At 45.7% G+C, this 43,768-nt stretch carries 40 protein-coding genes and 1 riboswitch (1 of these 41 cut by a window edge); of the genes, 16 read left to right on the top strand and 24 right to left on the bottom strand.

Features of this window, described 5'->3' with window-relative positions:
* A partial coding sequence (locus Q4549_RS10140) for a hypothetical protein (protein ID WP_303557145.1) occupies nucleotides 1–226 on the bottom strand: 226 nt, incomplete at its 3' end.
* Nucleotides 227–288: 62 nt separating this feature from the next.
* The gene (gmtY, locus tag Q4549_RS10135) at nucleotides 289–1,821 is read right to left on the bottom strand and encodes a gamma-mobile-trio recombinase GmtY (RefSeq protein ID WP_303553275.1); all 1,533 of its coding nucleotides are present in this window, start codon (nucleotides 1,819–1,821) and stop codon (nucleotides 289–291) included.
* Nucleotides 1,822–1,972: 151 nt separating this feature from the next.
* Here gmtY and Q4549_RS10130 point away from each other — a divergent pair, with 151 nt between their 5' ends.
* From Q4549_RS10130 to Q4549_RS10120, 3 genes are all read left to right on the top strand, one after another.
* The gene (locus Q4549_RS10130; protein WP_303553274.1) at nucleotides 1,973–2,392 is read left to right on the top strand and encodes an LPD1 domain-containing protein; all 420 of its coding nucleotides are present in this window, start codon (nucleotides 1,973–1,975) and stop codon (nucleotides 2,390–2,392) included.
* Nucleotides 2,393–2,640: 248 nt separating this feature from the next.
* On the top strand, nucleotides 2,641–3,681 hold the full coding sequence (locus Q4549_RS10125) for an extracellular solute-binding protein (RefSeq protein ID WP_303553273.1): 1,041 nt from the start codon (nucleotides 2,641–2,643) through the stop codon (nucleotides 3,679–3,681).
* Nucleotides 3,678–5,396 (top strand): GGDEF domain-containing protein, encoded by a 1,719-nt coding sequence (locus Q4549_RS10120; RefSeq protein ID WP_303511420.1) that lies wholly within the window; start codon nucleotides 3,678–3,680, stop codon nucleotides 5,394–5,396. The genes Q4549_RS10125 and Q4549_RS10120 overlap by 4 nt, the downstream gene beginning before the upstream one ends.
* 300 nt (nucleotides 5,397–5,696) lie before the next feature.
* On the opposite strand, the gene Q4549_RS10115 is transcribed toward Q4549_RS10120, so the two are convergent.
* The 8 genes from Q4549_RS10115 to Q4549_RS10080 form a co-directional block, all read right to left on the bottom strand.
* On the bottom strand, nucleotides 5,697–6,875 hold the full coding sequence (locus tag Q4549_RS10115) for a sugar ABC transporter permease (protein WP_303553272.1): 1,179 nt from the start codon (nucleotides 6,873–6,875) through the stop codon (nucleotides 5,697–5,699).
* A 4-nt stretch (nucleotides 6,876–6,879) separates the two neighbouring features.
* A complete protein-coding gene (locus tag Q4549_RS10110) occupies nucleotides 6,880–8,403 on the bottom strand; it encodes a xylose ABC transporter ATP-binding protein (protein WP_303553271.1) in 1,524 nt (507 codons plus the stop codon).
* A 73-nt stretch (nucleotides 8,404–8,476) separates the two neighbouring features.
* Nucleotides 8,477–9,469 (bottom strand): D-xylose ABC transporter substrate-binding protein, encoded by a 993-nt coding sequence (xylF, locus tag Q4549_RS10105; protein WP_137674110.1) that lies wholly within the window; start codon nucleotides 9,467–9,469, stop codon nucleotides 8,477–8,479.
* A 426-nt stretch (nucleotides 9,470–9,895) separates the two neighbouring features.
* Nucleotides 9,896–10,816 carry an o-succinylbenzoate synthase gene (menC, locus tag Q4549_RS10100; protein WP_303553270.1) on the bottom strand — a complete coding sequence of 307 codons (921 nt, stop codon included), beginning with the start codon at nucleotides 10,814–10,816 and terminating at the stop codon, nucleotides 9,896–9,898.
* Nucleotides 10,817–10,915: 99 nt separating this feature from the next.
* Nucleotides 10,916–11,761: a 1,4-dihydroxy-2-naphthoyl-CoA synthase gene (menB, locus tag Q4549_RS10095; protein ID WP_303553269.1), complete on the bottom strand. Its 846-nt coding sequence runs from the start codon at nucleotides 11,759–11,761 to the stop codon at nucleotides 10,916–10,918.
* A complete protein-coding gene (menH, locus tag Q4549_RS10090; RefSeq protein WP_303553268.1) occupies nucleotides 11,754–12,548 on the bottom strand; it encodes a 2-succinyl-6-hydroxy-2,4-cyclohexadiene-1-carboxylate synthase in 795 nt (264 codons plus the stop codon). Before menH ends, menB begins: the two co-directional genes overlap by 8 nt.
* On the bottom strand, nucleotides 12,538–14,292 hold the full coding sequence (gene menD, locus Q4549_RS10085; RefSeq protein ID WP_303553267.1) for a 2-succinyl-5-enolpyruvyl-6-hydroxy-3-cyclohexene-1-carboxylic-acid synthase: 1,755 nt from the start codon (nucleotides 14,290–14,292) through the stop codon (nucleotides 12,538–12,540). The genes menH and menD overlap by 11 nt, the downstream gene beginning before the upstream one ends.
* The gene (locus Q4549_RS10080) at nucleotides 14,276–15,607 is read right to left on the bottom strand and encodes an isochorismate synthase MenF (protein WP_303553266.1); all 1,332 of its coding nucleotides are present in this window, start codon (nucleotides 15,605–15,607) and stop codon (nucleotides 14,276–14,278) included. The genes menD and Q4549_RS10080 overlap by 17 nt, the downstream gene beginning before the upstream one ends.
* A 132-nt stretch (nucleotides 15,608–15,739) precedes the next feature.
* Between Q4549_RS10080 and Q4549_RS10075 the strand changes: the two genes are divergently transcribed.
* The 9 genes from Q4549_RS10075 to thiH all read left to right on the top strand — a co-directional run bounded on the left by Q4549_RS10075 (nucleotide 15,740) and on the right by thiH (nucleotide 25,220).
* On the top strand, nucleotides 15,740–16,636 hold the full coding sequence (locus Q4549_RS10075) for a 1,4-dihydroxy-2-naphthoate polyprenyltransferase (RefSeq protein WP_303553265.1): 897 nt from the start codon (nucleotides 15,740–15,742) through the stop codon (nucleotides 16,634–16,636).
* 118 nt (nucleotides 16,637–16,754) lie between these two features.
* The gene (locus Q4549_RS10070; RefSeq protein ID WP_303553264.1) at nucleotides 16,755–17,942 is read left to right on the top strand and encodes an outer membrane beta-barrel protein; all 1,188 of its coding nucleotides are present in this window, start codon (nucleotides 16,755–16,757) and stop codon (nucleotides 17,940–17,942) included.
* Nucleotides 17,943–17,955: 13 nt separating this feature from the next.
* Nucleotides 17,956–18,498, top strand: coding sequence for a polysaccharide biosynthesis/export family protein (locus Q4549_RS10065; protein WP_303511438.1), 543 nt, complete (start codon nucleotides 17,956–17,958; stop codon nucleotides 18,496–18,498).
* A gap of 128 nt (nucleotides 18,499–18,626) precedes the next feature.
* Nucleotides 18,627–18,742: riboswitch (TPP riboswitch) on the top strand.
* 103 nt (nucleotides 18,743–18,845) lie between these two features.
* Nucleotides 18,846–20,783 (top strand): phosphomethylpyrimidine synthase ThiC, encoded by a 1,938-nt coding sequence (thiC, locus tag Q4549_RS10060; RefSeq protein WP_303511440.1) that lies wholly within the window; start codon nucleotides 18,846–18,848, stop codon nucleotides 20,781–20,783.
* Complete coding sequence (thiE, locus tag Q4549_RS10055) at nucleotides 20,773–22,311, top strand: thiamine phosphate synthase (RefSeq protein ID WP_303553263.1); 1,539 nt, start codon at nucleotides 20,773–20,775, stop codon at nucleotides 22,309–22,311. Before thiC ends, thiE begins: the two co-directional genes overlap by 11 nt.
* 15 nt (nucleotides 22,312–22,326) lie before the next feature.
* Nucleotides 22,327–23,115: a molybdopterin-synthase adenylyltransferase MoeB gene (locus tag Q4549_RS10050; protein ID WP_303553262.1), complete on the top strand. Its 789-nt coding sequence runs from the start codon at nucleotides 22,327–22,329 to the stop codon at nucleotides 23,113–23,115.
* The gene (gene thiS / locus Q4549_RS10045; RefSeq protein WP_303511446.1) at nucleotides 23,112–23,315 is read left to right on the top strand and encodes a sulfur carrier protein ThiS; all 204 of its coding nucleotides are present in this window, start codon (nucleotides 23,112–23,114) and stop codon (nucleotides 23,313–23,315) included. Before Q4549_RS10050 ends, thiS begins: the two co-directional genes overlap by 4 nt.
* A gap of 12 nt (nucleotides 23,316–23,327) precedes the next feature.
* The gene (locus tag Q4549_RS10040; RefSeq protein WP_303553261.1) at nucleotides 23,328–24,095 is read left to right on the top strand and encodes a thiazole synthase; all 768 of its coding nucleotides are present in this window, start codon (nucleotides 23,328–23,330) and stop codon (nucleotides 24,093–24,095) included.
* Between the two features lie 12 nt (nucleotides 24,096–24,107).
* Nucleotides 24,108–25,220, top strand: coding sequence for a 2-iminoacetate synthase ThiH (gene thiH, locus Q4549_RS10035; protein WP_303553260.1), 1,113 nt, complete (start codon nucleotides 24,108–24,110; stop codon nucleotides 25,218–25,220).
* Between the two features lie 3 nt (nucleotides 25,221–25,223).
* Here the strand turns inward: thiH and Q4549_RS10030 are convergent, their stop codons facing one another.
* Nucleotides 25,224–25,964: an ABC transporter substrate-binding protein gene (locus tag Q4549_RS10030; RefSeq protein WP_303553259.1), complete on the bottom strand. Its 741-nt coding sequence runs from the start codon at nucleotides 25,962–25,964 to the stop codon at nucleotides 25,224–25,226.
* 126 nt (nucleotides 25,965–26,090) lie between these two features.
* Here Q4549_RS10030 and Q4549_RS10025 point away from each other — a divergent pair, with 126 nt between their 5' ends.
* Nucleotides 26,091–26,627: a RimK/LysX family protein gene (locus Q4549_RS10025; protein WP_201798756.1), complete on the top strand. Its 537-nt coding sequence runs from the start codon at nucleotides 26,091–26,093 to the stop codon at nucleotides 26,625–26,627.
* 3 nt (nucleotides 26,628–26,630) lie between these two features.
* Here Q4549_RS10025 and Q4549_RS10020 read toward each other — a convergent pair whose 3' ends face one another.
* Nucleotides 26,631–27,473: a DNA ligase gene (locus Q4549_RS10020; protein ID WP_303553258.1), complete on the bottom strand. Its 843-nt coding sequence runs from the start codon at nucleotides 27,471–27,473 to the stop codon at nucleotides 26,631–26,633.
* Nucleotides 27,474–27,590: 117 nt separating this feature from the next.
* On the opposite strand from Q4549_RS10020, the gene Q4549_RS10015 reads away from it, so the two are divergent.
* A complete protein-coding gene (locus tag Q4549_RS10015) occupies nucleotides 27,591–27,947 on the top strand; it encodes a GFA family protein (protein ID WP_303553257.1) in 357 nt (118 codons plus the stop codon).
* Between the two features lie 64 nt (nucleotides 27,948–28,011).
* Here Q4549_RS10015 and xylA read toward each other — a convergent pair whose 3' ends face one another.
* The 6 genes from xylA to xylB form a co-directional block, all read right to left on the bottom strand.
* Nucleotides 28,012–29,334 carry a xylose isomerase gene (xylA, locus tag Q4549_RS10010; RefSeq protein WP_303553256.1) on the bottom strand — a complete coding sequence of 441 codons (1,323 nt, stop codon included), beginning with the start codon at nucleotides 29,332–29,334 and terminating at the stop codon, nucleotides 28,012–28,014.
* A gap of 292 nt (nucleotides 29,335–29,626) precedes the next feature.
* The gene (locus Q4549_RS10005; RefSeq protein ID WP_303553255.1) at nucleotides 29,627–30,361 is read right to left on the bottom strand and encodes a hypothetical protein; all 735 of its coding nucleotides are present in this window, start codon (nucleotides 30,359–30,361) and stop codon (nucleotides 29,627–29,629) included.
* Nucleotides 30,362–30,563: 202 nt separating this feature from the next.
* A complete protein-coding gene (gene tkt / locus Q4549_RS10000) occupies nucleotides 30,564–32,567 on the bottom strand; it encodes a transketolase (RefSeq protein WP_303553254.1) in 2,004 nt (667 codons plus the stop codon).
* 27 nt (nucleotides 32,568–32,594) lie between these two features.
* On the bottom strand, nucleotides 32,595–33,554 hold the full coding sequence (gene tal, locus Q4549_RS09995; protein WP_303553253.1) for a transaldolase: 960 nt from the start codon (nucleotides 33,552–33,554) through the stop codon (nucleotides 32,595–32,597).
* Nucleotides 33,555–34,024: 470 nt separating this feature from the next.
* A complete protein-coding gene (locus Q4549_RS09990; protein WP_303553252.1) occupies nucleotides 34,025–35,239 on the bottom strand; it encodes a XylR family transcriptional regulator in 1,215 nt (404 codons plus the stop codon).
* Between the two features lie 141 nt (nucleotides 35,240–35,380).
* The gene (gene xylB / locus Q4549_RS09985) at nucleotides 35,381–36,832 is read right to left on the bottom strand and encodes a xylulokinase (RefSeq protein ID WP_303553251.1); all 1,452 of its coding nucleotides are present in this window, start codon (nucleotides 36,830–36,832) and stop codon (nucleotides 35,381–35,383) included.
* Nucleotides 36,833–37,116: 284 nt separating this feature from the next.
* On the opposite strand from xylB, the gene Q4549_RS09980 reads away from it, so the two are divergent.
* Both Q4549_RS09980 and Q4549_RS09975 read left to right on the top strand, forming a co-directional pair.
* The gene (locus tag Q4549_RS09980; RefSeq protein WP_137674086.1) at nucleotides 37,117–38,295 is read left to right on the top strand and encodes a DNA-binding transcriptional regulator; all 1,179 of its coding nucleotides are present in this window, start codon (nucleotides 37,117–37,119) and stop codon (nucleotides 38,293–38,295) included.
* A gap of 86 nt (nucleotides 38,296–38,381) precedes the next feature.
* Nucleotides 38,382–39,272 (top strand): aspartoacylase, encoded by an 891-nt coding sequence (locus tag Q4549_RS09975; protein ID WP_303553250.1) that lies wholly within the window; start codon nucleotides 38,382–38,384, stop codon nucleotides 39,270–39,272.
* A 62-nt stretch (nucleotides 39,273–39,334) separates the two neighbouring features.
* Here the strand turns inward: Q4549_RS09975 and Q4549_RS09970 are convergent, their stop codons facing one another.
* The 6 genes from Q4549_RS09970 to Q4549_RS09945 form a co-directional block, all read right to left on the bottom strand.
* Nucleotides 39,335–40,051 (bottom strand): RluA family pseudouridine synthase, encoded by a 717-nt coding sequence (locus Q4549_RS09970; protein ID WP_303553249.1) that lies wholly within the window; start codon nucleotides 40,049–40,051, stop codon nucleotides 39,335–39,337.
* The gene (locus Q4549_RS09965; protein ID WP_303511471.1) at nucleotides 40,041–40,721 is read right to left on the bottom strand and encodes a YoaK family protein; all 681 of its coding nucleotides are present in this window, start codon (nucleotides 40,719–40,721) and stop codon (nucleotides 40,041–40,043) included. The genes Q4549_RS09970 and Q4549_RS09965 overlap by 11 nt, the downstream gene beginning before the upstream one ends.
* 210 nt (nucleotides 40,722–40,931) lie before the next feature.
* Nucleotides 40,932–41,519: an AAA family ATPase gene (locus Q4549_RS09960; RefSeq protein ID WP_303553248.1), complete on the bottom strand. Its 588-nt coding sequence runs from the start codon at nucleotides 41,517–41,519 to the stop codon at nucleotides 40,932–40,934.
* 29 nt (nucleotides 41,520–41,548) lie between these two features.
* Complete coding sequence (locus tag Q4549_RS09955) at nucleotides 41,549–41,842, bottom strand: hypothetical protein (RefSeq protein WP_303553247.1); 294 nt, start codon at nucleotides 41,840–41,842, stop codon at nucleotides 41,549–41,551.
* Nucleotides 41,843–42,014: 172 nt separating this feature from the next.
* Nucleotides 42,015–42,986, bottom strand: a complete 972-nt coding sequence (locus Q4549_RS09950) for a magnesium transporter CorA family protein (RefSeq protein ID WP_303553246.1) — start codon at nucleotides 42,984–42,986, stop codon at nucleotides 42,015–42,017.
* Nucleotides 42,987–43,020: 34 nt separating this feature from the next.
* Nucleotides 43,021–43,768 carry the 3' portion of a magnesium transporter gene (locus tag Q4549_RS09945; protein WP_303553245.1) on the bottom strand. The gene runs 623 nt beyond the window's last position, so the window shows 748 of its 1,371 coding nt (coding positions 624–1,371); the start codon falls outside the window, past its right edge — the gene reads right to left on this strand; it ends in the stop codon at nucleotides 43,021–43,023.

Raw genomic sequence — 43,768 nt, 5'->3', positions numbered from 1 at the left:
CTTTTGACCATTTTGGGTGTTGCTGCATTAGTTCAGCCAGGGCAGCCATCACCTGCTCAACGGTTTCATAGCGTTTTACGCTCTCTTCCCCGAAGGCGGCGGGCAAGCCCGGCCAGTCATTGCCGAAAGTCTTTTTGGGCTTTGCAGGTAAACGCGGGTCTTGCTGGCGTGCCAGTTGGTAGCGCTTAGTCGCAGAGACTTTTGACCATTTTGGGTGTTGCTGCATTAGTCTTGCAAGTGATGAAATTGCCTCTTCCACACTACTATAAAGCTTCTTTTTTTTGTTTATCATCGCTGATTACCCCTCTTGAATCGCTGAAGCCCAGAAAACAGGGCTTGAGGATCTACATCTGCGTGGCCACCATGTAATCGCGCGTCGGGGAGTGAATTGTTGCTATGTAAATGCTCGTATTGTTTTGATTTTAGATTTAATTCTCTTTGTATATCCGCGGTGCTTTTCGAGTGGTACTGAAGTTGAGACTCAACAGACTGATGGCGTAAAATGAACTGAATGAGCAGAGGATCAACTCCAGCGTCTATTAAACGCATTGCCATACTATGGCGATGTGAATGTACTAGGGTAGAGTATTCATCGTTATCCATCAGACCAATCGAGGCGGTGATTTGCTTGTGCCGTTCACGGTAATTTTGTATTGATGCTGGGCGACCATCTTTAGAAGTGAATAAAAAGGGATGAAGTGCGTTCTGGGGAGGCGGAATACGCTGGTATTCCATATAAAACCGGTAGAGCTCAAGCCACTTTTGGCCATAACTCTCTGGGAAAAAGACTAGCTCAGAATACCATTGATCGATTTGTTTACCATTGGTGTTTGTTACCTTTTTTTGAGTGGGATTCTTCCAGCCTGCGTAATACCAATTGGGGTTGCTTTTGTCATTGCGTGGTAGTAAGCCGATGTTAGCTAGGAACTTTTCTCTATCGCGAAATTCGTTATCAGGGCTCCATCCCATGCTTGGGTGACATAGCCAGATCTTGGGGTGTATGGGGTTGTGACTAGACACGGAAACATCAGCAGTGAACAAATGAAATACTTCGGATATTCTCAACCCAGCGTAGTGCATCAGCATCGTGATAAGAACATCGCGGAGGTTCAAGCGTTTATAAATCGGGTCACTATCAACCGCCCCATGGAGACGAAACCCCTCTATCAACTTATCAATTGCATCTTCTGGAAAATACCTCGCACCTAACTTAGTTGTTGGCGGTGTAAATTTTGGCTGAATATTAGGTACTGAAGCCACTTGAGCAGGACTTGGTACTTTCATTATATGGCTGAGAAATGCACGATTTTTTTTATGGTGATAGGCAGCGTAGGCCAGGTATTTTTCAGCTAATGTTGCCTCACGATATGGGTTGAGCAGGATATCTTCAATGCGTCTCCCACTATTTTCAGCTTTTTCCTGTGCTTGACTGTATCGTGAATTGCTGTATTGGCTAATGTGGCTAATGATCTCTTCGACAACTTGGATCGAGAGTGGCATCCAATACAATCCTGATTCGTCGTCTCCACTGGAGTTAATCGTGCCGTCGTAGAGAGCATCTACAAATGCTTTAAACAGTGTTTGCGGGGAAACGAACTTAGATTGATTGGCTACAGAGAACTCCACTAGCTGCTTTAATGAACGCGCTGCCTTCTTTAACCATGTTAGTGATTTGCTGCGGTTTGCAAACAAATAAGTAGTGGCCCCTAAAACGGGGGAATCTTCTATCCAGACTGCAGGGATTGTATCTTCTCTTCCTTGAGGAGATCTGGTGGTAATTGATCTTACAGTGATAAGTAGGTCTGGTTTAGATTGCTGCATGACTAGATTACATTGATTATATTTTTACCCTAAGTTTAGTAGGATATTTGTTAGTTGCAGCTAAAAAAATGAACTCTATGATTACAGTTTGATTTATTTGATTGTTGATTTCTTACCCTAGATAAAGTGGTGGCACGCTTTTGATCATTACATGGCCGATAAACTGTTTATTAGCGCAGCTAGGCCCAACGAGTTTGCCGCAACCCGCTGGTTAGTTGACGATCCACAGCGTCACCATCCCCTTAATCAGCGTTTAAGTCAGTTGTTTAAGGTGGTGTTGTTAAGTCATGAAGGCACCGACTTACATCCTTATGTAGCGTGCTCTGTCGCCTTAGATAAGCAGCGCGGGCTGCATTACTTTAGTTTACCTACCGAAATGATGGCGCGTGCTTTTGAGGCGTGGGTGCAAAGCCGAGACGAGCTAAAAAATAGCTATTTAGTTAATGGTACCAAGCAAACTGATTTAGCGAAGGCTGGTGGATACCCAGACGCTGCACATCTAAACCTGATAGGCGAGGCAATGGTTGATTACTTTGCGCTATTAGGCCAAGCGTTGAACTCGCAAAGTTGAAGCAGAAAACTTGAAAAATAACTATTGGATTGGCAGTATTTGACCGAGTAGTTAAGTGTTGAGTTCATCAACTATCTACAGCGTTAAACGTAGTGAATTAGCTCGCCAAAGTGGCTCACGATATTTTGACTTAAGTTTAACTTTTGGTTCACTATTTTGTTTGAGATCGTATACTAAACGGTCACTCCATTAGCTTAGTAGCAAGAAGCTCATTAGCTAGCAGCACAACGTACGTTAGGGAACAGGGAATGTTGCGAGTTTTATCTACCTTGGGTTTATTGTTCAGTTTAATTAGCCTACCGATTGCGGCAGAGCAAGTTGATTTGCGAATACTGGCATGGCCGGGTTATGCCGACGCAGACATGGTTGCTGCCTTTGAAAAACGCCACAAAGTGAAAGTTAAGGTGAGTTACATCACCAATGATGATGAAATGTGGCTGAGAATGGGCAATAAACAAGGTGCTGATTACGACGTTTTTGCGGTAAATACCGCCGAGTTACAACGTTATATTGATGCTAATTTGGCTGTGGCCATTGACCCAAACAGTATTGATAACGTCACCAAGCAACTCCCTCGCTTTAGTCGTTTAAGTGATATCCCCGGAGCAACACGTGGTGATGAAGTTTATGCCATTCCTTATACCTATTCTGAAATGGGTTTGATTTATAATCGAAATTACTTCGATACACCGCCAGAGTCTTGGCAGGTATTATGGGATCCGCAATATCAAGGAAAGGTGTTAGCTTATAATGGCAGCGCACATAACTATTCCTTAGCGGGTTTGGTCTCCGGTGTTAGCAATCCTTTTCAGCAAACCAATCAAGAGTTTACGTCCAGTACCGAGCGTTTATTAGCATTGCGTCGTAATGCTCTCACCTTTTATAGCTCACCAGAAGAAGCGCTAGATTACTTTAACCAAGAATCTGTAGCACTGGTGTTTGCCAACTACGGCGCTCAACAGCTCAAAAAGCTGCAAGATTCAGGCGCAGACATTGGTTACACCATTCCCAAAGAGGGCGCTTTAGCTTGGTTAGACTGCTGGGCATTGTCGAATGGTGTACAAAACCGAGAGTTAGCTCATCAGTGGATTAACTTTACCTTAGAGCCTTGGGTGAGTGAGTTGCTTACCGAGCGCCAAGGTTTAGCCAATACCATTGTGCAAGATACTCGCAGTGTGGCTGAAGATAAGATTATTTGGCTAGAGCGAGTAGAGGATAACCAGCGTAGAACGGATTATTGGGAAAATATTCTAAGTGGTAAAACCTTACAAACAATGGCGCTACCATGATCAACTCAATTTCGCTGCGTTTTGGTTTATGGTTTGCGATGTTTGGTATTTTGGCATCGGTAGTCACCGCTACCGTTAGTTACCATGAAAGCAGAGAACTCTTGGCTGAAAGCGCTGAGCGTGAACTTGCCACCACTACCCACATTCTCTCCCGCGAGTTTAATCACAGCATTAACGAAATCGCCAAAGATGTACTATTTCTGGCTTCAATTCCACAAACTGCCGGATACTTTCAATCTTCTAACAAACCGCTGCTGGCGAAGCAACTAACCGATATCTTCAAGCAAAAACTCAGACTTAATAACTCCTATTTTCAACTTCGCTTTATTGGCGCTGACAATTTTGGACAAGAGCTGATTAGAGTGGATCGCTTAAGTGATGGCTTAATTGCTATTGAAGCAGAGCAGCTAGAAGAAAAAGCTCACTACCCCTATGTGTTTCGCACCCTTCGTTTAGGTGACGGAGACAGTTATTTGTCTGATGTTGATATTCATAACGAGAAAGGTGTTGAGCTTGGTCAGCATCAGCCAACCTTAAAAGTGGCATCGCCAGTGTTTAGTGGCGGTAAAGCTCTTGGCTTAGTGGTAGTGAATGTAGGTTTAGAAAATCTCTTTAGTTTGCTACAAGCCGATTTACCTTCTGGAGTCGAAATCTATTTAGCGAACCAGAAGGGCGATTATCTGGTTAATCCTAATCCCGACAAGCAGTTTGGTTTTCACTATGGCCATCGTTATTTGATGCAGCGTGATTTCCCTCAAATGGAAGCGTTGTTTAGTGATTTTCAGCCGCGAACTTTTGTTTTGGACCCATCTGCTGCGATTAGGTACGAGCGAGCTGTCTCGTTTACTCCTTTGTTTTACGGTCCTGCTTCTAGTCAAAAATTAGCGGTTTTAGCTTTGGTAAGCCCTTTGCCTACCTTGAGCAATATTATCGACTCATTGGCCGGTTCAATGATTAAGGTGTGTTTAGCCCTAAGTTTATTAGGTTTGCTGACTTCATTACTGTTCGCCAAGGTATTGTCTCAGCCTATTCGTAATATGGTGGTGGCTGTTAAGGCGTTTTCTACGGGGAACTTACCTGCTAAAAGGCTGCTGCCTAGCCAGCGTAAAGACGAAATAGGCTTATTGGCTACAACCTTTGGGGCAATGTCGCAGCAAATTAATAAACAAATTGAAGAGCTAAAGCGTAATGAGGTGAACCTGCGACACATGGCTAGCCACGATAGCTTAACGGGCTTGCCCAATCGTGGTTTGTTTTTGGAGCAGTTAAAAATCTCGATTAATCGGGCTCAGCGCAAACAAAGTGGCCTAGCCGTGGTGTTTATCGATTTAGACAATTTCAAACAAGTTAACGACAATCTCGGTCATGAAGCTGGCGATCATCTGCTACAAGAAGTGGCAAAGGTATTACGAGATGTGGTGCGCGCTGAAGATGCGGTTGCTCGCTTTGCCGGCGACGAGTTTATGTTAGCGTTGGAGTCTATCGACGAAGATGAAGCCTCAGAAGTGGTGGCCACCGTATTACGCCGTTTAGCACAGGAGGTGAGCTTAGGTGTACATATTCAACCGGTATATGCCAGCGTGGGGATTAGTCTTTACCCAGCTAACGGCACTGACCCTGAAATGCTGATTCGTAATGCTGATGCGGCGATGTACAAAGCCAAATCTAGCGGTCGAAATCAATATAGTTATTTTGATTTGGATCTTATTGGTTAGTTAATCTAAGCCACTTGAGTATGCTTGAATCATTATTGCTTTGCCCTTCACTCGGCCTAGAGTCGCTTACCCCAAAAAGCCACATTCTCCTACGATATTCTGATTTATGATCGAGTTTTCCCATTAGATAGTAAACGCTGTTGCTGACATCCTATGACAGGCGCTTATCGCTTGGCTTTGAGCTGAGTTGAAGGGGAGCTTAAGTGAAGTGTGTTGTTCTATTGCAGGCTAAATAATCTAATGAGTCGCTTAGCCAATATTAATGATGGAAAAGCCAGAGCAAGGCTCTGGCTTGTTATCTTATGCGCGTTTTTTGCTGGCAACGTCCATCCATACAGCAAGCAGTAGAATGCTGCCTTTAATAATAGACTGCCAATAGGTCGGCACGTCCATCATGCTCATGCCGTTGTCTAAGCTGGCCATAATAAATGCGCCCATTACCGCACCAAACACAGTGCCCACACCGCCCGCTAAGCTGGTGCCGCCAATTACACAAGCCGCGATAGCATCTAACTCTGCCACAGTACCTGCAGATGGTGAACCGGCGCCTAAGCGTGAGGCCAAAATAAGCCCGGCAACACCCACTAACAAACCGTTAATGGCAAATACGCTTAGCTTGGTGCGTTCTACATTAATGCCCGATAAACGGCTGGCTTCTAAGTTACCACCAATAGCGTAAATACGGCGTCCAAAAGCGGTCTTCTTAGCCATAAATGCGGCGATAAACATCAGTACCACTAATAACAATACCGGGGTTGGTACGCCGCGGTAGTCATTAAGCAATAACACTGTACCTAGGGCAAAAATAGCAATTAGACCAAACTTAAAGATATCACCACTTACTGGTGAGTTAGTCAGTTTGTGCTCGGTGCGATTTTTACGCAGCTTACCTTGCCAGGCGAAAAATACTGCGAGAGCACCCACTGTGGTAATCATTGAGAACATATCAGGCAAATAACTTTGGCCAATAATGCCCATGTCGGCGGTGGTTGGCGCAACGGTGCTACCGCCGGTAATACCAATCAGTATTCCCCTAAAGGCGAGCAAGCCTGCTAGCGTCACAATGAATGAAGGAACTTTGCGGTAGGCCACCCACCAACCATTCCAAAGGCCTAACAAAAAGCCTGCACCTAAGGTGAGAATAATGGTTAAAGGCAGTGGCAGTTCCCACCACACATCCATAATGGCTGCTGCGCCGCCCAACAATCCCATCATTGAACCCACCGACAAATCAATTTCGGCGGAGATAATGACAAACACCATGCCAATTGCCAAAATGCCAGTAATGGCGGTTTGGCGTAGTAAGTTTGAAATGTTACGTGGGGTTAAGTAGCTACCCTCAGTAGCGAAGTAAAAAAACAGCATGATGACCGCAATAGCGGCAAACATCACCAATACTTGTAACTTCATTTTCTTTAAATTGCTCATCAGGCTTCCCTTAGCTTCGGTACTGGTGATGGTAGTTTCTTGACTCGACATTTGCTTACTCCTCGGCCAATGCACAGTCCATCACCATTTCTTGGCTCAGGTCTTGATTGTCTAATAGGCCTTTTAATTTTCCTTCGTGCATCACTAATACGCGGTCACTAATACCCAGTACTTCAGGCAATTCAGATGACACCATAATGATGCTAATCCCTTGTTTAACCAGCTGGTACATCAGCTTATAAATCTCATATTTTGCGCCTACGTCGATGCCGCGAGTGGGCTCATCGAGGATCAAAATGCGCGGCTCTAACAACAAAAACTTAGCTAAAATGGCTTTTTGTTGGTTACCGCCGCTGAGGCTTTTAATGGCTAATTCGGGTGAAGCTGTTTTTACTTTTAAACGCTGGATTGATTGGTTTATAGAGGCATGTTCAGCCGATTCATTCACCGTTTGACCTAGGCCGCTAAACATATTCAGACCGGCTAAGGTGATATTCTGGCCAACCCCCATAATAGGGATAATACCGTGACGTTTTCGGTCTTCCGGCACCATGGCAATACCGTGGTTTAGCGCATCGCGGTTATGGCGAATTTTAATCGGTTTACCATCTAACTCTACCGGACATTTATAGATGCCTTCGTAAGAGCCAAATAAACACTGCATTAACTCGGTACGTCCAGAACCTACCAAACCAGCAACACCCAAAATTTCGCCTTTGTGTAAGCTAAAGCTGACATTATCGACTTGTTTTAAGTTGGCGCTTTTGCTGAGTTGGGCGTTTACCGGACCCACTTTTAAAATAATCTCGCCAATCGGGTGTTCTTCACGCGGGAACAATTGTTTAAGCTCGCGGCCTACCATCATGCTAATAATGTCGTCGGTGCTCATACGTTCGGCATCTTGAGTGCCAATGTGTTCGCCATCGCGAATAATACAAATCCGATCGGAAATTTCTTTCACTTCGGTGAGCTTATGAGAGATGTAAACACAACTAACGCCCTCGCTGCGCAGCTGTTTTACAATATCTAACAGGACTCGAGTTTCTGATTCAGTTAACGGTGCGCTGGGTTCATCTAGCACCAACACTTCGGCGTTTTTAGATAAGGCTTTAGCAATTTCAACCAATTGCTGCTGGCCAACACCTAACTCTCGAATCACGGTATCGGGTGACACATCTAGCTTGACTCGGTTCAACAGCGCTTCTGTTTGTTTAAACATCGCGCTGTGATCTAGCACGCCATAGTGAGTGATTTCAGCACCCAGGAAAATATTCTCAAGTATCGACAGCTCTTTCACCAAGGTGAGTTCTTGGTGAATAATTGCGATGCCTTTTGCTTCGCTGTCTCTAATGCTATGCGAAACCAGTGGCTCGCCTTTGTAAATAATTTGTCCTTCGTAACTACCATGGGGGTGAACGCCAGTAAGTACCTTCATTAAGGTGGATTTACCAGAACCATTCTCGCCGCAAAGTGATACCACTTCACCGCGTTCTAAATTGAAATTAACCCCATTTAGCGCAATCACTCCGGAGAATTTTTTAACGATGTCAGACATCATCAATAAGCTACTTTGGCTCATCTTTAACTCCTAATAAAAAGGGCGGGGCGTTGGCCCCACCCTTTTTTACTGCATAGTGAATAGTGCTGCGTTTTTATTGGTAAACGTCGGCTTTAGTGTGGAAACCGTCGGCAATTACCGTTTGGTCAATGTTAGATTTATCCACTGGAATAGGTGTTAGTAAGAATGAAGGAACGTCTTTAGTGCCATTGTTTAAGCTTGAGTTAGCTTCTGGCATTTGGCCGTTACCCATTTGTACAGCAAGTTCAGCGGCGGTAGTTGCCAGTAGTTTAATTGGCTTGTAGATCGTCATGGTTTGAGTACCCGCTACTACGCGGCGGCTCGCAGCCAAATCAGCATCCTGACCAGAAATATACACTTTACCCGCTAGACCTTGTGCGTCTAATGCTTGAATTGCACCGCCAGCGGTAGAGTCGTTAGAGGCAACTACTACGTCAATGTTGTTGTCGTTAGCGGTTAGGGCGTTTTCCATAATTTTAAGTGCGTTTTCAGCTAACCAGCCATCAACCCATTGGTCGCCCACTACTTTGATGTCGCCTTTATCGATAAGCGGTTGCAGTACGTTCATTTGTCCTTGGCGGAAAAGCTTGGCGTTGTTATCAACCGGTGAGCCACCCATCAAGAAAAAGTTACCGTCGGCTTTATGTTTAATTAGTGCTTCGGCTTGTAGCTCACCCACTTTCTCGTTATCAAACGATAGGTAGAAATCGATATCAGCATTGTTAATTAAACGGTCGTAGGCAAGTACTTGAATGCCTTCAGATTTGGCTTCAGCAATCACGTTAGACAATACTTTGCCGTTGTAAGGAATAATAACCAGTACATCTACGCCGCGAGAGATCATGTTTTCGATCTGTGAAATCTGGGCGGTTTCGTTACTGTTGGATGATTGTACAAATACTTTGGCGCCGAGTGATTCGGCTTTTTCGACAAAAAAGTCTCTATCTTTTTGCCAGCGTTCTAGGCGAAGGTCATCGATGGCCATACCAATTTTAACGGTTTTGGCAAATACGGGGGCGGAAACTGCTAACGCGACTGCGCACAATAGTGTGGTCAGTTTTTTCATGTTTTGGCTCCTTGCTATATAGCTTGTTTTATAATGTTTTAGCTAATTTTAGGTTGAAGAGGTAATCCCAATTACTCATTCCTCGACAACCAGACTAGGCGCTTAATCCTTGAGCACCAATGACGCTTTTTTGTACGGCTATAATGAATATTCACATACTGCACCACTATGTGACATGCCTCTAGAAAACGTTTTCCTGTTTTTGTGGAATGTTAAATTTTCTTTAAAGTTGGCATCATAGTTGAGTCACACTTTTATGGCTTATTGAGTTTTTTAGCACTTGAAACAATAACACTTTCAGCGGGTTTTTCTCTTTTTGTATATTTAATTTATTGAAAATAAAGATAAAAGTGTGACAAGCATTAAAAGACTTGCATGACCTACATTAGAGGTTTTTTTGATGGCGCGGCAAGGTTAACAGCTTGTTTATAGTTTATGCTGAAATGTTTCCAGTACTTCGATGTTGGCTGCTTGCTCGCTAAACGCTTTTAAGGTATCCAAACCTGGTGCCTGGTCTGGGGTGTATTGTTTGGCCATGGTGTTTATCCATTGCAAACCAAATTCACTTTCGTAAGCCGAGCTTAATACACAGCTTACTTGGTCTGCATGAGCTTGCTCGACCAAATTAGCGCAAACTCGCCAAGGGCCTAGTAAGCTGGGTTTTATCACTAAGCAACGCAAACCCTCAAAATAGTGATAACGGTAACTGCTGTCTTGTAAGGTTTCGTCTAAGCCAATACCTGCCCCAGTACGTTGGGCTAGCAGCGCACATTGTTGGCTATTCATTAAGGGTTCTTCAATATAATCAATGCGGCTTAAATCAATGTTTTCTAGTACGTATATCGCTTGGTTCCAGATCCAGCCTCTATTGGCATCTAAGCGTAAGCGTAACTCAGGATCGTGCTCTAGCAATTGATTAATGAGTGCTACGTCTTGTTTAGGAGATTGGCGGGCCACTTTGAGTTTTGCCAGTTTAGTATTGTGCAGGGACAGTATTTGTTGGCAATGCGCAAAATCACCGTTGAGCAATGGATAACCGGAGACGATTGGTGAATTGGGGGGGAAGCCAGCCATGGCACAATCCATTCCAAAAGCGACACTAGGGTAGAGTTTACGCTGAGCGTGGCCTTGTAGGTAATCACGAATTTGCTGCTCGGCTTGTTCTAGTGTTTCGTCACTAAAACCAGGCAGTGGGGCTATTTCGCCGCGACCTACTCGGCCATCGGTGAAGTGAAGTTCTAAGTATAAACCATGGCGATGAGTAATTTGCAGCGGACCAAATTGCAGGGGTGTATGCAACGCTTGAGTATAGCGACTAAGAGTGGCGCTTTGCCAATTACAGAGCATGCCGAGTCCTCACAAGTTTTACCAAGGGTAAGCAAAAATCGTTACCCTTCAAACTTATCATTTCTCGGCTACTTTCCGCAATAACAATTGCTTTTGTTATTAAGGGTTACGTTTAAATTTACTGAATTCTGGCGGGCGTTTCTCATTAAAGGCGTTGCGCCCTTCTTGGCCTTCTTCCGTCATATAAAACAGCATGGTGGCATTGCCAGCCAATTCTTGTAACCCGGCTTGCCCATCACAGTCAGCGTTTAAGGCCGCTTTTAAGCAACGCAGCGCCATAGGACTGTTTTGTAGCATTTCTCGACACCACTGTACGGTTTCTTTTTCTAGTTCGGCGTAAGGCACAACGGTATTCACGAGGCCCATATCTAAGGCTTCTTGAGCGTTATACATACGGCATAAGAACCAAATTTCACGGGCTTTCTTTTGGCCTACAATGCGTGCCATGTAACTCGCGCCCCAACCACCATCAAACGAGCCCACTTTAGGCCCGGTTTGACCAAACTTGGCGTTGTCTGCGGCAATGGTTAAATCACAGATCATATGCAGTACATGGCCACCACCTACTGCGTAACCGGCTACCATGGCAACCACAGGTTTAGGGCAAGTACGAATTTGTCGTTGAAAGTCTAATACGTTGAGGTGATGCGTACCTTGGTCGTCTTGATAGCCGCCGTAATCTCCGCGCACTGACTGATCGCCTCCTGAGCAAAACGCCAATTCGCCTTCACCCGTTAAAATAATCACCCCTACTTCTGGGTCGATGCGGGCATCATTTAAGGCGTGCATCATTTCTTGTACCGTTAAAGGACGAAAGGCATTACGCACTTGTGGGCGGTTAATGGTGATTTTGGCGATGCCGCAGGCCGATTTATGGTAACGGATATCTTCATAACCGTTGTCGGCGTTTTGCCAGCTTACTGCTGTGCTATCAATCTTAGTCATTCTCTTCTCTATGGTTATTTAAGACACTGGACAGTTGCTGAAGAAACAGTGTCGGTTGTTCAAAATGGCAATTATGACCAGCCTTGTCGACGCTATGCCAACGTAGGCGAGGGTAATCTTGTTGTAGCTGTCGGGCTAGCAGTTGATACTTATTGTCTAGGCTACCGCCAATAAAATCTAGCGGCATTTTCAACTGTCCCAGTTGCTTGCTTAAGTCGACCTGTAAACCGATGCTGCAGGCGCGTAATGCGGCGGCGATGCCTTGGCGATCTTGCTGTTGCCGTTTTTGAATCAACTGCTGACGCTGTTCTGCAGAAAGGTTGGCAAATACCGTTTGTTGGTACCAATCGTTCAGCAGTTGGTTAATCGGATCTTTCAACCAACGATCGGCCCAGCGGTTGTCGTGTACTAAACGCTGTTGGCGCGCATCATCGTCGCTTAAGCCAGTATGAGCCGATTCTATAATCAGTGTTAGCAAGCCTTTTGGTGCTAACAAGGCATGATGCAGTGCCAAGCGACCACCTAAGCTATAGCCAATTAGCTGATACTGAGAGATTTTGAGTCGTTTTAGGCAAGCACTTAACTGGTGGCTAAAGTCTTTAAACGCGGCCCGCGGTTTTAAGCGCTCGTTGGCACTCATACCGTGGCCGGGGATATCAATGGTCACGCAATAATAGTGCTCACTCAGCTCAGTAATCACTTTTTGCCAATCGCTGCCACAACCCAAAAAGCCGTGTAAAAACACCAAGCAAGGATGTTGGCTTTGACCATAAACACTAAAGTGCATCTTTACTGGCAACCTCTGCTAATAATGCCTGATAACGAGAGCTGGCGTCTCCTGGAGCAAACTTAACTTCGATTAAACTTGCCCCAGAGTTGCGCTGTGCCTGCTGAAAGGCGTATTCAAATTGTTGGTTATTACAGACTTCAGTGTAGGGCAAATTAAAGCTAGCGGCGGCAGCGGCAAAATTAGTTTGGTGAGGCAATTGGTAAAACTCGCTAGCCAGTTGTTGATGTTTGGCTTCATCCACACTGTCATCTAAGTTCGGCAGTAATCTGAATATCTCTCCGCCATCGTTATTAAACAGCACAATGGTTAAGCTACTTTTGCTACGACTGGCGAGTGCGAGCGAATTTAGGTCGTGTAATAGCGAGGTATCGCCAATCACCAGTGTTGTCGCTTTGCCTAGGCCTTCGGTAATTCCGGCGGTGGTGGCCACTAAACCATCAATGCCAGAGGCGCCGCGGTTAGCAAAGTAATACTTGGCTTTACAGGGCTGCCCCAGTAATTCAAACATTCGTACTATCATGCTGTTGCCCATAAATAGGGCTGAGTCGCTGGCTTGTAAGGCGGATACTTGCGCACAAACCGATAACTCTGAGTATTGGGTTTTTACTGTATTTACATCATGTTCAATGGCTTGCTGAGCAGTGCTCCACAGCGCCGTATAATCTGAATTATGCTTGCTAGCGCTTGCTGGGTGAGCTGCTAACCAAACGGTGGCCGCGCATTGCCAGCGCTGCTGGGTGTGGTGACTTGGGTTGATACGTTGAGAGTGAGTTGCAATTACATAGTGTAAGGCTGGTGATGCCGCTAGCCACTGGTTTAAACGCTTAGAGATCAGTTTGTCGCCGAATTGAATAAGCACATCGGGCTGTGCGTGTTGGGCAAAATGTAGATTTGCTAATAGCAGCTCTGCTTGGCTAATGACCTTTTGCGAAGTTGGGTCTAGTTTGGCGTGACTCTGCTGCCAATGGCTTTGGCAGTCTGCCACTATCGGCCAGCCAAGTTGTTGCGCCCAAGCAATGATGGCTTGGCTTTGCTCAAGGCTCTGTTGGCCAATCACCACCAGCACTTTTTGTTTATTGCTCAGGACGGTCCAGTCATGAAGCTGATTCACCAAGGTTACGTTTTGGTGCTGTTGGTAAAAAGGTTGAGTGCCAGCCAACCAAGTATGCAAACTTGCTGCATGTTGGCGAAGATCTTGTTGTGCTTGTTGTGGGTAAAAAGGTTCACGATAGGGACAATTTAAATGCACTGGCCCAGTGTGTTGCTGCTGAATCGCCAACGCATGGCCTAGCTCGGTGAGCATCGCTTGAGGTAAATTGCAGAGATTTGGTTCGGCCAGTTGGGCTTGATAAACTGGATATTGAGCAAATATGCCTTGTTGTTCAATGGCTTGATTTGCGCCTACCGAGAGTAACTCATGAGGGCGATCAGCACTTAAAATCAGCAAGGGGATCTCACTTTGCTTGGCTTCGATAACGACAGGATATAAGTTACCTACCGCGCTGCCCGAGGTGGTTATTACTGCCACCGTTTGTTGCGTGGCTTTTGCCAAGCCGAGTGCGAAAAATCCGAGGCCGCGCTCGTCAAAATGGCAATGGCTTATTGCTTTTGGGTGGTTAGCCACCGCGAGGGTTAAGGGGGTAGAGCGTGAGCCCGGCGCGATGCAAAAATGGGTAATGCCGTGGCGGGTGCAATCTTCTATTAACCACTGAGCCCAAGCAATATTAATGTTCTGATTCAAGCAGAGCGTCCTCGTCGACTAGCTGCAATACCGTGGCGATTTTATGATTCAATTCTTGCCATTCCTGTTCGGCCTGAGAACCAGCAACAATGCCCGCTCCAGCAAAAGTACTTAAATGTTGAGGGGTGACTAAAGCGCTGCGTATAGCCACAGAAAACTCGCTTTGAGCACCACTTAACCAACCTACCGCACCAGCATACCAGCCGCGAGCATATCCTTCATTTTTAAGTATATATTGTACCGCCGATGAACGAGGCAAACCGCCTACTGCTGGGGTTGGGTGCAGTGCTTGCAGTAAAGAGCGGTCATCTAATGCTGGGCTTACTCTGGCTTGAATCCGCCTTTTTAAATGCTGAACCCTATCTAACTTCACCAGTTCTATTTGGTCTAGCGCTCGCACGTGTAAGCTCAACTCTTTAAGGCGACGGGTTAAGTCATCAACGACCAACTGGTTTTCTAACTGATTTTTTGCGTCATCTAACAACTGCTTGCCTAATTGCGCATCTTGTTCGGGGGTTATCCCACGAGGTGCAGTGCCTGCCAGCGCCTCACTGACCAGTTGACTGCCCTCGCGTGAATACAATCGCTCAGGGCTGCAACCCAAAAAGCTACTAATGCCATCAAATTGAAATAAGAAGCTATAACAGTTTTGTTCTTTTTGTTGCCACTGCTGTAGCAAGGCAAAGGCGTTTAGCTCGGCGTTGAGCTGAATATTGGTTTGCCGCGACAGCACTACCTTAGCGGTATGCTGTTGGAATTCTTCACTGGTGACTTGATCGACCAATCCTTGCCATTGGGCGCGGCTGGGCTGATCTTGGCGACTTAACGCTTTTAAACTCACCTGAGGCAAAGGCTGAGTGGGTTTTAGTGCCAGAAATGCCTTTTCGATGCGTTGATATTCAAGCGCTGGCTGATGTTCAAAATTGGCATTGATAAATAAACGGGTGTATTCGCCGTCACAACGGATTTCGAAGCGCGGTAGAATAAAACGCCGATGTGGAAAGCCTGACCATTGAGCACTTTGCCGAGCAAAGGCAATGCCACCATAAAAGCGTAATTGATTATTGCTGGGGTCGAGTTGATCGCAAACCGATTGCAGTTGCTCAAGATCTAAGATTGATTTAGCGGCACCCACAAACGCAACTTGCTGTTTGTGTTTGTTTTTCCAATAACCGCGAGTGGTGTGCTGTTGCTGATTGAGCCAGGCGAATAAATCGAGTTTGGGCAGTTTTATGCAAACCTGCTGAAAACCCTGCTGAGGCACTTGCCTAAGCTGGTTAATCGCAATCTTAAATTGGCTAGCAGTGAGTCTCACCTTAACTATTCCTGCTCGAGAATACCGTTTCAATGTAGCTGTTTTTGTTACAACATCATAGTCAGATTTGGCTCAGCCTTGATGCTGAGCAATAATAGACGCTAAGTTCTTATATTAATGTTGAATATTACTTTGAAATCATGGCTTCATGCGGCGCGTTTACGGACCCTTCCCTTGGCAAGTGCGTCGATTATTTTAGGTTCTGCGCTGGCGTTTTCGCAGCAGCAATTTAGTGCAGCCGTACTTGGCTTGGCACTGGTCACCGCTTTGTTATTGCAAATTTTATCTAACTTGGCCAATGATTATGGCGACGCCGTAAAAGGGCTAGATGATGATTCTCGGGTGGGGCCAAAGAGGGCGATTCAAGCGGGTTTACTCACTAAGCAGCAAATGCTACGCGCTATTGTGGTTGTGGCGTTGCTGTCGATAGGCAGTGGTTTAGCCCTGTTAGCCGTTAGTTTGGGTGCTAACTTACAAGCTTGGTTAGGCTTTATTAGCTTGGGAGGCTTAGCCATTGTGGCGGCAATGGCTTATACCATGGGGGCAAGGCCCTACGGTTATCGAGGCTTTGGTGACATTAGTGTATTCCTGTTCTTTGGTTTATTAGGTGTATTGGGCTGTTATTACCTACACACTCAAACGATTAACCTTGCAGTGGTATTGGTGGCCACTGCCAACGGATTACTGGCCACGGCAGTGCTCAATATTAATAACCTACGAGATTTTAAACCAGATCAGCAAGCGGGGAAGTTAACTTTAGCCGTGCGTTTAGGGGAAACCAGAGCGCGTTATTATCATTTGCTGCTGGTATTTTCTGCCTTGTTGTTGCTGGCTGTCTTTGTGGCTTGGCAGGCGCCTAGCAGTTTAGCGTGGTTATTTGCATTGCCGGGCTTAGCCTTAGTAAAGGTAGCCAACACCGTGTTTACTCATTACCAGCATCACATTCTCGATCAGCAGCTGCAGGCTACCGCTAAGCTGAGCTTTGTGGTGGCGCTATTATTTAGCATCGGTTTGCAGATCCAATTTTAAGGCTTATTACTCCAAGATACATCATATTCACACTTATTCAGCACTTGGCTTACAAAAAGCATTGAGCCTAGTCCTCTGCCTTTGCTAAGGTAGCCTTATATGTTTTGGAGGATTATTGATGCGCAAGATAGGGATCATCTTGCTGCCAACCCTAGCAATTGCAGGTCAAAGTTTGGCCGCCATGCAACCTGCTAAGTGGTATAGTGCAGACGGAGTAGGTGTTGTACCCAGCGTAGAAGTTTTGGGTTTATACGACAGCAACCTAACCAACAGTAATAAAGATCAAATATCGTCTTGGGGAACCATTGTGTCTCCGGCGATTGCTGCCATTTCTGAACAAGATAAAAGTGCTTATTATGCCGCTTACCGACTGGTATGGGGCGAGTACTTTGATAGCTCAGAAGATAACTTTGTAGACCATCATTTACGGTTAAATGGTCAATGGGATTTTTCGGCGCGACATCGTGCAGATTTACGTTACGATTTTCGTCGTAATCACGAACAACGTGGTGAGGGAATATCCTCTGGTTTAGGCAACGCGATTGATGAACCGGTGCAATACAACTTGCATTGGTTACATGGTTTGTACGGGTATGGCGTAAAAAGTGCCACTGCTCAGTTGGAGTTTGAGGCAAATGCTCGTCAGTTAGATTACCAAAACTTTCGAGAAACCACTCAGTATCGTGACCGTAATTTGCTTGATGGCAGTGCTCGGTTCTTTTACCGAGCATCGTCGGCCACCCGTTTGCTGGCAGAACTTAAAGCGGCGCAAAGCGATTACAAAACCACCGAAGCGAATACCGCTAATCGTGATTTTAACGACCTACTTGCCTACGCTGGTGGCGATTGGGCTGTAACAGGTAAAACCAAAGGTCGGGTTAAAGTAGGTTGGCAGCAACGCCAGTTTAAAGAAGGTGAACGCGAGGACTTTAGTGATTTGAGTTGGTCTATAGCGGCCGATTGGTCACCTCGTAGTTACTCAACCTTTAGTTTGGAAGGTGGGCGTCAAGCCAGAGCGCCAGAGCAAGATGGCGATGTGATTGACAATACCAATATCAATTTGGATTGGGAACACTATTGGCAAGAGCGCCTAGCTACTTACTTTACTGTGGCTTACGATAACAATGATTATGTTGGTATTACTCGCCAAGATAAAATCTACGAAGGTAGAATTGGCGTGAGTTATCAATTTCGTCGCTGGCTAGAAATTTCTCTGTGGCAGCTATGGAGAGATAAAGATTCTACGCTTGAGGCCGTTACCTATGATAAGCAAGTAACGAGTCTTAAATTGAGACTGAGCTTATAGCCAAGGGAATACCATGCAAAAACTCATAGTACGCGTTCAGAACTGGCTTTATATGCTAGCCAGCGTGCTATGTTTTTCTGCCTCAGCCGATGCAAATGACGATTACCGCTTAGCAGCGGGAGATAGTTTTAGGGTGAGCGTATATGGTGAACCAGAGCTAAATATGGAAACGCGTTTAGCCAACGACGGCTTTATTCGCTATCCCTTTCTGGGTGAGATTGAAGTCCGTGGGCTCACCGTTAACCAATTGCAATTACACATTCAAAATGGCTTAAAGGGTGATTACTTGGTGGACCCAATGGTACAAGTGACCATGGTGGAATACCGGCCATTTTTCATTAACGGCGAAGTTGCTCGCCCTGGTGCTTACCCCTATCAGCCAGGTTTAACCGTGAATCGTGCAATAACTCTGGCGGGTGGTTTTACCGAGCGTGCTGGGAAAAGTAAAATTACCATTCAAGCTGAAAAGGCTAGCCCAGAACAACGCCAAAGAGTTAGCTTGGAAGACAAAGTCTCGGCAGGCGACGTGCTCAATATCCCACAGAGTTTCTTCTAAGTTATTCAATCAATTACCGCTTATGTTGTGTTAGCTATTTGTTAGTAGCTTTTTAACAAAACAGCGAATTTCGTTATTGCCTTTCTTGATATCGCTATTGTGGTTTGGTTTTTTCAGCCCTATACTCGGCTCTCTTGTCGGAGTGCCGAAAGGCTGAGACCACTTGTAGCGTTGCTACTGTTGTGTGGGATCCGTATAACTTGATCAGGATAATGCCTGCGCAGGGAACAAGATGAGTAACCGCTTCCTTCTGTTATTTTAAGTGTACTTAGACACTGTTTAACACTGGGTTACTTTTCCTACATCCGACAAGCCTCATTCTTAAATTTTTTATTTAGAGGCCAGTCATGTCAAGACGCGAAACTCGAGCTGCAGCAGAACAATATATTAATAATCTGCAAGGCCAACCTTTTCCAAATTCAGAAAAAATCTATGTTCAGGGAAGTCGTGACGATATCCAAGTAGCGATGCGCCAAATTAACTTGGCCGACAGCTTGGTTGGCGGCACCAAAACTGAACCAAAACTTGAGCCAAACGAGCCAGTACGTGTTTACGATACCTCTGGTATCTACACTGATGAAAACGCTGAATTAGACGTACATAAAGGCCTGCCACAATTGCGCAAAGCCTGGATTGAAGAACGTGGCGATACTGAAGAACTCACCGGTCTGAGTTCTAACTTCTCCCAGCAACGTTTAGCTGATGAAGGCTTAGAGCATATCCGTTTTGAAAGTTTACCTACCCCACGTAAAGCCAAATTGGGTAAAACAGTGACCCAGCTGCATTACGCTCGCCAAGGCATTGTTACGCCAGAAATGGAGTACATTGCTATCCGCGAAAACATGGGTCGCGATAAAATTCGTGAAGACTTGCTAGCAGAACAGCAAAAAGGTCACTCGTTTGGAGCGTCATTACCAGAACACATCACCGGTGAGTTTGTGCGTGACGAAGTGGCCCGTGGCCGCGCGATCATCCCTTCTAACATTAACCACGCTGAAGCCGAGCCAATGATTATTGGTCGTAACTTCTTGGTTAAAGTAAATGCCAATATTGGTAACTCGGCAGTGACCTCTTCAATTGAAGAAGAAGTTGAAAAACTGGTTTGGGCGAGCCGTTGGGGTGCCGATACCGTGATGGATTTATCCACTGGTCGTTATATTCACGAAACCCGTGAATGGGTAATTCGTAACTCACCAGTGCCAATTGGTACCGTACCGATTTACCAAGCTTTGGAAAAAGTGAACGGTGTTGCCGAAGACCTTACTTGGGAAGTTTACCGCGATACGTTAATTGAACAAGCCGAACAGGGGGTGGATTACTTCACCATTCATGCCGGTGTATTGCTGCGTTACGTGCCAATGACCGCCAAGCGCGTTACTGGCATTGTTTCTCGTGGTGGCTCGATCATGGCCAAGTGGTGTTTAGCCCATCATAAAGAAAGCTTTTTGTATGAGCGCTTCCGTGAAATTTGTGAAATCTGTGCCGCTTACGACGTATCACTGTCATTAGGCGATGGCATGCGTCCAGGCTCTATTGCCGATGCTAACGACGAAGCCCAATTTGCCGAGTTAGAAACCTTAGGTGAGCTGACTAAAGTAGCTTGGGAATACGATGTTCAAGTGATCATTGAAGGCCCTGGCCATGTGCCAATGCAATTGATTAAAGAGAACATGGAAAAGCAGTTAGAAGAGTGTCATGAAGCACCGTTTTATACGCTTGGCCCACTAATTACCGATATTTCTCCCGGCTATGACCACTTCTCATCAGGCATTGGTGCCGCGATGATCGGTTGGTTTGGTTGTGCCATGTTGTGTTACGTAACGCCTAAAGAACACTTAGGTTTGCCTAACAAAGAAGACGTTAAACAAGGCATGATTACCTATAAAATTGCTGCTCACGCCGCTGATTTGGCCAAAGGCCATGCTGGCGCGCAAATTCGTGATAACGCCATGAGCAAGGCACGTTTTGAATTCCGCTGGGAAGACCAGTTTAACCTAGCCTTAGACCCAGACACCGCTCGCGCATACCACGATGAAGCCTTACCGCAAGAATCGGCTAAGGTAGCGCATTTCTGTTCAATGTGTGGGCCTAAGTTCTGCTCAATGAAAATTTCGCAAGAAGTACGCGATTACGCCAACGAGCTAGAAGTTAAGCTACTCGACGAGCCTTTAGCTGATCTAGGTTTCGTTGCCGAGGGTATGGCAGAAAAATCGGCTGAATTCAGAGACAAAGGTGCCGAGATTTACCACTCGCCACTACGTGCTGAGACCAGCGATGAAGTCTAAGTTGCCTTTTAGCGACAACTTGCGCCCGCAAATTTGGACTATCGCGGGTAGCGACAGTTGTGCGGGAGCAGGCTTACAAGCTGATTTGCTAACGGCACACGACTTTCAAGTAGAGTGTGCTACGGCGGTGACCGCGATTACTGCGCAAAACATCGAAGGGGTGACGGCTATTCAGCCCTCATCGCCTGAGTTGTTAGCTGCGCAGTTAGATGCTTTAGCGGCCACTAACCCTGCCAAAGTGATTAAAATTGGCATGTTAGGCAGTGCCGAGTTGGTAAGAGTAGTGGCCGATAAACTGGCCACTTACAAAGCTACTTGGGCTGAGCCGCCCTTGGTGGTGTGTGATCCGGTATTGGTGGCTAGTTCTGGCGCTAGCCTAGCCTTAGATGATCTAATGCAAGCCTTGCCTGCGTTGTTGGCGCAAACCGATGTACTTACACCTAACGCCACCGAGCTTGCTAGCTTAAGTGGTATTGAGTTAAACAGCGTTACTGCCTTAAAACAGGCCTGCGCTAAGTTACTGAAACAGGGTGTAAAAGCGGTATGGGCGAAGGGCGGGCATTTAGTGTTAACGCCAAATATTGCCTTAGATTACTTTAGTGATGGTCAGCGAGAAATCGTCTTGTCGAGTGAGGTGATTGATGCGCCACATACCCACGGTACTGGCTGTACGCTTGCTTCCGCTTTAGCGTCTGCTTTAGCGCATGACTTTGCTATGGAAGACGCCTTGGTATTAGCCAAAGCTTATGTTTATCAAGGTTTAAAACAAGTGGTGGGTAGAGGTAACTTAGCCCACCTTGGTTGGCCAACTTTGCGTGAGCATTTTCCTCGAGTGGAGTCGGCGCAAACTGCGCTAGGACAGCAGTTTGGCCTCAGCGAGTCTTGGCCGGAAGCGGTGCCCTTTACACCTTGCGATACCACTAAGCTGGGTGTTTACCCTGTGGTAGATAGTGTTGAGTGGATAGAGCGCTTGCTTAATATGGGGGTTAAAACCCTGCAGTTAAGAATCAAAGATAAAACCGATGCCGACGTAGAAGCCGATGTTATTCGTGCTATCGAACTCGGTCATCAGCATCAAGCGCGTTTGTTTATCAATGACTATTGGCAGCTTGCGGTAAAACATGGCGCTTATGGCGTGCACTTAGGCCAAGAAGATTTAGAAGTGGCCAATTTGCAGCAAATTGCGGCAGCCGGTTTACGTTTAGGCATTAGTACTCATGGTTATTTTGAATTGCTACGTGCTAGCCAGCTGCAACCAAGTTATATTGCTCTTGGACACATTTTCCCTACTACTACCAAGGACATGCCATCTAAGCCACAAGGTTTGGCGAAGTTAAGTCGCTACGCTGATTTAATGCACGATTATCCTTTGGTAGCGATTGGCGGTATTGATTTAGTTCGCGCTAAACAAGTCTGGCAATGTGGTGTGGGCAGTGTGGCCGTGGTAAGAGCCATAACTGAAGCCGCTGATCCAGCTGCTGCGGTTGCCGAGCTTGAAGCCATTGTGAATCAATCAGTAGCCAATTAGCGAGTAAGCCAAACCATGAGCCAATACCAGCACAGTGACCAAGCCTTAAGTGACGATGAATGTTTGCGTTATAGCCGTCATTTATTATTAAAAGATCTTGGTGAGGCTGGGCAGCTAAAGCTTAAACATGCGCAAGTATTGGTGATTGGTATGGGCGGTTTAGGTGCACCTGCTAGCTTGTACTTAGCCGCCGCCGGCGTTGGTCGATTGGTATTGGCTGATTTTGATGAGGTCGATAGCTCTAACCTTCAGCGCCAAGTGCTTTATCGCGAAGATGATATTAAACAACCGAAAGTTGAATCGGCCAAGCAGCATTTACAGGCATTGAATTCAAATATTCAAATTCGCAGCGTGAACCGAAAAATGGACGCCATGTTGCTGGCGATGGAAGTGGCTCAAGCCGATGTGGTTCTGGATTGCAGCGATAATATCGCCACCCGTTATGCAGTGAATCAAGCCTGTGTTGAGGCTAAGGTACCGCTGGTAAGTGGCGCAGCGGTTGCCTTTGATGGCCAGCTGATGGTGTTTGATTTTCGCAAAGCTGAACAAGGCTGCTATCACTGCTTATTTCCTAACGCCAGTGAGCAGCAGCTGAACTGCAGCAATGCCGGCATTCTGGGGCCTGTGGTTGGTACCATTGGTAGCTTGCAGGCCTTGGAAACCATTAAGTTAATTACTGATATTCCATCGGCACAAGTAGGGCGATTTTCCAGCTTTGATGCCCACAGCCTTGAGTGGTTTCACTTAAGCGTAAATGCCGACGCTAATTGCCCTGTTTGTAGTAATCAAAAAGACAAATCATGATAACGATAGAATTTAACGGTGAAACTACCGAGCTCACCGCAGCGCTTAACATTGAGCAGCTACTTGCCCATCAACACCAAGAACCTCAAGGGATTGCAGTGGTGCTAAACGGCAATATTGTGACCCGTAGCGAATGGGCAAATACCTTATTAAATGATCACGCTAAAGTACGAGTATTTCGCGCCATTGCTGGCGGATAAGAGAGAAACCTTGTGTTAAAGATTGCAGATAAAAGTTTTACCAGCCGGCTATTCACCGGTACTGGCAAGTTTGCGACCCCTGAGTTGATGAGCCAAAGCATTCAAGCCAGTGGCAGCCAGTTGGTTACCATGGCGATGAAGCGTGTAGATGCGCAAGATCAGCAAGACGATATTCTGGCCCCCTTAATAAAGGCCGGAGTGAATTTACTGCCTAACACCTCGGGTGCCCGTAATGCCGAAGAAGCGGTTTTTGCTGCTAATCTAGCGCGAGAAGCGCTTGGCACAAATTGGCTTAAGTTGGAGATTCACCCCGATCCTAAGTACTTAATGCCCGATCCTATTGAAACACTAGCTGCCGCGGAAAAACTGGTAGAACAGGGCTTTGTAGTGTTGCCTTATGTACACGCAGACCCGGTATTGTGTAAGCGCTTAGAAGACGTAGGCTGTGCGGCCGTAATGCCATTGGGTGCGCCTATTGGCACCAACAAAGGCCTGCGTAGTCGTGACTTCTTAGAGATTATTATTGAGCAAGCTAATGTACCAGTGGTGGTTGATGCTGGTATTGGTGCTCCTTCAGATGCGGCTTTAGCCATGGAGTTAGGTGCTGATGCCGTGTTAGTGAATACTGCCATGGCGGTGGCTAAAGACCCCGTTGCTATGGCTAAAGCTTTCGCTCAAGCCGTAGAAGCGGGACGGAGTGCTTACCAAGCTGGTCTGGGCGCTGAGCTTCGCCACGCCGAGGCATCTAGCCCTTTAACTGCCTTTTTAGATACCTTGTAAGTAGAGAATATCATGAGTTTTGCCGAGCAATTAGCCCAATACGATAGCGCAGCCGTTCATCTAAGTATTAACAGTAAAACCGTTGCCGATGTAGAGCGTGCGCTGGTGAAAGATAAGCTGGATTTAGAAGACTTTCAGGCGCTTATTTCCCCTGCAGCTGAGGGTTATTTGGAACAAATGGCCCAGCGTAGCATGCGTTTAACGCAGCAACGTTTTGGCAAAACTCAACAATTCTATATACCGCTTTATTTAAGCAACATGTGTAGCAATGTATGTGATTATTGTGGCTTCTCGATGGGTAACAAAATTCGTCGTGTTACCTTGGATATGGTGGAGTTAGACGCCGAACTTGAAGCCATCAAACAACTAGGCTTTGACCATATTTTGCTGGTGACCGGCGAGTCTGAGCGCAAAGTGGGGATGGAGTATTTCCGCCAAGTATTGCCTAAGATTAAAGCGCGTTTCTCGCATGTATCGATGGAAGTACAGCCGCTAGACCAAGATGAATATGAAGAGCTTATCAGCTTAGGTTTAGATGCCGTTATGGTCTATCAAGAAACCTACAATCGTCGCCGCTATGCCGAGGTTCATCCAAAAGGTAAAAAGCGTGATTTTGATTACCGCTTGGCCACGCCTGAGCGCCTGGGTGATGCAGGCATTCGTAAAATGGGCATTGGCGCACTCATTGGTTTAGATGAATGGCGCAGTGATTGTTTCTATGTTGCAGCGCATTTGCAGTATTTAGAGCGTAAATATTGGAAGAGTAAGTTTTCTATTTCTTTCCCACGTCTGCGTCCATGTGAAGGTGGCTTTCAGCCTAAATCAGTGATGAGCGACAAACAATTGGTGCAGTTGATTTGTGCTTATCGCTTGTTTAACCCAGACGTTGAATTGTCTTTATCTACCCGCGAATCTGAGCATTTCCGCAACCATGCCATCCCATTGGGAATTACTAGCATGAGTGCCTTTTCTAGCACTCAACCGGGGGGCTATGCTGATACCAGTGAGAAAGCCTTAGAGCAATTTGAGATAAGTGATGAGCGCAGACCCGAAGTGGTGGCCGATGCGGTTAAGCAAGCTGGCTATCAGGTTGTATGGAAAGACTGGGATCGGGTACTCGGCTAGCGTTTATTGCAAATACTTAGCTTCCAATTTAGCTAAGGCACCTTGCTCTAGCAGTTGCTTTAGCTGTTTATCAAACTCCAACACAAATTCTTGGTCTACTTGTTGTTTACTAAAAGCCAAATATACCGGTACTTGACCTAAGGCTGGTTCTATCAGTTTTAGACCGTTCGGCTTACCATCCTGCGCTGCCACTAATAATGCTTGGCGGCTATCGGTTGCTATCATATCCAAACGACCGCGTAACAGTGATTTTACTAAACCCTCTACGCTATTGTGTTTCTCTACGTCGAAAGTGTGTTTGGCTAAAGCTTGGTCAAAAGGAGGCGAAATACGCGCATTGCGCACTTTACCAATGCGGTAATCATCTAACTCAGCAAAGTCACCCGAGAAAGTGTCTGTTGGCCAAGCGTTTAAGGTAATTAGGTGTTGGTCTAAGAGTAGAAAGGCAGTATCTGGGTAATAAAAAAAAGCTTCTCTATCGGCAGTGCGCATGGTGGGAATAAGCCCTTGGCTTTGATGGCTTTTTACCTTGGCGAATGCTCTGGCCCAGTTACTAATTTGAAAGTCAGCATCTGTATTGAGCTGCTGAAAACTTTGTTCAATAAGCTCTACAATTATCCCCTCTGCTTTTCCCTGGTCATTAACCATAATGTAAGGCGGAAAAACAAAGCTTTGTATTTCAACGGTTTTAGCATGACATAGTGTACTGCTAACAAATAATAGGAAAACTACCAGCGGTTTCATCTGTTTCTTCATCCTTGAGCCTAACTCAAATTATAGAGAATCGTGCTATGGTATGCGACCTGAAGCGGCAGTTATTATGTGATTAATGGGCTGTTGGCCTTAACTAACAGAATAAAGAGGTGTGAAGTGTTAAAGAATTTACTGTTAGCAGTAGTATTAGTCATCACTTATACAAGCAGTGCAATGGCTGAAAAGCTAACCGTGGGTGCCGCAGAGCATGTGCGTATTGTAGAGGCAAACCTTACGTTTTTAACACGTATCGATACGGGTGCGGCAAGTACCTCAATGCATGCAGAAAACATGACGGTATTAGATGGCGAAAACATTAATCCAGACGACTACAGTGAAGCGGAACAAAAATCGATAGTGCGCCCTCTTATGCGTAAAAATATCGGTAAGTATTTGCAATTTACCACCGAGAATGAAGGTGGCGAGAAACACCAAGGCAAAGCCTTGATTACCGACGTAGCCGCGGTACGTAACTCTCAAGGCTTAGAAATTCGCTATAAAGTTGCCTTAGCTGTGGAATGGCAAGGCCGCGCTAAAACCGTAGATGTAAACCTAAGAGACCGCAGTAAAATGCACTATAAGTTGCTAATAGGCCGCAACTGGTTAGAGGGCGATTACTTGGTAGATGTAGAGCGCAACAAACATTTAAAGTAAAGCTTATAAGGTTTGATGCACTCGTACAAAGCGGGCAAAGCGGGGTTTGCCGTGCTCAGTTAAGCCGTTGTAACGATACTCTACTAAACTGCCAATAGGTGGTGGATTTGAGCGTAACTGGTCGCTTAAACCACTGCCTATTTTAAACCTTCTACCTTGTTGGTCCTGCACCACTAACGCGCCCAATTTACCACTGTACTTGCCTTTCCCGCCACTATAAGCCACGACTTCGGCTTCAGCATCTTGATAGCTTTTATACTTAATTAAGGCGTTGCTACGGCTGGGTATATACATAGATTCGGGGTCGCGCAGCATTAATCCTTCGCCACCTTCGGCGCTAATTTTTGCTAGTTCTTGTTCCAGCTTTGGTCGCCCTGGGTAAGCGCGATAACTGGGCACTGTCATAAAGGCGCTGGTGCTACTTAAGGTTTGTAACTGGCGGTAACGCTGTTGGTAAGGGCCGGGGTAATTTGGTAAATCGAACACCACAAAGCGCACATCTTGCCATTGTTCTACACGAGAGTTTTTCTGCTTAACTAAGCTTACCAAGGCGCTAAACTGCCCTCGACCCAACCAGAGTTCGCCGTCTACAGCCACATTCGGCAGTTGTTGTGCAATGGATGCTGGGAGCCCAATAACATGGCCATTGCGGCTGAGTAACTGCTTCCCATCCCAGTAGGCTCGTACTCCATCATATTTCTCACATACCCAATAGCGCTGCAGATCTAAGCCTTGTTGGTAGTCTGTGGCTAAAATAAGTTGTGGTGGCTGTTGCTGGGCAAGCCCCTCATTAGCGCTGGCTAAAAACAAGCAAACGCTGAGCTTGGCGCTGAGTGAACGATCCATGTTCTACTCCGTAGTGAGTTAATTGTTATTAATGGTAGTGCAAATGCCTATTGCTCGCTAGCTATAATCACCTTTAGCAGTACTTTATTAGCAACAAACTTACTTAAGGCGAATACAATGAGTAAACAATATCAAGGAAGTTGTCACTGCGGCGCTGTGAAATTTAGCTTAAGCACAAACTTAGACCCTGCCGTGCGCTGCAATTGCAGTTTATGCCAACGTAAAGGCATTGTGATGGTAACTGCAGAGGATGATAGCTTTCGTTTATTACAGGGCGAACAAGACTTAACGCTCTATAAATGGAATACCAAGGTAGCGAACCATTATTTTTGCAAACACTGTGGTATTTATACCTTCCACAATCCACGTACCGCACCAGAATTAACTCGGGTTAATGCTGGCTGTTTAGATGGCATCGATCCTTTAGCATTGGCTATAAGTGTGGTTAATGGTGCTGGGTTATCCAGTGAATAACAGCCATAAAAAAGCCGACGCTAAGCGTCGGCAACATTGGTACTTATAAGGAAAATACTATGTTTTACTTACTGAAAATATGTTTGTTAACAATATTTTCTAGCTCTTCTTGGCGACCAGATACATGTTTAGGGTCAATGTTGTCTGCAATTGCCTGGGTTGCTAAAGACTCTAGGCTGTAATCGCCAGTCATGATTGCTTTACCTAAGTCACCGCTCCAGCCAGCGTAACGCTCAGCAACAACGCTGCTGATGTCTTGGCTTTCTAACAAGCTTGCTGCTTTCTCAAGTGCTAATGCACAAGTGTCCATGCCGCCAATGTGGCCGTGGAAGAAGTCAGCTGGATCAATACTTTGACGACGTAATTTAGTATCAAACATCAAACCACCAGTAGTGAAACCACCAGAACGTAAGATGTCGTACATTACCGGCGTCCACTCTTCAACACTGTTAGGGAATTGGTCTGTATCCCAACCTAGTTGTGCATCGCCACGGTTGGCATCAATAGAGCCAAATAGGCCTAGTGAGATTGCGGTAGCAATTTCGTGATGGAAAGAGTGACCCGCTAAAGTAGCGTGGTTAACTTCAATGTTTACTTTCACCTCGTCTTCTAGACCAAATTGCTTCAAGAAGCCGTAAACAGTGGCTGTGTCGTAATCGTATTGGTGCTTAGTAGGCTCAGCTGGCTTAGGCTCAATTAAGATGGTGCCAGTGAAGCCAATTTTGTGTTTGTGCTCTACTACCATTTGGAACAAGCGACCTAACTGCTCGCGTTCTTGGCGTAAATCAGTATTAAGTAGCGTTTCGTAACCTTCACGGCCGCCCCACAATACGTAGTTTTCGCCACCTAGCATTTTGGTTGCGTTCATTGCGGTGAAGATTTGGCTCGCAGCGTAAGCAAATACTTCTGGGTTAGGGTTAGAGCCTGCGCCAGACATGTAACGTGCATTTGAGAATGCGTTGGCTGTGCCCCATAAAAGCTTCATGCCGGTTTCGTCTTGCTTCTGAGCAAGTACGTCCATCATGACTTTCATGTTTTCAGTGTACTCTTTAAGTGAGTCACCTTGTGGTGCTACGTCAACATCGTGGAACGAGTAGAAAGGTGTGCCAACTTTTGAGAAGAAATCGAAAGCAACATCGGCTTTCATTTTCGCCATTTCAAGTGCGTTACCTGGTTTTTGCCAAGGGCGGTCAAAGGTGCCAGCACCAAAGATATCAAAACCGTCCCAGCAGAAGTTATGCCAATAACATGCACCAAAACGTAAGTGCTCTTCCATGGTTTTACCCAGGATCACTTTTTTAGCATCGTAATGACGAAATGCTAGTGGATTAGTGGACTCTGGTCCTTCATAAGCGATTTTTTCAAACTGGTCAAAATATTGAGCCATTGGAACTACTCCTAAAAAGAATACGGTTTCATTGGAGAACCAATCTCCATCTGTGAGCTTATTGTTAGCCCTAGCGGCCTTTCCCTCAATTATGAAAAATGCAGTCTTTTTTCAGCTATTTACTTTTCGTGCGCTATCTCGCGTTTTATATGAATCTTTTTTAGGATATTTCAACGATTGGGTCATAACATTGGCGAAATGTGAAATTTCATAATGTCATCTATTGGTGACAATGATGCCGGCGTATCGATTTTTTGGCGGGCAAAGGTGAATTGATGAAGGGGTTTGCGGGTTAAGGTTCTCGAATGAGGCCTGGTAAGGTGTAAGAGCTGTCGAGGTAGGTTTTTTGTACCACATCAATGGCACTATTTAAGCGCTGCATAAAGCCAGGGTGTTGCTCTAGATAAGCTTTAGAAATGTAAATACCAAAGGGAGCCGAACGTTGCACTACTTCAATGTATTCACCTCTCACAAGGTTGGGGTGCACTTCGCTACTTTTGAACACATCGGCCGACATAAAGGCGGCATCTATCCGCTCTAAATCAAACAGCATAATGGCCAGCTTAGCCACGTTACTTTGTTTGCCTACCACATGGTAATGGTGTGTATTTAGCCATCGTAAGGTGTTTGTCCCTTCTATAGAGGCAACTTTTGCATCGCTTTTAAACTCGCTCGAATAAGGGTCTAGGTAACGGTCGTAACGGAAAAACCAGCTCCAGTTATTGTACAAAATAGATTTTGAGAACACCGCTACGCTATCACGTTGGCTGTTTTGCGAAGCAAAGAAGAAGCCGTCGGCCCCGCCATATTGCACTTCACTTAAGGCGCGTTTGTAGTTGGGTACTTGCTTGGTGCTGTAACCCTGCTGCAATTGTTGCATTATTTTCTCTACAAGAAAATTACCCGCAGCCAAAGGCTGTTGCTGTTTCGTATACGGCGGAAAATGTGGATAAACCAAACGCAGGTCTTCGGCAAGGGCCGAATAACTAAAAATAAAGGCAACAGCAAATAGTCTTATCAGCAACATTGAACCTAAATGGACAACTCATAGTGATTTACGGTGATTATTACTGGTAAGCGTAGTTAGCAAATAGCTTGAGAGGCAAAGTTGTTGAGGGCTTATTTAAGTGTTTTGTGAACTTGGTGGGTGATTAGTTAAGTGACGGTTTTACAAAACAAAAAAGCAACGCTAACGAGCGTTGCTTTTAGTCTTAGTATAAACAGTAAAATTAACTGTTTAGTAAGCTCAAGCTTTGGTCTACTACGTTTTCTACGGTAAAGCCAAATAACTTGAATAGTTCGCCAGCAGGTGCCGACTCACCAAAGGTCGTCATACCTACGGTTACGCCATCTAGGCCTACGTATTTGCCCCAGAAGCCAGCTTGAAGTGCTTCAACGGCTACACGAGCACGTACTGCTTTAGGCAATACAGCCTCTCGGTAAGCAGCATCTTGCTTGTCGAAACGTTCGGTACAAGGCATAGACACTACGCGAACTTGTTTACCTTGCTCGCTCAGCTTAGCGGCTGCGTCTACAGCTAGTTCAACTTCAGAGCCCGTCGCAATCAAGATAAGCTCTGGCGTGCCAGCACAATCTTTAAGCACGTAAGCCCCACGGTTAATTAATTCTAGTTGCTCACCGCTCCGCTTTTGCTGGGCCAAGTTTTGACGAGAGAAGATAAGTGCACTTGGGCCATCACTACGCTCTACCGCGTTAATCCAAGAAGCCGCAGACTCTACTTGGTCACAAGGGCGCCATGTTTCCATGTTGGGTGTTAAACGTAAGCTAGCCACTTGCTCAACCGGTTGGTGAGTTGGACCATCTTCACCCAAACCAATCGAGTCGTGAGTGTAAACAAAGATAGAACGCTGCTGCATTAATGCTGCCATACGAACCGCGTTGCGCGCGTATTCCATGAACATTAAGAAGGTGGCTGAGTACGGGACAAAACCACCGTGCAAAGCAATACCATTTTGCATTGCCGACATACCAAATTCACGTACACCGTAGTGTAAGTAGTTACCTGATGCGTCTTCTGCGCTCACTGATTTAGAGCTTGCGTGGAAGGTAAGGTTTGATGGTGCTAAGTCAGCTGAACCACCTAGCAATTCAGGTAAAATCTTACCAATCACGTCTAGGGTGTTTTTAGACGCCATGCGGCTAGCAATGTTAGCAGGCTCATTTTGTAGGCGCTGTAATAAGGCTTGTGTTTCTGCTTTCCAGTTTTCTGGTAGCTCACCTTCTACGCGGCGAGCATATTCAGAAGCCAGCTCAGGGTAGGCTTTTTTGTAGGCTGTAAACTTGTCGTTCCAAGTGTTTTCTTGCTCACTACCTTTGGCTTTGTTGTCCCAAGCTTGGTAAACGTCTGCTGGAATTTCAAAGGCAGCATGTGGCCAGTTTAAGAACTCGCGTGCTGCTTTAATTTCTTCGTCACCTAATGGTGCGCCGTGACAGTCATGTGAACCTGACTTGTTCGGAGAACCAAAACCAATCACCGTTTTAGTACAAATAAGCGTAGGCTTAGTGATGTCGGCTTTAGCCGCTACAATCGCAGCATTAATTTGCTCAGGATCATGACCATCAACATCACGAATTACGTTCCAGCCGTAAGCTTCAAAGCGTGCTGGTGTATCGTCGGTGAACCAACCTTCAACGTGGCCATCAATAGAGATGCCGTTGTCATCCCAAAAGGCAATCAACTTACCTAAGCCTAGGGTGCCAGCCAATGAACATACTTCGTGAGAAATACCTTCCATTAAACAACCGTCGCCCATAAATGAGTAGGTGAAGTGATCAACAATATCGTGGTCGTCACGGTTGAATTGCGCCGCTAGCATTTTCTCTGCTAGTGCCATACCTACGGCATTAGCAATACCTTGGCCTAGTGGGCCAGTGGTAGTTTCAACACCTGGTGCGTAACCGTATTCTGGGTGACCTGGTGTTTTAGAATGCAATTGACGGAAGTTCTTTAGTTCTTCAATCGGCAATGCGTAGCCACTAAGGTGAAGTAGCGAGTACAGCAACATAGAACCATGACCGTTAGACAAAATAAAGCGGTCGCGGTTGCTCCAGCTTGGGTTGCTTGGGTTATGCGCTAAGTGGTCGCGCCACAGTACTTCAGCAATGTCAGCCATGCCCATCGGTGCGCCAGGGTGGCCTGATTTAGCTTGTTGTACACCATCCATGCTTAGAGCACGAATAGCGTTTGCATATTGTTGACGAGGGTGAGTCATCTTTAATTTCCTAATATTAAGTAATTCTTAAGCTTCAAGCGCTTCGATTAGCATCTTGTCTAATTTCACTTGGTCAACGGCAAAGGCACGAATACCTTCAGCCAGTTTCTCTGTGGCCATTGCATCTTCGTTGTGTGCCCAAAAGAACTCTGCTTCGGTCATTGGAGCAGGACGGTTTTGGCTAACACCTTTGTCTTGAAGGCGCACATCTAGTTGCGCTTCAGTTTGGTCTAACTCTTCAAGTAGCGCAGGACCGATGGTCAAACGGTCACAACCGGCTAGTTCAACGATTTCGCCAATGTTACGGAAGCTGGCACCCATCACTACTGTGTTGTAGCCATGGTCTTTGTAGTAGCTGTAAATTTCAGATACCGAGATAACGCCTGGGTCTTTCGCGCCAGCGTAATCTGCGTCAGCGTTGTTCGCTTTGTACCAATCTAAAATACGGCCAACAAAAGGAGAGATTAAGAATACACCTGCTTCAGCACATGCACGGGCTTGAGCAAATGAGAACAACAAGGTTAGGTTACAGTTGATGCCTTCTTTCTCTAACTGTTCAGCGGCACGAATGCCCTGCCAAGTAGAGGCAAGCTTAATTAACACGCGTTCTTTGCTAATGCCAGCCGCTTGGTAAAGCTCGATTAAACGGCGTGCTTTAGCAATGCTGGCTTCGGTATCGAAAGATAAACGTGCGTCTACTTCAGTAGAAATGCGGCCAGGTACTAATTCCAACACTTTACAACCAATGGTGACTACCAGCTTGTCGGCAGCCATTTCGATTTGCTCGGCTTGCACGTTTGATTGAGTTTTAGCCCACTCAGCCACTTCTTTTAGCAAGCTTGAGTACTCAGGCAAACCTAGAGCCTTAACAATTAACGATGGGTTAGTGGTTGCGTCTTCTGGTGAAAATTTACGCATGGTATCCAAATCGCCAGTATCGGCAACTACCGTGGTGTATTGTTTTAGCTGTGTAAGTAGAGAACTCATAAGATGTATAGACCCTTGTGGTTAAAACAAAATGTGCGGCTTGTTTGGCGGGCCTTCATTATTGGTTGAAGGTCAATGACCAAGCTAAGCTTCATGTCCGTATTAAAGTGCCAGACTGGCATTTGAGCGCAATTACGCTTTTTTTAGCGCTAATGTTGAATTTTCGCAGTCCCGATCTAGATCACGCTTTATTTGGCGTTTTCGGTGGATCTACTGCACAAGATTCATGGTTTTGTCACACTCCACAGCATGGTGCGCCGATTTGTTGAAAAAAGAAACGCGGCCTCGCCCCAGAGTTTTAATAATCACTATGATGTTTTTTTGATCTTCACCATATTTGTTGGATGCACTAAGGGCGAACTTAGCTATTGCATGTCGCCATTAGTGACCAGTGATAATTGTGTCAAAGCCAGTTATTCACTGGCTTTGATGACTAAATGTTACTAAAGGTTTATGCCAAGTAGATGAAACTAGGCCTCTTTTAGTATTTCTCCTTCGTCCTCAATAAGGGGAGCTAGCTCTCGGTTTGTTACACCCTTCTGCTCGCGTAACATGCCCGGCGTCATATTCCAGCGTTTCTTAATGGCACAAGACAAATACTGAGGACTACTAAAGCCAACTACCTTGGCTATTTCACTCAAGGTTTGCTCGGTATCTACCAGCAACTCTAGTGCTAGATTTAGCTGGCTATCGAGCAAATAGGCATGCAATGACATGCCTAATTCGTCATGAAATTTGTTATCAATGGCGCCACGTGAACAGCCCAGTTCCGCCAAGATTTGTTTGACTTTAATATTGCCCTGATTAATGCGAATAAGGCTTAAGGCCCCACGCACTAAGTTGTCTTTAAAGTGGAAAAAGTCGGTAGAGTCGCGGCCAATAACCCGTTCAGGTTGCACGTAATGGTGGCGCTTAGCCAAGTTTTTGCCATCCATTAATGGTTGTAATAATGAAGCGGCTAAGTAGCCCATGGCGCGGGTGCCTTGGCGAACCGAAGTCAGGGTTGGCAAGCTTAAGGTGCAGTTTAGCTCGTCGTCATCAATGCCCATTATTGATACATCTTCGGGGATGCTAATGTTGGCCAGTTGGCAAGCGTAACTGAGCTGGCGAGCGCGTACGTCGTTGGCGGCAATAATACCCACCGGTTTAGGCAAACGGCTTAGCCAATCACACAAACACTGTAAGTCGCTGTCCCAAGTATCAATATTATCTTTGGCGCTAAACTGGCTGTAGGCGCATTGATTGCGTTCACACCAGTCACGCAGCAGTTGCTCGCGGTTTGCCGACCAATCGTTAAACGGGCGATTGGGGTAACCACAAAATGCCAAATGGGTATAGCGGCGCATTTTTAAAAAGCGCGCCGCCATGTTGATGATTTGTTTATTGTCAGACATCACTACGGGGTAGTCTTGCATGGTATTGGCAACCATCTCGCTGCTAGAAATACCAACTACTGGAATATTACGCGACTTAATCGCATCACGAATTTCCGGGTGATCAAAATCAGCAATTACCCCATCGCCTTGCCATTTACTAAAGTCGTCTACAGAGAACAAGTTTTGTTCGCCAATAAACAGGTTCCATGGCGCACCATTTTTCACAAATGATGATATGCCGGTAATAATGCCACGGTCGTAGGCCATGTTCGCGTTTAATAACAAAGCTACGCGGTTGTTTCTTGCCATAGTATTTATCTTCCGTATTACTACGCTTATTCAGCTAAGGTGACCACATTCGATAAATGCTGATCTATCGAATGTGCTAACCGCTGTTGGATCAAATTAGCCATAGCTGTGCTATGGCTAATTTTCATTTTTTATAAGCCTTTAAAACAAAGGCGCTACAGCTGGGTACAGCGCTTGGAACGTTTCGCGACGTTTGCTGTACATAGCATGGCGCTGGTTATTTACTTGATGCACCTCTACCAATTCTGGCACTGGGCAAATCACATCTAAATCTGGGCTTTCAGCCACACCTAGTTGGGCTAAACGTGCTGCTCCAAGTGCTGGGCCTACTTCGCCACCTAAGCGGTAACTCACGCTTTGACCAAAGACGTCAGCTAACATTTGACGCCAAAACTGGCTGCGTGCACCGCCACCAATTAAAGTGATTTCATCAGGTTTTAAGCCAGTAGCATGCAGTGCATCTAGGCCATCGGCAAAAGCAAAGGCCACGCCTTCTAATACCGCGCGGCATAAATCTAATGGCCCAGTTGAGTGAGTCATACCAAAGAACACACCTTTGGCTTCTGGGTTGTTATGTGGAGTACGCTCGCCCGATAGGTAAGGTAAGAAGAATACTGGGTTGTCACTCTCTGGTGCGGCTTCTACTGCGGCTAGCATGCTGGGTACGTCAGCTTGACCGGTTAAGTTGACCACCCAGTCTAAACACGATGCAGCACTCAGAATCACCGACATAGAGTGCCAAGCATTGGGTAAGGCATGACAAAAGCTGTGTAGCGCTGATTCAGGATTGCTTAGGTAGCCGTCACTTACCGCAAAGTAAACGCCCGAGGTACCGAGTGACAACATAGCTTGGCCAGGTTTAGTGATGCCCACGCCTACTGCACCTGCAGCGTTATCACCGCCGCCCGCCACTAGTGGTACCGCTGGCATTCCCCAGCGTTCGGCTAATTCAGGTTTTAAGTTACCGGTCACTTCACTGCCTTCAAACAGCTCTGGCATATTGGTCCGACTTAAGCCGGTAGCTGCTAAGATCTCTTCACTCCAATCACGCTTGGCAACGTCTAACCACATGGTACCGGCAGAATCTGACATGTCTGAGGCGAAGTTGCCCGACAACAAGTAACGTAAGTAATCTTTTGGCAGTAATACTTTGTCTACTTGGGCGAAAATCTCTGGTTCGTTTTGCTTGATCCACAGTAGTTTTGGTGCAGTAAAACCAGGCATCATTAAGTTGCCAACTATTTTGCGAGAGTTAGGCACGGCGGCTTCAATTTCTTCACACTGAGCAGCGCTGCGCCCGTCATTCCACAAAATGGCAGGGCGTAAAATTTCGCCTTTAGCATCGAGTAAGGTGGCACCGTGCATTTGTCCGCTTAAACCAATCGCTTTTACTTGGGCTAATGAGTGTTGCTTGCTTAAGGTGGTCATTGCATCTTGAGTGGCTTGCCACCAATCTTGCGGGGCTTGCTCAGACCATAGCGGCGCAGGACGTGATACCGTTAAGCTTGCGTTGGCTTGGCTTAAAATGTCACCGTTTTCAGCGAGAAGCACAACTTTTACCCCAGAGGTGCCTAAATCAATACCGATATACATAAGTAGTTCCTTAATTGGACGCGGGCTGCTCGGCCTGGTTAAAGGTGTTTTGGTTGGCAGCAAAGATGTTTAATTGTTGCTTCATCCTGCCGTGGATCGGAAACGGTACTCAATTATGAAAATTGCTTGCGTGATAGCGTTTTTCCACGACGTGTCTGAGTTCACAGTTTTGCTTGAAATGTGCATGATCATAATCACATTATGATTTTTCACAGTAGCGCTTAGGGTTATTTTTTTACATATTAAATTAAATCTAGATAGGCACCGTGCTTTAGGAGCCCCACATGTTTGCTAAACGTTTCAAAATTACTCTGCTGTTTAATGCTAACAAGGTCTACGACCGCCAAATTATTAAAGGCATCGGTGACTACTTGCAGGCTTCGCAGTGTGATTGGGATATTTTTCTGGAAGAAGATTTTCGCTGCAGGATCAGCAAACTACAACACTGGGTTGGCGACGGCATTATTGCCGATTTCGATGACCCTGAAATAGAACAAGCGCTTACCGGTTTGCGAGTACCCGTTGTGGCCGTGGGCAGCTCTTATGAGAACCCAGACCAATACCCTGATTTTCCTTACGTGGCTACCGATAACCGCGCCTTGGTTAATTCTGCTTACGAGCATTTAAAAGCCAAAGGGCTGGAATACTTTGCTTACTACGGTATGCCGCCAAATGATGGCAACCGCTGGGCGATGGAACGAGAGTCGATTTTCCAACAGTTGGTTGCTAGTGATGGTTATGAATGTGCCGTTTATCGTGGCATGGAAACCACGCCTGAGTCTTGGCAATACGCCATGAACCGTTTGGCCGATTGGATTCAATCAATGCCAAAACCGGTGGGCATTGTGGCGGTATCTGATGCACGTGCTCGCCACTTACTGCAGGTGTGTGACCATTTAGGCATTATTGTTCCCGATAAAGTGTCGATTATTGGTATTGATGACGAAGACTTAACTCGTCACTTAAGCCGTGTTTCTTTAAGTTCTGTGGCGCAGGGCTGTCGTAAAATTGGTTTCCAAGCCGCTAAGCTACTGCACCGTCAATTACAGGGACAAGAGTTACGTAAAGTACGTGAGTTGGTCGGCCCTGAGCAGGTTATTGAACGTCAATCTACCGATTACAAAGCCCTAAAAGACCCTTATGTGATTCAAGCAATGCACTTTATTCGTCATAACGCTTGTAAGGGCATTAAGGTAGAGCAAGTGCTGGACTACGTAAAAGTCTCACGTTCAAATCTTGAGAAGCGTTTTAAGGATGATATTGGTCACTCTGTGCACCAAGAGATCCACTGCGCCAAGCTTGAACAAGCCATGAGCTTGCTACGTAATACCGAGCTATCTACCTCAGACATCGCCGAGCTATGTGGTTATCCTTCACTGCAATATATGTACGCGGTATTTAAGAAAGATTTAGAGCTAACCCCTAAGGCTTACCGCATCAGCAAGCAAGAACAAGAAGAGTAAGTACAATGCCCGCGCTTTGGCTTGAGTCAGGGCGCGTTTCCTTTTAAGCTCAAGGCTGTTTGCAACGCTTAAAAGGAATGCCTCGCTTGTCTAAAATCAGCAATATCGCCATTGTTGGCGGTACCCACGGAAACGAATTTAGCGGTATTTATCTGCTGAAGAAATGGCAACAACATCCGCAATTATTGGCCCGTTCTAGCCTGAGTGTAGAAACAGTATTTGCTAATCCCAAAGCCTATGGCGAAAACAAACGCTATATTGATGCCGATTTAAACCGTCAGTTTAGCGCCAGCGATTTAGCTGATTTTTCTTTAGCTAATTACGAACAATCTCGGGCTAAAGTGCTGCATCAACAGCTTGGTCCTAAAGCCAATCCAAACATGGATTTGGTGATTGATTTGCACAATACCACCTCAAACATGGGGCCAACGCTAATTTTGTTGGATCAAACTCCTTTTGATCTGCAGCTGGCGGCTTATGTAAAAATGCTGATGCCGGAAGCCGTGGTATTTTTAGATGAACCAGAAGACGATTTAGCGAATCATCGATTCCTTGCCAGTTGCGGGCGGCGCGGCGTATTAATTGAAGTGGGCCCACAGCCGCAATCGGTATTGCGCCAAGATATTCTTGAGCAAATGGAAACCATGACTGGCCACATTCTGGATTTTGTTGACTTGCATAACCAACAGCAGTTACCTGAACTCCCTCACTCTGTAGAAGCCTTTTTATATCTCGACAGCATTAAACTGCCACTAGATGAACAGGGCGAACGTATTGCTACTGTACACAGTAATGTGCAAGACAATGACTACCAGCCGATTAATCCTGGCGACCCTATTTTTAGAACCTTTACTGGCGAAGATATTTGCTATGAAGGGAACAAAACCGTGTATCCCGCTTTTATCAATGAAGCGGCTTATTACGATAACGATCTGGCTATGTCTTTGTTAGACAAAGTACGTTTAGAGCTAAGTTAGCCGACTCACACTGGCTGAATGTTGTTAACGCTTGTTCTATTTCTGTGGCGTTTAGCAACTCGTTAAAATGGGCTAGGGCTGTTTGCATGTATTTCGTCACCGCTACTTGGATGAGCGAAGAACAAGTCGCTAGCGTGTAATTGCAAACGTGTAGACAGCTGCTGGCTGTCTTTACTCTTATACAAATCACAGCCAAGAATAGGGTGGCCGATTGCATGGCTGTGGATCCGTAATTGATGAGTGCGCCCTGTGAGCGGTTCAAACTGTACTACGCTTCTGCGCGGGTGCTCTAAACGCTTTAATACCGTGTATTGGCTAATAGCTGCTTTACCAGTACTGAGGCAAATTTTTACTTTAGGAAAGAGCCGCTTATCTTTAGCGATGGCGAGATTTATCTGCCCTTGCGCCTGTTCGAGCCAGCCCTCCACAATGGCTAGGTAACGTTTGCGAATGCTACGTGCTTGAAATTGTTTGTTAAGGTGCTGTGCTGCGGCTGCATGTAAGCCGACAACCATAATGCCCGATGTGCCTAAATCTAATCGGTGGGGCAATAATGCTTGAGGAAAAGCCGGGCTTATTCCGTCTTGGCCATGTACTAAGCGATAATGTACGGAGTCCCAGTTGAGAGGATTTTTACCCGACAAACTCAGTAAACCGCTGGGTTTATTGATTAGCAAGATATCTTGGTCTTGATACAAAATATCCACCGACTCATCGCAAACAGGTGCCACAAAATCATCAACAATTGCTTGGGTGTGAAGGCTTTTTCTATCGAGCATTATTAGAGTTATGCCTGACTCTTGCGCTGTAAATTGAATACGAAACGGCGAGTAATAAGCAAATACTAGCGGGAATAAACAGTGCCTTAAAATGTAAGGTATTAAAAGATAAGGCTCCTAACGTTCCGCCCGCGACAAAGCCAGAAATGATGATCAAAAACAGCATCGCTTTGCGTTTATCAAATGCTTCTCCACGCAGTTTTGCGCCAAACATAATTCCTAAGTCGGTGAAGATGCCGGTAAGGTGGGTAGTGCGAATAACCGCCCCACTGTAAGTAGTGGCTAAGGCATTTTGTAGACCACAGGCGGCCGAGGCTAAGTAGTGCCCGTGCATGGAATCTTGCGATAGCAAAAACACCGAGGCGACCAAGAAAAACGCTTCTAGCGTGAGCAGTCCGCTGTAGTTACGCCCTAGCTTTAATGAGCCACTGCGAAGAAAAAATCCCGATATTGCCGACCCAGCCAGAAAACTAACCACCACCAAGCTTAAATGCAGTAAATCTGACAGTGTTGAGTTTACGATACCAGTGCCAATCAGTGTGGCGGTACCCGATAAATGAGAAATAGCTTGGTGTTTAAAACCTAATAAGCCAATTGCATTGACTAGCCCAGCGACAAGGGCCAATACAAATGAACCATATTCTACCCAGCGGGGTAATTTCGAAATCACATTAATCCTTTACGCTGAAGGGAGTGAGAAGCTGCGCGTTAACTAAACCGCTCAATCAAACCTAAGTGGAATAGTGAGCACAGAATCTAGCATTATAAGGTCTTCATTGAATTAGTCTTACTAGCATTTGCGTTAAACAAGAAAAAGGCGGGTCTTTTAGACCGGCCTTTCGCATTAAGTTAGCATTATTTCAGGCTCAGCCGTATAAGGCTATTTGGTTTCTAGCATCTTAAGAATGTCCTGCATCGACTGCTGGTACTGCTGCTGATTAGAGTTTTTAAATAACAGTAAGTCGTCCACCACTTCTGGGTTATCAATACAGTGAGGAACAGAAGAATCGACTCCCTTAATGTATTCATCCCAGTTTTCTAACTTCCAAGTATCTCTTGATGAGTTTCGGTCAATCATGCGCTGTTTCACTACATCAACATCGGTTTCTACCCACACCACGGTGAGTCGAGCATTTTTCTCTACCAACTGTTTTTTTAGTTCATCGATGTAAGCGGTGTCTCTTATCTCGCGGGTAAATGGCGCATTAATTAAAACGATATCGTCGTAATCTAATGCCTCCATAGCAAGGGCCAAGGTAGCCTGATATTCGTAGTTGCGAATATGCTCTTCAAAGAAATCTGAACTGCGGTTTACTTCCACATTGGCCAGCTTAAAAATTTGATGAGATAACACGATAAGCGTGTCTTTATCTAAGTAAACAACGTGCTTGAGTGCTTTGGCTAATTGCTTAGAGATATAGGTTTTTCCGCTGGCAGGCGGAGAGGTGACCAAGATTAATCGTTTCATTATCATTCCGTTGTTTGCTAATTCGTATTCTACGAGGCTTGCTGAGCAGCTATCGCCTTTGATTTTTTTCTATGCCGCATAAATAGATAAACGACAGCTAGGGTTATGGCCAAATATAATAAGTAGGCTCCGGCTTTTTCAGATGACTTAAGCGGCATATCTAAAGCCAGAGTGTAAATGACAATCGTCATCAGAGCTAACGGCGCAGCGAGCAACCTAAGCGCATAACGAAACCATTTATTAGTGAGCCGATTGCTTAAATAAATGATAAAGATAAAGCTAGCAATTATTGTTGCTGCGGCCAGTAGTGCGATCCAATCCATTACGATCTCCAAAGCGGGTAAATACAAGTGCATGAAATTAACGACACTAGTTTACCTGCCTTAATAACTAATTTGTTATTTATTGCCGAGTAGGCGCAATGATGAACACGAGTTTGTTTGTCACTTTGTGCTGAATAAAGACGCAGTAGTTTCAAATAGTTGCCTAATAGGCTTAAAACCAGCGCTTCCATTTAAATAGCCCAATCAAACTTAGTGCGATAGTGAACATCACACCGATTAAGATAAAGTAGCCATTGGGGTGGTGCAGCTCTGGGATTACCTCGAAATTCATGCCGTAAATGCCGGCTAAAAAGCTTAAGGGGACAAAGATGGCGGTAATCAAGGTTAACACTCGCATGGTGTTATTTAGCTTATGAGAGCTAATCGATAAGTAGCCGTCAACAAGGTCGCCGCATATTTCATAATACATGCTGCTTAGGCTGTGCAAACGTTCGAAGCGCTCGTGCAAATCTTGCAGTACGGGTTGATCGATAGCGATCCCGTTTAGGCTTTGTTCCTGCTCTAAGTTGAGTAGCTTTTTGCTTAAGCTTAAGTGGTAATTAAAGATCCTATTTAAGCGCAATATGTCGGTCTTTTGTCGAGTAATAGTGCTGAGTAACTGGTCGTCACCATGATCGCTAAGTTGTTCTTCTAGCTCACTGAGTTGATCTTCAAATGCCAATAGCTGATTCAAATACAAGGTTGATGCACTGTGCATAATGCGGCTAGCTAAGCTGAGCGGGTGCTGAAGATACTTGTGAAAGTTCTGCGTGAGTAAGTTTTCTATACCTTGTGACTGCCCTTGATGCAGTGTAATCAGGTAGTTTTTTCCTACCAACATAGCTAGTTGCATATGCTCGAACCGTAACTCGCCTAAGCAGCTTTGAATGCCGCGATACAGCATGAATACTTGTTCTTCAAATAGCTCGATTTTGGGTGGGTGACGAGAGCGAAAAACATCAACAATGGCCAAAGGGTGGCAAGCAAAACGTTTAAGTAACTGTTCCGCTTTGGCTTGGCTAAAGGTGCTTAAATCTATGTCGATCCAAATGCAGCTATCGGTGCTCTCAAACCAGGTATTTATCTGTGCCTCATCGCCGTGAATAGGCGCTTCTTTGCCGGTGCTTAACCAGGTTCTTATCATGGTTTATCCTTAATTGGCTGACTTAAGCCCTTGTCTAGCTTATTAAAAAGAGTGAAGCGAGGCCTAAGAAGGCGACAAAGCCTACAATGTCGGTCACTGTAGTAAGTATTACCGATCCCGCTACCGCAGGGTCAATCTTCATTTTTTTCAGTACAAAAGGAATCATGGTGGCCGAAGCTGCGGCTGCCAAACTGTTTAATACTATGGCGACAAAAATCACCATGCCTAATGGCAGTGATTGAAACCACAAGCTCACCACGCCAGCTATCACCAAACCCAGCATTAAGCCGTTAAAGGCAGCAATTTTCAGCTCTTTGTTTAACAGCAGCTTAAGGTTGCTTTGTTGTAAGTGGTTTAGTGCAATACCTCGCAGGGCTACAGCTAAGGTTTGGCTACCAGCAATGCCGCCCATGCTGGCCACTACCGGCATTAAAATAGCGAGTGCAACTAATTGCTGCAAAGCGCCTTCAAATAAACCAATCACCCAAGAGGCTAAAAACGCAGTGGCTAAGTTGGTGGTAAGCCAAATTGCGCGCATTTTGGCGGCTGTGGGCACAGGGGTGAACAGATCTTCCTCGTCAGAAGGGGAATCGCTAATGGCAATATCTAAGCTACGTTCTTGCAGCCATTGCACAATGTTAGATAGCGCAATCGCACCAATAATTTTTCCGTCTCTCTGCACCGGATGCCAAGCATGCCCCGGCACAACGTTCAGTGACAAAGCGATATCGGCCAGCATTTGCTGGTGGTCGAATACTTCTATGCTTTGGCCGAGTTCACTG

The sequence above is a fragment of the Agarivorans sp. 2_MG-2023 genome (assembly GCF_030548085.1).
Classification (GTDB): Bacteria; Pseudomonadota; Gammaproteobacteria; order Enterobacterales; family Celerinatantimonadaceae; genus Agarivorans.
The sequence above is the reverse complement of the archived record's forward strand: the minus strand, read 5'-3'. Positions and strand labels throughout refer to the sequence as shown.

Bases quoted from the DNA above. Each gene is read 5' to 3' on its own strand.
- gmtY (WP_303553275.1), bottom strand. From the start codon at position 1,821: ATGCAGCAATCTAAACCAGACCTACTTATCACTGTAAGATCAATTACC.
- Q4549_RS10130 (WP_303553274.1), top strand. From the start codon at position 1,973: ATGGCCGATAAACTGTTTATTAGCGCAGCTAGGCCCAACGAGTTTGCC.
- Q4549_RS10125 (WP_303553273.1), top strand. From the start codon at position 2,641: ATGTTGCGAGTTTTATCTACCTTGGGTTTATTGTTCAGTTTAATTAGC.
- Q4549_RS10120 (WP_303511420.1), top strand. From the start codon at position 3,678: ATGATCAACTCAATTTCGCTGCGTTTTGGTTTATGGTTTGCGATGTTT.
- Q4549_RS10115 (WP_303553272.1), bottom strand. From the start codon at position 6,875: ATGTCGAGTCAAGAAACTACCATCACCAGTACCGAAGCTAAGGGAAGC.
- Q4549_RS10110 (WP_303553271.1), bottom strand. From the start codon at position 8,403: ATGAGCCAAAGTAGCTTATTGATGATGTCTGACATCGTTAAAAAATTC.
- xylF (WP_137674110.1), bottom strand. From the start codon at position 9,469: ATGAAAAAACTGACCACACTATTGTGCGCAGTCGCGTTAGCAGTTTCC.
- menC (WP_303553270.1), bottom strand. From the start codon at position 10,816: ATGCTCTGTAATTGGCAAAGCGCCACTCTTAGTCGCTATACTCAAGCG.
- menB (WP_303553269.1), bottom strand. From the start codon at position 11,761: ATGACTAAGATTGATAGCACAGCAGTAAGCTGGCAAAACGCCGACAAC.
- menH (WP_303553268.1), bottom strand. From the start codon at position 12,548: ATGCACTTTAGTGTTTATGGTCAAAGCCAACATCCTTGCTTGGTGTTT.
- Q4549_RS10070 (WP_303553264.1), top strand. From the start codon at position 16,755: ATGCGCAAGATAGGGATCATCTTGCTGCCAACCCTAGCAATTGCAGGT.
- Q4549_RS10065 (WP_303511438.1), top strand. From the start codon at position 17,956: ATGCAAAAACTCATAGTACGCGTTCAGAACTGGCTTTATATGCTAGCC.
- thiC (WP_303511440.1), top strand. From the start codon at position 18,846: ATGTCAAGACGCGAAACTCGAGCTGCAGCAGAACAATATATTAATAAT.
- thiE (WP_303553263.1), top strand. From the start codon at position 20,773: ATGAAGTCTAAGTTGCCTTTTAGCGACAACTTGCGCCCGCAAATTTGG.
- Q4549_RS10050 (WP_303553262.1), top strand. From the start codon at position 22,327: ATGAGCCAATACCAGCACAGTGACCAAGCCTTAAGTGACGATGAATGT.
- thiS (WP_303511446.1), top strand. From the start codon at position 23,112: ATGATAACGATAGAATTTAACGGTGAAACTACCGAGCTCACCGCAGCG.
- thiH (WP_303553260.1), top strand. From the start codon at position 24,108: ATGAGTTTTGCCGAGCAATTAGCCCAATACGATAGCGCAGCCGTTCAT.
- Q4549_RS10030 (WP_303553259.1), bottom strand. From the start codon at position 25,964: ATGAAACCGCTGGTAGTTTTCCTATTATTTGTTAGCAGTACACTATGT.
- Q4549_RS10020 (WP_303553258.1), bottom strand. From the start codon at position 27,473: ATGGATCGTTCACTCAGCGCCAAGCTCAGCGTTTGCTTGTTTTTAGCC.
- Q4549_RS10015 (WP_303553257.1), top strand. From the start codon at position 27,591: ATGAGTAAACAATATCAAGGAAGTTGTCACTGCGGCGCTGTGAAATTT.
- xylA (WP_303553256.1), bottom strand. From the start codon at position 29,334: ATGGCTCAATATTTTGACCAGTTTGAAAAAATCGCTTATGAAGGACCA.
- Q4549_RS10005 (WP_303553255.1), bottom strand. From the start codon at position 30,361: ATGTTGCTGATAAGACTATTTGCTGTTGCCTTTATTTTTAGTTATTCG.
- tkt (WP_303553254.1), bottom strand. From the start codon at position 32,567: ATGACTCACCCTCGTCAACAATATGCAAACGCTATTCGTGCTCTAAGC.
- tal (WP_303553253.1), bottom strand. From the start codon at position 33,554: ATGAGTTCTCTACTTACACAGCTAAAACAATACACCACGGTAGTTGCC.
- Q4549_RS09990 (WP_303553252.1), bottom strand. From the start codon at position 35,239: ATGGCAAGAAACAACCGCGTAGCTTTGTTATTAAACGCGAACATGGCC.
- xylB (WP_303553251.1), bottom strand. From the start codon at position 36,832: ATGTATATCGGTATTGATTTAGGCACCTCTGGGGTAAAAGTTGTGCTT.
- Q4549_RS09980 (WP_137674086.1), top strand. From the start codon at position 37,117: ATGTTTGCTAAACGTTTCAAAATTACTCTGCTGTTTAATGCTAACAAG.
- Q4549_RS09970 (WP_303553249.1), bottom strand. From the start codon at position 40,051: ATGCTCGATAGAAAAAGCCTTCACACCCAAGCAATTGTTGATGATTTT.
- Q4549_RS09960 (WP_303553248.1), bottom strand. From the start codon at position 41,519: ATGAAACGATTAATCTTGGTCACCTCTCCGCCTGCCAGCGGAAAAACC.
- Q4549_RS09955 (WP_303553247.1), bottom strand. From the start codon at position 41,842: ATGGATTGGATCGCACTACTGGCCGCAGCAACAATAATTGCTAGCTTT.
- Q4549_RS09950 (WP_303553246.1), bottom strand. From the start codon at position 42,986: ATGATAAGAACCTGGTTAAGCACCGGCAAAGAAGCGCCTATTCACGGC.